Origin of the sequence: Microbacterium sp. P26 (assembly GCF_023712585.1) — a bacterium.
Classification (GTDB): Bacteria; Actinomycetota; Actinomycetes; order Actinomycetales; family Microbacteriaceae; genus Microbacterium; species Microbacterium algihabitans_A.
This window is the reverse complement of record NZ_JAMAXZ010000003.1, coordinates 510,040-566,668: the sequence shown is the minus strand read 5'-3', so window position 1 is coordinate 566,668 and position 56,629 is coordinate 510,040. Positions and strand designations below refer to the sequence as shown.

54 protein-coding genes (2 of these 54 running past the window's edge) are annotated in these 56,629 nt (G+C 70.0%); 22 read left to right on the top strand and 32 right to left on the bottom strand.

The genetic code is table 11. The annotated features are described in order from the left end of the window. From gap to M3667_RS09175, 5 genes are all read left to right on the top strand, one after another. Window positions 1-289, top strand: partial view of a type I glyceraldehyde-3-phosphate dehydrogenase gene (gene gap, locus M3667_RS09195; protein ID WP_251507490.1) — the 3' portion only. It extends 722 nt beyond the left edge of the window; only the last 289 of its 1,011 coding nucleotides appear in the window; the start codon falls outside the window, past its left edge; the stop codon is at window positions 287-289. Window positions 290-295: 6 nt separating this feature from the next. Next, window positions 296-1,510 (top strand): phosphoglycerate kinase, encoded by a 1,215-nt coding sequence (gene pgk / locus M3667_RS09190; protein ID WP_251507488.1) that lies wholly within the window; start codon window positions 296-298, stop codon window positions 1,508-1,510. After that, window positions 1,501-2,289, top strand: a complete 789-nt coding sequence (gene tpiA, locus M3667_RS09185) for a triose-phosphate isomerase (RefSeq protein WP_251507486.1) — start codon at window positions 1,501-1,503, stop codon at window positions 2,287-2,289. The genes pgk and tpiA overlap by 10 nt, the downstream gene beginning before the upstream one ends. A gap of 115 nt (window positions 2,290-2,404) precedes the next feature. Then, complete coding sequence (gene secG, locus M3667_RS09180) at window positions 2,405-2,653, top strand: preprotein translocase subunit SecG (RefSeq protein WP_056232190.1); 249 nt, start codon at window positions 2,405-2,407, stop codon at window positions 2,651-2,653. A gap of 1 nt (window position 2,654) precedes the next feature. Continuing rightward, window positions 2,655-3,008, top strand: coding sequence for an RNA polymerase-binding protein RbpA (locus tag M3667_RS09175; RefSeq protein WP_251507484.1), 354 nt, complete (start codon window positions 2,655-2,657; stop codon window positions 3,006-3,008). 101 nt (window positions 3,009-3,109) lie between these two features. Here the strand turns inward: M3667_RS09175 and M3667_RS09170 are convergent, their stop codons facing one another. From M3667_RS09170 to M3667_RS09150, 5 genes are read right to left on the bottom strand one after another with little or no spacing between them, the layout of a single operon-like run. Continuing rightward, window positions 3,110-3,940 (bottom strand): hypothetical protein, encoded by an 831-nt coding sequence (locus tag M3667_RS09170; protein WP_251507482.1) that lies wholly within the window; start codon window positions 3,938-3,940, stop codon window positions 3,110-3,112. Then, complete coding sequence (locus M3667_RS09165; RefSeq protein ID WP_251507480.1) at window positions 3,937-5,403, bottom strand: polysaccharide deacetylase family protein; 1,467 nt, start codon at window positions 5,401-5,403, stop codon at window positions 3,937-3,939. The genes M3667_RS09170 and M3667_RS09165 overlap by 4 nt, the downstream gene beginning before the upstream one ends. Window positions 5,404-5,447: 44 nt before the next feature. After that, window positions 5,448-7,256 (bottom strand): glutamine--fructose-6-phosphate transaminase (isomerizing), encoded by a 1,809-nt coding sequence (gene glmS, locus M3667_RS09160; RefSeq protein ID WP_251507478.1) that lies wholly within the window; start codon window positions 7,254-7,256, stop codon window positions 5,448-5,450. Beyond that, on the bottom strand, window positions 7,256-8,278 hold the full coding sequence (locus M3667_RS09155) for an NAD(P)-dependent oxidoreductase (protein ID WP_251507476.1): 1,023 nt from the start codon (window positions 8,276-8,278) through the stop codon (window positions 7,256-7,258). The genes glmS and M3667_RS09155 overlap by 1 nt, the downstream gene beginning before the upstream one ends. 38 nt (window positions 8,279-8,316) lie before the next feature. Further along, on the bottom strand, window positions 8,317-9,666 hold the full coding sequence (locus M3667_RS09150) for a nucleotide sugar dehydrogenase (RefSeq protein ID WP_251507474.1): 1,350 nt from the start codon (window positions 9,664-9,666) through the stop codon (window positions 8,317-8,319). Window positions 9,667-10,053: 387 nt separating this feature from the next. Between M3667_RS09150 and M3667_RS09145 the strand changes: the two genes are divergently transcribed. After that, on the top strand, window positions 10,054-11,367 hold the full coding sequence (locus M3667_RS09145; protein ID WP_251507472.1) for a glycosyltransferase family 2 protein: 1,314 nt from the start codon (window positions 10,054-10,056) through the stop codon (window positions 11,365-11,367). Between the two features lie 48 nt (window positions 11,368-11,415). Here M3667_RS09145 and M3667_RS09140 read toward each other — a convergent pair whose 3' ends face one another. The 7 genes from M3667_RS09140 to tkt form a co-directional block, all read right to left on the bottom strand. After that, window positions 11,416-13,935 carry a LuxR family transcriptional regulator gene (locus M3667_RS09140; RefSeq protein WP_251507470.1) on the bottom strand — a complete coding sequence of 840 codons (2,520 nt, stop codon included), beginning with the start codon at window positions 13,933-13,935 and terminating at the stop codon, window positions 11,416-11,418. Window positions 13,936-14,094: 159 nt separating this feature from the next. Next, a complete protein-coding gene (gene pgl, locus M3667_RS09135) occupies window positions 14,095-14,886 on the bottom strand; it encodes a 6-phosphogluconolactonase (RefSeq protein ID WP_251507468.1) in 792 nt (263 codons plus the stop codon). Next, window positions 14,883-15,830, bottom strand: coding sequence for a glucose-6-phosphate dehydrogenase assembly protein OpcA (locus M3667_RS09130; RefSeq protein ID WP_144833206.1), 948 nt, complete (start codon window positions 15,828-15,830; stop codon window positions 14,883-14,885). The genes pgl and M3667_RS09130 overlap by 4 nt, the downstream gene beginning before the upstream one ends. Next, complete coding sequence (gene zwf / locus M3667_RS09125) at window positions 15,827-17,377, bottom strand: glucose-6-phosphate dehydrogenase (protein WP_144833208.1); 1,551 nt, start codon at window positions 17,375-17,377, stop codon at window positions 15,827-15,829. Before zwf ends, M3667_RS09130 begins: the two co-directional genes overlap by 4 nt. Before the next feature lie 2 nt (window positions 17,378-17,379). Continuing rightward, complete coding sequence (locus M3667_RS09120; RefSeq protein ID WP_251507467.1) at window positions 17,380-19,005, bottom strand: glucose-6-phosphate isomerase; 1,626 nt, start codon at window positions 19,003-19,005, stop codon at window positions 17,380-17,382. Continuing rightward, on the bottom strand, window positions 19,002-20,123 hold the full coding sequence (gene tal, locus M3667_RS09115) for a transaldolase (protein WP_251507466.1): 1,122 nt from the start codon (window positions 20,121-20,123) through the stop codon (window positions 19,002-19,004). The genes M3667_RS09120 and tal overlap by 4 nt, the downstream gene beginning before the upstream one ends. A gap of 19 nt (window positions 20,124-20,142) precedes the next feature. Beyond that, window positions 20,143-22,242 carry a transketolase gene (gene tkt / locus M3667_RS09110; protein WP_251507465.1) on the bottom strand — a complete coding sequence of 700 codons (2,100 nt, stop codon included), beginning with the start codon at window positions 22,240-22,242 and terminating at the stop codon, window positions 20,143-20,145. Window positions 22,243-22,473: 231 nt separating this feature from the next. Between tkt and M3667_RS09105 the strand changes: the two genes are divergently transcribed. Next, window positions 22,474-23,400, top strand: a complete 927-nt coding sequence (locus M3667_RS09105; RefSeq protein WP_144833216.1) for a heme o synthase — start codon at window positions 22,474-22,476, stop codon at window positions 23,398-23,400. A 386-nt stretch (window positions 23,401-23,786) separates the two neighbouring features. Here the strand turns inward: M3667_RS09105 and M3667_RS09100 are convergent, their stop codons facing one another. Together M3667_RS09100 and M3667_RS09095 are read right to left on the bottom strand one after the other, a co-directional pair. Beyond that, window positions 23,787-24,281, bottom strand: coding sequence for a dinucleotide-utilizing enzyme (locus tag M3667_RS09100; RefSeq protein ID WP_251507464.1), 495 nt, complete (start codon window positions 24,279-24,281; stop codon window positions 23,787-23,789). A 219-nt stretch (window positions 24,282-24,500) separates the two neighbouring features. Beyond that, entirely contained in the window at window positions 24,501-25,502 is a 1,002-nt protein-coding gene (locus M3667_RS09095) for a heme A synthase (protein WP_251507463.1), read from the bottom strand. A 249-nt stretch (window positions 25,503-25,751) separates the two neighbouring features. Here M3667_RS09095 and sufB point away from each other — a divergent pair, with 249 nt between their 5' ends. From sufB to M3667_RS09065, 6 genes are all read left to right on the top strand, one after another. Then, the gene (gene sufB, locus M3667_RS09090; protein WP_144833223.1) at window positions 25,752-27,170 is read left to right on the top strand and encodes a Fe-S cluster assembly protein SufB; all 1,419 of its coding nucleotides are present in this window, start codon (window positions 25,752-25,754) and stop codon (window positions 27,168-27,170) included. Next, the gene (gene sufD, locus M3667_RS09085; protein ID WP_251507461.1) at window positions 27,171-28,361 is read left to right on the top strand and encodes a Fe-S cluster assembly protein SufD; all 1,191 of its coding nucleotides are present in this window, start codon (window positions 27,171-27,173) and stop codon (window positions 28,359-28,361) included. It abuts the gene before it with no gap. Next, window positions 28,358-28,687 carry a non-heme iron oxygenase ferredoxin subunit gene (locus tag M3667_RS09080; protein WP_251507460.1) on the top strand — a complete coding sequence of 110 codons (330 nt, stop codon included), beginning with the start codon at window positions 28,358-28,360 and terminating at the stop codon, window positions 28,685-28,687. Before sufD ends, M3667_RS09080 begins: the two co-directional genes overlap by 4 nt. A gap of 52 nt (window positions 28,688-28,739) precedes the next feature. Then, a complete protein-coding gene (sufC, locus tag M3667_RS09075; RefSeq protein WP_144833229.1) occupies window positions 28,740-29,510 on the top strand; it encodes a Fe-S cluster assembly ATPase SufC in 771 nt (256 codons plus the stop codon). 9 nt (window positions 29,511-29,519) lie between these two features. Beyond that, a complete protein-coding gene (locus tag M3667_RS09070; protein WP_013586729.1) occupies window positions 29,520-29,849 on the top strand; it encodes a metal-sulfur cluster assembly factor in 330 nt (109 codons plus the stop codon). A gap of 129 nt (window positions 29,850-29,978) precedes the next feature. After that, window positions 29,979-31,142, top strand: coding sequence for a MalY/PatB family protein (locus M3667_RS09065; RefSeq protein WP_251507458.1), 1,164 nt, complete (start codon window positions 29,979-29,981; stop codon window positions 31,140-31,142). Window positions 31,143-31,208: 66 nt separating this feature from the next. On the opposite strand, the gene M3667_RS09060 is transcribed toward M3667_RS09065, so the two are convergent. From M3667_RS09060 to M3667_RS09040, 5 genes are read right to left on the bottom strand one after another with little or no spacing between them, the layout of a single operon-like run. After that, the gene (locus M3667_RS09060) at window positions 31,209-32,117 is read right to left on the bottom strand and encodes a siderophore-interacting protein (protein WP_251507456.1); all 909 of its coding nucleotides are present in this window, start codon (window positions 32,115-32,117) and stop codon (window positions 31,209-31,211) included. Further along, window positions 32,101-32,955 carry an ABC transporter ATP-binding protein gene (locus tag M3667_RS09055; protein WP_251507455.1) on the bottom strand — a complete coding sequence of 285 codons (855 nt, stop codon included), beginning with the start codon at window positions 32,953-32,955 and terminating at the stop codon, window positions 32,101-32,103. The genes M3667_RS09060 and M3667_RS09055 overlap by 17 nt, the downstream gene beginning before the upstream one ends. Beyond that, a complete protein-coding gene (locus tag M3667_RS09050; protein ID WP_251507453.1) occupies window positions 32,952-34,001 on the bottom strand; it encodes an iron chelate uptake ABC transporter family permease subunit in 1,050 nt (349 codons plus the stop codon). The genes M3667_RS09055 and M3667_RS09050 overlap by 4 nt, the downstream gene beginning before the upstream one ends. After that, window positions 33,998-35,044 (bottom strand): iron ABC transporter permease, encoded by a 1,047-nt coding sequence (locus M3667_RS09045; RefSeq protein ID WP_251507451.1) that lies wholly within the window; start codon window positions 35,042-35,044, stop codon window positions 33,998-34,000. The genes M3667_RS09050 and M3667_RS09045 overlap by 4 nt, the downstream gene beginning before the upstream one ends. Before the next feature lie 32 nt (window positions 35,045-35,076). Then, complete coding sequence (locus M3667_RS09040) at window positions 35,077-36,099, bottom strand: iron-siderophore ABC transporter substrate-binding protein (RefSeq protein ID WP_251507449.1); 1,023 nt, start codon at window positions 36,097-36,099, stop codon at window positions 35,077-35,079. 290 nt (window positions 36,100-36,389) lie between these two features. On the opposite strand from M3667_RS09040, the gene M3667_RS09035 reads away from it, so the two are divergent. Both M3667_RS09035 and M3667_RS09030 read left to right on the top strand, forming a co-directional pair. Next, on the top strand, window positions 36,390-37,988 hold the full coding sequence (locus M3667_RS09035; protein WP_144833760.1) for an ABC-F family ATP-binding cassette domain-containing protein: 1,599 nt from the start codon (window positions 36,390-36,392) through the stop codon (window positions 37,986-37,988). Window positions 37,989-38,189: 201 nt separating this feature from the next. After that, window positions 38,190-38,837, top strand: a complete 648-nt coding sequence (locus M3667_RS09030; RefSeq protein WP_308196446.1) for an HAD family hydrolase — start codon at window positions 38,190-38,192, stop codon at window positions 38,835-38,837. A gap of 83 nt (window positions 38,838-38,920) precedes the next feature. On the opposite strand, the gene M3667_RS09025 is transcribed toward M3667_RS09030, so the two are convergent. The 5 genes from M3667_RS09025 to M3667_RS17005 all read right to left on the bottom strand — a co-directional run bounded on the left by M3667_RS09025 (window position 38,921) and on the right by M3667_RS17005 (window position 41,940). Next, window positions 38,921-39,403, bottom strand: a complete 483-nt coding sequence (locus M3667_RS09025; protein ID WP_251507445.1) for a GNAT family N-acetyltransferase — start codon at window positions 39,401-39,403, stop codon at window positions 38,921-38,923. A gap of 22 nt (window positions 39,404-39,425) precedes the next feature. Further along, window positions 39,426-40,331, bottom strand: a complete 906-nt coding sequence (locus tag M3667_RS09020; RefSeq protein WP_251507444.1) for an SURF1 family protein — start codon at window positions 40,329-40,331, stop codon at window positions 39,426-39,428. Window positions 40,332-40,484: 153 nt separating this feature from the next. Further along, a complete protein-coding gene (locus M3667_RS09015) occupies window positions 40,485-40,709 on the bottom strand; it encodes a hypothetical protein (protein WP_251507442.1) in 225 nt (74 codons plus the stop codon). Then, window positions 40,706-41,077 (bottom strand): DUF3099 domain-containing protein, encoded by a 372-nt coding sequence (locus M3667_RS09010; RefSeq protein ID WP_251507440.1) that lies wholly within the window; start codon window positions 41,075-41,077, stop codon window positions 40,706-40,708. The genes M3667_RS09015 and M3667_RS09010 overlap by 4 nt, the downstream gene beginning before the upstream one ends. Before the next feature lie 119 nt (window positions 41,078-41,196). After that, a complete protein-coding gene (locus M3667_RS17005; protein WP_251507438.1) occupies window positions 41,197-41,940 on the bottom strand; it encodes a DUF4190 domain-containing protein in 744 nt (247 codons plus the stop codon). A gap of 191 nt (window positions 41,941-42,131) precedes the next feature. On the opposite strand from M3667_RS17005, the gene fabG reads away from it, so the two are divergent. Beyond that, window positions 42,132-42,842 (top strand): 3-oxoacyl-ACP reductase FabG, encoded by a 711-nt coding sequence (fabG, locus tag M3667_RS09000; protein ID WP_251507436.1) that lies wholly within the window; start codon window positions 42,132-42,134, stop codon window positions 42,840-42,842. A 265-nt stretch (window positions 42,843-43,107) separates the two neighbouring features. On the opposite strand, the gene M3667_RS08995 is transcribed toward fabG, so the two are convergent. After that, window positions 43,108-43,785: an alpha/beta fold hydrolase gene (locus tag M3667_RS08995; protein WP_251507433.1), complete on the bottom strand. Its 678-nt coding sequence runs from the start codon at window positions 43,783-43,785 to the stop codon at window positions 43,108-43,110. A gap of 145 nt (window positions 43,786-43,930) precedes the next feature. After that, a complete protein-coding gene (gene serB / locus M3667_RS08990; protein WP_251507431.1) occupies window positions 43,931-44,572 on the bottom strand; it encodes a phosphoserine phosphatase SerB in 642 nt (213 codons plus the stop codon). A 155-nt stretch (window positions 44,573-44,727) separates the two neighbouring features. On the opposite strand from serB, the gene M3667_RS08985 reads away from it, so the two are divergent. Beyond that, on the top strand, window positions 44,728-45,201 hold the full coding sequence (locus M3667_RS08985; protein ID WP_251507429.1) for an S-ribosylhomocysteine lyase: 474 nt from the start codon (window positions 44,728-44,730) through the stop codon (window positions 45,199-45,201). A 186-nt stretch (window positions 45,202-45,387) separates the two neighbouring features. Here the strand turns inward: M3667_RS08985 and glgC are convergent, their stop codons facing one another. Beyond that, window positions 45,388-46,632, bottom strand: coding sequence for a glucose-1-phosphate adenylyltransferase (glgC, locus tag M3667_RS08980; protein ID WP_144833261.1), 1,245 nt, complete (start codon window positions 46,630-46,632; stop codon window positions 45,388-45,390). A gap of 76 nt (window positions 46,633-46,708) precedes the next feature. On the opposite strand from glgC, the gene glgA reads away from it, so the two are divergent. The 3 genes from glgA (at window position 46,709) to M3667_RS08965 (ending at window position 49,315) form a co-directional block, all read left to right on the top strand. Next, on the top strand, window positions 46,709-47,899 hold the full coding sequence (gene glgA, locus M3667_RS08975; RefSeq protein WP_251507427.1) for a glycogen synthase: 1,191 nt from the start codon (window positions 46,709-46,711) through the stop codon (window positions 47,897-47,899). A gap of 131 nt (window positions 47,900-48,030) precedes the next feature. Continuing rightward, entirely contained in the window at window positions 48,031-48,813 is a 783-nt protein-coding gene (locus M3667_RS08970; RefSeq protein WP_251507425.1) for an ABC transporter ATP-binding protein, read from the top strand. Window positions 48,814-49,063: 250 nt separating this feature from the next. After that, entirely contained in the window at window positions 49,064-49,315 is a 252-nt protein-coding gene (locus M3667_RS08965) for a type B 50S ribosomal protein L31 (RefSeq protein ID WP_055837630.1), read from the top strand. 247 nt (window positions 49,316-49,562) lie between these two features. Here M3667_RS08965 and M3667_RS08960 read toward each other — a convergent pair whose 3' ends face one another. Together M3667_RS08960 and M3667_RS17000 are read right to left on the bottom strand one after the other, a co-directional pair. Then, on the bottom strand, window positions 49,563-50,369 hold the full coding sequence (locus M3667_RS08960; RefSeq protein ID WP_251507422.1) for a carbon-nitrogen hydrolase family protein: 807 nt from the start codon (window positions 50,367-50,369) through the stop codon (window positions 49,563-49,565). A gap of 208 nt (window positions 50,370-50,577) precedes the next feature. Beyond that, the gene (locus M3667_RS17000) at window positions 50,578-51,129 is read right to left on the bottom strand and encodes a hypothetical protein (protein ID WP_308196445.1); all 552 of its coding nucleotides are present in this window, start codon (window positions 51,127-51,129) and stop codon (window positions 50,578-50,580) included. Between M3667_RS17000 and M3667_RS17125 the strand changes: the two genes are divergently transcribed. Next, entirely contained in the window at window positions 51,025-51,306 is a 282-nt protein-coding gene (locus M3667_RS17125) for a GNAT family N-acetyltransferase (protein WP_368859137.1), read from the top strand. The two genes, M3667_RS17000 and M3667_RS17125, sit on opposite strands and share 105 nt — an antisense overlap. Before the next feature lie 436 nt (window positions 51,307-51,742). Here the strand turns inward: M3667_RS17125 and M3667_RS08950 are convergent, their stop codons facing one another. Further along, the gene (locus M3667_RS08950; protein WP_251507420.1) at window positions 51,743-53,734 is read right to left on the bottom strand and encodes an HNH endonuclease signature motif containing protein; all 1,992 of its coding nucleotides are present in this window, start codon (window positions 53,732-53,734) and stop codon (window positions 51,743-51,745) included. A gap of 522 nt (window positions 53,735-54,256) precedes the next feature. After that, window positions 54,257-54,991 (bottom strand): exonuclease domain-containing protein, encoded by a 735-nt coding sequence (locus M3667_RS08945; protein ID WP_251507418.1) that lies wholly within the window; start codon window positions 54,989-54,991, stop codon window positions 54,257-54,259. Between the two features lie 164 nt (window positions 54,992-55,155). Between M3667_RS08945 and M3667_RS08940 the strand changes: the two genes are divergently transcribed. Beyond that, window positions 55,156-56,034: an alpha/beta fold hydrolase gene (locus M3667_RS08940; RefSeq protein ID WP_251507417.1), complete on the top strand. Its 879-nt coding sequence runs from the start codon at window positions 55,156-55,158 to the stop codon at window positions 56,032-56,034. A 279-nt stretch (window positions 56,035-56,313) separates the two neighbouring features. On the opposite strand, the gene M3667_RS08935 is transcribed toward M3667_RS08940, so the two are convergent. Beyond that, window positions 56,314-56,629 carry the 3' portion of a GNAT family N-acetyltransferase gene (locus tag M3667_RS08935; protein WP_251507415.1) on the bottom strand. Its footprint extends 194 nt past the window's final position, so the window shows 316 of its 510 coding nt (coding positions 195-510); its start codon lies off the right edge, out of view; its stop codon occupies window positions 56,314-56,316.

Genomic DNA, 56,629 nt, shown 5'->3' with positions numbered 1-56,629 from the left:
GATCGTCGACCTCACGATCGTCACCCCCACCGAGGGTCTGACCGTCGACCAGGTCAACGAGGTCTACAAGAAGGCCGCTGCCGAGGGTCGCCTCAACGGCGTCCTGCAGTACACCGAAGACCCGATCGTCTCGAGCGACATCCAGGGCAACCCGCACTCGTCGATCTTCGACGCCGAGCTGACCAACGTCAGCGGCAACCTCGTCAAGGTCTCGTCGTGGTACGACAACGAGTGGGGCTACTCGAACCGTCTCGTCGACCTGACCGAGTACGTCGCCGAGCGTCTCTGACCCTCCATGGCTCTGCGCACCCTCGATTCGCTGGGGTCGCTGGCCGGCACGCGTGTCATCGTCCGTTGTGATCTCAACGTTCCTCTCAAGGCCGGGATCATCACGGACGATGGCCGCGTGCGCGCGTCGCTGCCGACCCTCAACGCACTGATCAACGCCGGCGCGCGTGTGATCGTGTGCTCGCACCTGGGCCGCCCCGACGGGGCCCCCGACCCGAAGTACTCCCTCGAGCCGGTCGCGCAGCGCCTGTCCGAGCTTCTCGGCCAGCCGGTCGCGTTCGCGCGCGACACGGTGGGCGAGTCGGCTCAGGATGCCGTGGCCTCGCTCGAGAACGGTGAGGTCGCCGTCATCGAGAACCTCCGCTTCAACGCGGGGGAGACCTCGAAGGACGAGTCCGAGCGCCAGGCCTTCGCGCGGGAGCTCGCCGGTCTCGGCGACGCCCTCGTGTCGGACGGCTTCGGTGTCGTGCACCGCAAGCAGGCGAGCGTCTACGACCTCGCCCAGCTCGTGCCCTCGGCCGCCGGCCTCCTCATCCAGAAGGAACTCGAGGTCCTCGACCGTCTCACCGAGAACCCCGAGCGCCCCTACACGGTCGTGCTCGGCGGATCCAAGGTCAGCGACAAGCTGGGCGTCATCGAGCACCTGCTGCCGCGCGTGGACAAGCTCCTCGTCGGTGGCGGCATGATGTTCACCTTCCTCGTCGCCGAAGGGCACAAGGTCGGCGCGAGCCTGCTCGAGCAGGATCAGATCGACACCGTGAAGGGCTACATCGCCTCGGCGAAGGAGCGCGGCGTCGAGATCGTGCTGCCGGTGGACGCCGTCGTCGCAGCCTCGTTCTCGGCGGACGCCGACCACGTGGTCGCCGACGCGGACGCCCTCGAAGACACCGCTTTCGGTGCGTCCGGTCTCGGCCTCGACATCGGACCCCGCACCGCGGAGATCTTCGCCGAGGCCGTCCGCGGCTCGCGCACCGTCTTCTGGAACGGCCCGATGGGCGTATTCGAGATGAAGGCGTTCGAGGCCGGCACCAAGACCGTCGCCCAGGCGCTCACCGAGGTCGACGGCCTCAGCGTCGTCGGCGGCGGCGACTCCGCGGCGGCCGTGCGTCAGCTCGGCTTCGCCGACGAGGCGTTCGGTCACATCTCCACGGGTGGCGGCGCCAGCCTGGAGTTCCTCGAAGGTAAGAAGCTCCCCGGACTGGAGGTCCTCGGATGGCAGTGACCAGAACCCCCCTCATCGCCGGCAACTGGAAGATGAACCTCGACCACCTGCAGGCGGTCGCGTTCGTTCAGAAGCTGCACTGGACGCTGAAGGAAGCCAAGCACGAGAACGGCAGTGTCGAGGTCGCGGTGTTCCCGCCGTACACCGACCTGCGCACCGTGCAGACGCTGCTCGACGCCGACAAGATCGAGTTCGCCCTCGGCGGTCAGGACCTCTCGGCCCACGACTCCGGCGCGTACACCGGCGAGATCTCCGGTCAGTTCCTGGCCAAGCTCGACGCAAAGTACGTGATCATCGGGCACTCCGAGCGTCGTCAGTTCCACCACGAGACCGACGAGGTCATCGCGGCGAAGACCCAGGCGGCTCTCCGCCACGGTCTCGTCCCGGTCATCTGCGTCGGTGAGACCTCGGACGACCTCGAGAAGTTCGGCGCGAGCGCCGTTCCCGTGGGTCAGCTCGAGGTCGCTCTCGAGGGTGTGTCCTCCGACGCCGACATCGTCGTGGCGTACGAGCCGGTCTGGGCCATCGGCTCGGGCCAGGCCGCGACGCCCGATCAGGCCCAGGAGGTCTGCGCGAAGCTCCGCGCGGTCGTCGCCGACAAGCTCGGTGCGGATGCCGCAGCGCGCACCCGCGTGCTCTACGGCGGATCGGTGAAGTCGGGCAACATCGCCGGGTTCATGCGCGAGCCCGATGTCGACGGTGCCCTGGTGGGTGGCGCGAGCCTCGTCGTCGACGAGTTCGCGGCGATCATCCGCTTCCAGAAGCACGTCGGCGTCTGACGCCTTCTCCCGGGTGCCCGCGGCTCACCGCCGCGGGCATCCGTGCGTCTGAGACGCGTCCCCGTATACTTGACGCTTGTGCGGTCGACTGGCCGCTCGCGAAAGGCTTTCGACAGTGCAGATTCTCGAGTTCGTCCTGCAGGTGCTCCTGGGCATCACCAGCCTCCTGCTGACCCTGCTCATCCTGCTTCACAAGGGTCGCGGTGGCGGTCTGTCCGACATGTTCGGCGGCGGCATGAGTTCCGCCCTCGGTTCGTCGGGCCTGGCTGAACGCAACCTCAACCGATTCACGATCGTGCTGGCGCTGGTGTGGTTCGTCACCATCGTCGGTCTCGGTCTCCTCACCAAGTTCGCGGAGATCTGACATGGCCAGTGGCGGCAATGCCATCCGTGGTTCGCGCGTCGGCGCGGGCCCCATGGGCGAGCAGGATCACGGCTTCCACGCGGATCGCGTGGCCGTGTCGTACTGGGACGCCCTCGGCAACGAGACGGTGCGCTACTTCGCCGCCGGCATCCCCGACGACGAGATCCCCGAGACGATCGACTCCCCGCACTCCGGTCTTCCCGCCGGACGCGACAAGGCCAACCCGCCGGCACTCGCCAAGGCGGAGCCCTACAAGACGCACCTCGCGTACGTGAAGGAGCGCCGCTCCGACGAAGAGGCGGCCTCGCTCCTCGACGACGCGCTGCAGCAGCTGCGCGACCGCCGCGGACAGTGACCCGACGCGCCTGATCTCACAGAAGGGCCGGATGCCATGGCATCCGGCCCTTCTGCGTTCTCGGCGTCCAGCGAACAGACGCCCTCGTGCACGGCATCCGCTCAGCGGACGGGGGAATCCGTGACGATCCTGGTCCACGGCCCGTCGGGCACGTCGGCGTCATCGACGAAGGCCCAGTCGACCGTGTCGCCGTCGCCGTCGAGCTCGGCGAAGCCGAGGCAGCCGTTCAGAGCGGGGGACACATCGAGGCCTGCGCCGTTGTAGCGGGCGTTCGCGGGGCGCCGGTCGTCGGCGCCGAAGACGTAAGCGGCGTCTCGGTATTCGCCCGGACCGGCGTCTTCGATCTGGCCGTAGCAGGTGCGCTCGCCCTTGCGCAGAACCACCCAACGGTTCTTCATCAGGCTCTGCGCCGGGTCGTCGACGATCGCCGCGTAGGGGGCGCTGTCCGCCCACGGGACCACCTCTCCGCGGGTCGCGAAGCCCTCGTCGTCGTTGACGTCGTCGAAGGGCAGGTCGAGGTAGAAGGGGTTCTCGCGCGGTGTCATGCGCGTGGGGAAGTAGTCGTCGGCCGCGGTACGGGCCTCGGTGCTGCACGTGTCGCCGTCGACGACGCCGTCGCATCCGCCGTACGACCCCAGCCAGTCGGAGTCGTAGGTCGAGATGCGCTGGCTGCCGTCGGAGGCGTTCGGGTCGAAGACCTCACCCACCCAGAACGTCGTCGAGACGATGTCGGTGTGCCAGGGGTATCTCGTCTGCGGACGGTCGGGCTGCGCGGGGGCGCACGCCGTCACGCCGACGACGGCGACGACAGCGAGGGTGATCGCCGTGGCGGGTCGGTGCCGGCGCGGCATCCGGGATCGTCGTCCCACCCCGCCGACGGCGGCGACCACCGCGGGGGTGATCGCCGCCGTCAGGCGAGGGCGTCGCGTCATCCGCTGACGTCGCTCTCGGTCGGGTGCACGGTCTCGATCGGGCCCTGCGGGGTGCCCGGAGCGGTCACCGCGAGCGGGGCGGTCTTCGTCAGGGCGGTCACCGGCGGAGCGCTCGCGCTGTCGTACAGACCGAGGTCGTCGGTGCGGAGCGTTCCGTTGCCGAAGATGTTCAGGGCGAAGCTGATGCCGTTGTACCCGGCGGGGATCGCCGCGGTCGTCCAGTCGGCCTCGGTCCACGCCGTCGCCGAGGCGAACCAGGGGCTCGAGGTCCAGTACGACCACGTGCCCGTCGTCGAGCGCAGATAGACCGCGAACTGCGTCGGTCCGCTGGCTTGGTACCACTCGCGCAGCGCGTAAGTGCGCCCCGGTGTGACCGTCGGCGAACACTGTCCGAGATCGAACTGCGGCAGGAGTTTCGCGTCGCCGTCGACGTAGTTGCTCATCGTGATCCCGCTGGCGATGTTGCCGGTGTGCGCGGGGGAGCCGGTGCTGAAGGCGGCGGTGTTGTTGCCGTAGCCCCCGCGCATCCAGCAGTCGGGGGCGCCGGTCTCCATGCTCGGGTTGACGATGCCGTTGGTCGATCCGGTGACCGCGGGGACAGAGGGGCCGTTCACGACGGGCTTCGTGGTGCCTCCGACGACACTGCCGATCGTCTTGACGACGGTGCCCGCCGCCTGCCGGGTCTTGAGCCACGACAGGAACTGACCGAACACCGAGGTGGAGATCGCCAGATCGTCGCACGCGTTGTCGCAGACGTGATGGAAGGTGTACTGCACCCACCCGCCGCCGTTCTTCTCGGCGTTCGTCACGCCCTGCTGCAGGTCGGCGAGCGTCCACGTCGAGTCGACCTGGTCGAGGGCGGCGAGGGCGTAGGGGTCGGCGGGCGGGATGCTCTCGGCGTACCCGCAGTCGGAGCAGCCGAAGCGGCTCTTGATATCGCCCAGCAGCCGGCCGCTGTTGTACCCGCACGCCGCGACAGCCTTCTCGACGTCGGCGTTCGCGTCGGCGAAGGGGTAGGCGAAGCTGCGGACGGTGAAGCCCCACGAGGTGAGGTTCTTGCGATCCTGACAGATCTGGCGCTTGGCCTCGTCGAGACTGACCGCCGTCAGGTCGGCGTGGTTGACCGTGTGCCCGCCGATCTCCATGCCGAGGTTCTTCAGGTTCGTCAGGTCGCTACGGGTCATATAGCTGGCCGCACCGATGTAGCCCGACGGGATGTAGAAGGTGGCCTTCATGCCGTTGGCGTTCAGCGCCGGCAGCGCGCTCAGCTGATCGGCGTTGCCGTCGTCGAACGTGAGGCTGACGACGGTGCGGGTGGCCGCCTCGGCGGGGGCGGGTGTCAGCGCGACGGAGCCCGCCACCGCCACCCCGAGGGTCGCGAGCACCGCGAGGGCACGCACCCACGGTCGGCGCGGAGATGTCGGCGGGCGCCGGCGGGCGATGCGGAGGTCTCGTCGGGTCATGGGGGACTGCCTTTCGTGCGGAGCGAGGTGGGGGGAGGGGAGTCTCAGGACACCGTCACCGACTTGGCCAGGTTGCGGGGCTTGTCGACGTCGCGGTGCAGGCGCAGGGCGAGCTCTCGGGCGAACATCTGCAGGGGCACGACCGTCTCGAGCGGCCCCCACGACGGGCCGGTGCGCGGCAGATGCAGGGGGAGACCGCCCACCCGCAGCACGCGTTCACCGAGGCGGATGACGCGGCCCCCGCGCGCCGTCACCTCGGCGATGTCGACCTCGAGGCGCGGGTCGCCGTCGTCGACGACGAACACCGGGGTGCCGGCATCCACCAGCGCCAGCGGACCGTGCTTGAGCTCACCCGCCGGCTGGTGCTCGGCCCAGCGATACGACAGCTCCTTCAGCTTGAGCGCGCCCTCCGCGGCGTAGACCAGCCCCGCGCCGCGGCCGAGGAAGAGGAAGCCCGACGCCCGCGCGAACTCGGCCGCGAGGGTCGCGGCAGGGCCCCGCCACGTGTCGCGCGCCGTCGACAGCGCCTCGGGGGTCGCGGTGAGGGCACGGACGTCGGCGTCGAGCAGCGCGGCATCCGCCCGATGAGAGACGGTCAGGCCCGACAGGGCGACGCACACACCCGTCAGCACCTGCGCGACGAAGGTCTTGGTCGCCGCGACCCCGATCTCGGGACCGGCGAGACAGTCGATGACGGCGTCGGCGCGCCGAGCGAGCGACGACGACGGGTTGTTCGTGAGGGCCAGCACCGTGCCGTGCTCCGCGGGGAGCCCCTGCAGGGCCCGCAGCACATCGGCGGTCTCTCCGGACTGGCTGATCGCAATGACGAGCGTGCGGGGCTCCCAGACCTCGTGCGCGGCCTCGCTGGCGATGAGCATTCGGGTGGGCAGGCCGCCGACGCGGGCGAAGACGCCGGCGATCGCGCGGCCGGCGTGCAGCGACGTGCCGCAGCCGATGATCGCGACGCGGTCGATCTCGTCGAGGGGAGGGAGTCCGAGCCCGCGCCACAGCAGTCCGTCGGTGATCGCCGGAGCGAGGGCGTCGATCACGCGCTGAGCGACCAGGGGCTGCTCGTCGATCTCGTTGCCCATGTGGTCGCGGTGACGCCCCTTGCTCGACAGCAGGGCGGTCTTCGGCACGGGCCAGAGGCCGCGCGGACGACAGCTGCCGCCCGCGCGGTGCCACCGCATGCCCTCGGCGGCCACCTCGACGACGTCGTCGTCCTCGAGCACGCGGAAGGCCGAGACGACCGGCGTGATCGCCCCGACGTCGCTGGCGAAGTACGCCCCCTCGTCGCCCTCCGCGAACACGAGCGGAGAGCCGTGCGCGGTCGCCGCGAGGGTGCCCGTGCGGGTGTCGAGGGCGACGACCGCCCACGTGCCCTCGAGCCGGGTGACCGCTTCGGCGAGCGCGTCGCCGAGCCCGACACCCGGGCGGTGCGCCTGTTCGACCAGGTGCACGATGACCTCGCTGTCGACCTCGCTCGCGAAGCGGTGCCCCGCCGCGATCAGGTGCGCCCGCAGCACGTCGGCGTTCTCGACGATGCCGTTGTGCACGATGAACAGCTGCCCGCCGCAGTCCTCGATCGGGTGGGCGTTCGTCTCGGTCACGCCACCGTGCGTGGCCCAGCGGGTGTGGCCGATCGCCGCGGTCGTGGCATCCGCCGCCCTCTCGCCCACCGGTGCGGCGAGTGCTGCGACGCCGTCGAGGGTACGCAGGTGCACCCGGGTGCCGTCGGGGTGCCGCGCGGCCACGCCCGCGGAGTCGTACCCGCGGTACTCGAGCCGCTCGAGGGCGGCACGGGCCCGTGACGCGGCGGCGGCCGGACCGCGGTAGGCGGTGATGCCGCACATCAGGCCACGCCCCGGAACGTTCCCGCGCCGGCCAGGGGCATGGCATCCGACCCCAGCTTCTCGCGCGCGAGCAGATCGGCGGCGACGCGCATGATCGTCGAGGTGAGGGAGGTGTGCGGCTCATAGCCCACCAGGTCGTGGGCCTTGGTGTTGTCGGGCACCCGTCGGCGCATGTCTTCGAACCCGGCGGCGTAGGCCTGCTCGTAGGGCACCAGCGCGATCTCGCTGCGGCTGTCGAGGGTCTCGATGATCTCGCGCGCCAGATCGAGGATCGAGATCTCGCGCGCCCCGCCGAGGTTGTAGGCCTGCCCGCGCGCCCGCGGGTTGCGCTCGATCTGGACCATGGCGGGCACGACGTCTTCGACGGCCGAGAAGCACCGCGTCTGCAGGCCGTCACCGAACACCGTCAGCGGGTGCCCGCGCAGCGCCTGGCCCACGAGGTTGGGCAGCACCATGCCGTAGCGCCCGGTCTGGCGCGGTCCGACGGTGTTGAACAGGCGCACGATCGCGACGTCGAGACCCTCCTGATCGCAGTACGCCTTCGCGAACGCCTCGTCGATGCCCTTGGCTCCGGCATAGGTCCAGCGCGAGAGCAGCGGGTCGCCGAGGATGCGGTCGGAGTCCTCGCGCAGCCGGTCGGCGGTGTTCTTGCCGTACACCTCGCTCGTGGACACCAGGAGGACCGAGGCCTGGTGCTCGATCGCGGCGGTCAGCACGTTCTCGGTGCCGTGGATGTTGATGCGCAGACCCCGCAGCGGCTGCTCGACGATGAGCTTGACGCCCACCGCGGCGGCCAGGTGGAACACGCGGTCGCAGCCGCGGATGGCGGTGTCGACGGTCTTGGCGTTGAGGATCGAGCCGTGGATCATCTCGAGCCGCGGGTCGTGGGCCACTCCCGCGAGGTTGCGGGCGGAGCCGGTGGACAGGTCGTCGAGCACGACGACCTCGTCGCCGCGGTCGAGCAGGTGTTCGACGAGGTGGCTGCCGACGAAGCCGGCGCCGCCGGTGACGAGTGTCTTCATGTGCGATCCTCCGGATGCGGGGGAGACCGGAACGCCGCTCACAGGAGCACCCGCCCGGCGATGTCGGAGCTGCGGTAGGTGCCGTCGACGACGACCGCGTCGCCGTCGAGCCACGCCAGGTCGGCGTCGTGGTGGCGGGTGTGCACGAGCACGATGTCGGGGTGGAAGGCCGCCGGATCGGGCAGAGAGTCGCGCTCGCGACCGGAATCGAGGTGGATGTGCGGGGCATGCGTGTCGACGTACTGCACCTCGGCGCCGACGTCGATGAGGTGGTCGATGATCTCGAGGGCGGGGGACTCGCGCAGGTCGGCGACGTCGGGCTTGTAGGTGACCCCGACGACGAGCACGCGGGCGCCGAGCGTGCCCTTGCCGGCGCGACCGAGCACGTCGCGGATGCGGTCGACCACCCGGCGCGGGCGTGCGGCGATGCGCGTCATCGCCTCGGTGATGACCCCCGCGTCGACGTGCAGTGCCTTGAGCTGCCAGAGCAGGTAGTGCGGATCGCACGGGATGCAGTGCCCGCCGACCCCGGGACCGGGGTAGAACGCCATGAAGCCGTAGGGCTTGGTGCTCGCGGCCTCGATCACCTCGGTGACGGGCACGTCGAGTGCTCCGCAGATGTCGGCGAACTCGTTGGCGAGGGCGATGTTGACGGCGCGGAAGGTGTTCTCGAGCAGCTTCGTCATCTCGGCGGTGGCCAGGCTCGACACCCGGTGCACCCGCGCCGCGTAGCGGGCGAGCAGGCGCGCGCCCTCCTCTTCGCAGTGCGGGGTGGCGCCGCCCACGACGCGGGGGACGACCTCCTGCGCGAATCCGATGTTGCCCGGGTCGATGCGCTCGGCGCTGAAGGTGACGAACACGTCGCGACCGATCTCGAAACCTCGCTCGCGCAGGGGCGCCTCGACCAGGTCGTGCGTGCAGCCGACATAAGTGGTCGAAGTGAGCATGACGAGCTGACCGGGGCGGGCGGCGGCGACGACGGTGGCGCATGCCGCCCGCAGCGGGGCGAGATCGGGGACCTGCTGGTGGTCGACCGGAGTCGGCACGCACACGATGATGGCGGCGGCCCGCGAAAGCTCGGTGGTGTCGCTGGTGAGGCGGAAGGCGGCGGGCGTCCGCAGCGCCGTGTCGAGGCGTTCGCGGTCGGTGTCGATGAGGTCGGCGCCGCGCGCGGCGATGGTCCGCAGCCGACGGGGGGAGACGTCGAGCGCCAGGACCCGCGAGCCGCTCGCGTGGTAGGCCAGGGCCGTCGGAAGCCCGACGTAGCCGAGCCCCACGATCGCGACGTCGAAGTCGAACGCCGGCGTGGCCGGGGTGAGCGGGGCGGTGTCGTGAGCACGCGGCTGAGACGGGGCGAGATCCTCAGCGCGGACATCGATCGTGGACATTCTCATCCTCCAACAGCGGGTCCGAGAGGGCGGCGGGGGAAATGCGGCGCCCCCTCGGACGAATCGGGTGGTGCGTCAGCTGGCGAGGTGGTATCGGAGCTGATCCGCGGTTCACAGTGCTGTGCCGGGCCCGGGCGGGTCAAGGAACCCGGGGCGATCATGCGGGGTCCCGCGGACCGCAATCGGATATGCGGGAAACCGCAACCGCGACTGCGGGCCGACGCGGTCGCAGCGAGGCCCGGCTCGCGTACGGTCGGGCTCGACACGGCATCCGCTCGCCCGTTTCGTCCGCCCGATCCGGATGCCGCCGCGACCCCGCGACCCGAGACCGCGACCCGAAACCGCGACTCGAACCCTCGCCCCGAAGACCCGAAGAGGGGGGATGCCATGACCTCCACGCTCGTCGTGCTCGTCGCCGTCTGCACGGTGGGCGTGTCCACGCTCGTCTGGGGCCTGGCGGCGCTCTGCCGGCTCGTCGTGGAGCGTCGGCCCACCGCGACCCTGCTGACGCCGTCGATGTATTACCGCAGCGCCGATGTCGCCGTGCTCATCGCCGCGCACGACGAGGAGCTCGTCATCGCCGACGCCGTGCACGCCGCCCGTCGACTGGTGCCGGAGGGGAACGTCTTCGTCGTCTCCGACGGTTCGGGCGATGCCACCGTCGCCCGCGCGCGCGCCGCGGGGGCCGTGGCGTGGGACCTGCGGCCCAATCGCGGCAAGGCCGGGGCGATCCGCGCCGGACTCGAGCACTTCCGCATCGCCGAGCGTTTCGCGCTGCTGCTGCTGCTCGACGCCGATTCCCGCCCGCGCCCCGACTACCTGCGCACGGCCCTGCCGCAGTTCACCGACGACGGCGTCGTGGCCGTCGCGGGGCGTGCGACGACGTCGACGGAGGCTCCTGCCACACGCATGGGGCGGTTCCTCACCTCGTACCGCGAGCGCACCTACGTGTGCACGCAGTATCTGCACAAGTTCGGCCAGGCGGCCCAGGGGGCGGATGCCGTGGCGATCGTGCCCGGTTTCGCGAGCCTGTACCGCACGGATGTGCTCGACCGCATCGACATCGACGCGCCCGGTCTGTCGATCGAGGACTTCAACATGACCTTCGAGGTGCACGCCAAGAAGCTCGGACGCATCGCCTTCCACCCCGAGTGCGCGATCGCCGAGACCCAGGATCCCGGGGTGCTGCGCGACTACTCGGCGCAGGTTCGGCGCTGGAGCCTCGGCTTCTGGCAGACGGTGCGCCGGCACGGACCTCACCGCGGGGTGTTCTGGGCGTCGGTCGGCCTCTTCGCCCTCGAGACGGTCGTGTCGAGCCTCGTTCTCGTGGCCATGCTGCCGGTGCTGATCGTCGCGACGGCCGCGGCGCTGGTGGGCACGCTCGGCAGCGGGGAGGTCGCCGCCACGGCCGCGGAGGTCGCCGCCGTGCTGCCGGTGGGCCCGCTGCTGCTGGGATTCCTGCTCGTCGACCTCACGTTGAGCGTCTTCGTCTGCCTGGTGTCGGGAACCCGGCCGCGCATGGCGATGCTGCTGTATCCGCTCATGCGGGTCTGGGATGCGGCCCTGTGCCTGCGTGCCCTCACCGCGGCGCTCGGGCGGCCCTCCGACGGTCGCTGGCGCAGTCCCGACCGGCGTCCCGCTGCGGCGACGCCGCGTCTCGCGCTCCGCGAGGATGCGCGATCGGCCGCGCACGCCAGGTGATTCTGAGCCGTGCAGGTGCGGTGACCTCGAGCGTGCAGGATCCCCCGCTCAGCTCACCGCTCCGTGCAGGTGCGCGACGAGCTGCACGCGCGAGGTGATCCCGAGCTTGCGGTAGATCCCGGTCAGGCGCAGCTCGACGGTACGCAGCGAGATGTACAGTGCCGCGGCGATCTCGCGGTTGCGCAGGCCCCGCTCCACGAGTGCGACGATCTCCTGTTCGTGCGGAGTGAGTCCGCCCGGTTCGACGGCGCCTCCGACCGGCGGCGTGAGGGTGTGGATGACGGCCGCGTGGTCGTCGGGCAGGCAGCGGAGCCGCGCGAGGCGCAGGTTCTCACGCTCGCCGGGGGCATCGTCGGCGGACAACATGGCATCGACCTCGTCGAACGCCTCGGCCCCGTCGTGCTCCGAGCGGCAAACGGCGCGGGCGCGGGCGAGCGCGAGCTGCGTCCATCGCCGGGGGGAGGCGGCGGCGAGCCGCTCGAGGCGGTCGAGCTCGTGCAGGGCCTCGGCGCGGCGACCGGCGAGCCAGAGCGCTTCGACGAGGTCGGCGGCGATGCGCATGACGGCGGGGTCGGCGTCGGGAGCCGTCACCTGTGCCGCGCGCAGCTGCTCGACGGCCTCCGTGTACAGCCCCTCGCGAAGGGCACGCAGTCCGTCGAGCGCGCTGAACCACGGCAGCAGGGCGGCGGCCCGCTCGCGACGCGCGCGCTCGCGCCCCTGCCGGAGGAGCTCGGCGGCACGCGAGGGCGGAGCCTCCAGCAGCGCGGCCGCGGCGATGATGAGCGTGCTCGCGGCGTCGGGACGACGACCGGGCAGCCATTCGTTGCGCCACGCCGTGACAGCCTCGCGCGCGGCTGTCGGATCGCCCGCGCGCACCTCGGCGATGACCAGCTGACGCAGCAGGTGCTCGCGCCACAGCGGAGCGAGACGGGGTCGGTGATCGAGCTGGGCGCGGATGGTCTGTCGCGCCGCCGCGTAGTCCTCGCGCAGCAGCTGCACACCGGCGGTCAGGATCGCGACATCGACCGCGGGTTCCCCCGCGTCGATGAGGCGGAGCGGCGACACCTCCGGGCAGTGCCCGCCCATCTCGCGCGTCATGTGCGCCAGCAGCGCCGTGCGCGTGGAGGCGACGCCGATCTCGACCGACGTCGAGATCCGCTCGGCGGCCAGATGGACCTCGCCGCGGTGCAGGTGCAGGGCCGCGCTCTCGCAGAGCAGTCTCTCGGATGCCGCGCCCTCGGCGCCGACGCCGGGTCCGACGTGCGTCAGGACGCTGTCGTCGACGACGTGGTCGACCACCGAGAGTGCGCGCAATCGCGCCATCGCTCCGCGGGCGCGCGTGTCGGGGTCGGAGCTCGACCCGGCGTGGCGCAGGTAGTGCTGACCGAGCTCGTCGTGCCCGCCGAACACGAGCGCTTCGCCGAGGTCGACGAGCCGCCTCGAGCGCAGGGCTTCGTCGATGCGACCGGCCAGTGCCCGCTCGGCGAATTCGACGGCGGCCATCGCCTCGCCCTCGCGGGCCAGCAGGACGGCCCCCGCGAGAAGGGGCTCGCGGTCAGCATGCGGGTCGAGGAAGCTGCCGTGCCACCCGCGGATGGCGGGGTACGCCCCCGCATGGTCGGCGGCTGCGCGCGCGTGCAGGCGCCGCCGGTCGTCGGCTCCGAGGCCGGCGTGGCGGCGCAGGCGGCGTGCCGGGTCGCTGATGCGGGCGAGCTGGCCACGGACGACGACGAGTCCCTCTTCGACGAGGTCGTCGACGTCGGCGCCGCTCTCGCGCGCTGCGCGCCGCAGACGGTCGGTGCCGTACACCGGTCCGACCGCGAGCAGGTCGAGAAGATCGCCCCACCGCGGATCCAGCGCCCGAACCTCGCGCCGCTGCCGGCGGCTGGGTGCCTGATCGCGCAGGCGCAGGGGCACGCTCAGCGGCTCATCACCGCTCGCCTCCGCGGCGCTCAGGCGCAGCCCCGCGAGCACGCCCGGATCTCCCGCCGACAGCTCGGCCACGATACGCAGGACGGCGGGTGCCGAGGCGTCGCCGAGCGCGGCGCGGGCCAGATCCACCGACTCGTCGAACGAGAGCCGGCGGATGCGCGTCTGCATCATCCCCGCGAAGTCGTGGCGTCCCTCCAGGGTTCCGCTGGTGGCCACCACGCTCACGCCCGTGCCGCGGAGGCGCCCGAACACGTACGACAGCACCGTGATGCTCGCGCTGTCCATGTCGTCGAGATCATCGATCACCACGACGCACGCGTCGCCGCGCACGAGGTGCAGGGTGCGGCTGACCTCCTCGGCGAGAAGGTGCTCGGGCCAGTCGCGACCGCGCGCCAGCACACCGTCGACGGCCGCACCACGCCCGTCGTCGAGAGCCGCGGCCACCGCTGTGAGCCCCGACAGGGGCCACATGCGCTCGTTCGGGCTGACGGTGACCAGCACGGCCCCATGTCGCGCGGCGAGCTCTCGAGCCAGAGCCGTCTTGCCCGACCCGCTCTCACCGATGAACAGACCCGCGGATCCGCTGCCCGAACCGATCAGGTCCGACGCGACGCGCACTTCTCGCTCACGTCCCACAAATGGCATCCGAACGCTCCCTCGCGCGAATCGGGATGCCCCCCACCCGAATCGTACGAGCACGGGCCGCCCACGACAAGAGACGTCAGCCGTGAGTACACCCAGCAAAAAGCGGAGACCGGATGCCATGGCATCCGGTCTCCGCAGAGAGGTCGAGGCTCAGTACTCGCGGTCGATGAGCTGTGGGGGCACCTGATCGGCGGCGACCTCGTCGACGAAGAACGCCGTGCGACGACGCCCCTTCGCGCCGGCGGCCGGGACGCTCTGGTAGCTCGCGCCCGCGAGGGCGAGACCGAGGGCGGCGGCCTTGTCGGCTCCCGCCACGACCATCCACACGCGCTTCGACGAGTTGATGACCGGCCGCGTCAGCGAGACACGGTCGCTGGGCGGCTTGGGGGAGTTGCGCACCGGCACGGTCGCCCGGTCGGTTACCGAGATCTCGGGCCGGTCGGGGAACAGTGACGCGATGTGCGCGTCCGGACCCACGCCCAGGAAGCAGATGTCGAACGACGGCCAGGGGCCGGTCTCGCTGCGGTCCGAGGGAGCGAACTGCGCGAGCTCGTCGGCGTAGGCGATCGCGGCGGCGTCGAGGTCGAGCCCGTCATCGCTCGAGGCGACGACGTGGATGTTCTCGGCCGGGATGTCGAGGTGGTCGAGGAACGCCTCGCGTGCCTGCTTCTCGTTGCGGTCGTCGGAGTCGCGCGGCACGAACCGCTCGTCACCGAACCAGAAGTGCACGAGCGACCAGTCGATCTCGCCGACCCGCGCATCCTTCGCCGCGGTGCGCAGCACGGCGCCGCCCATCGTGCCGCCGGTGAGGCAGACGTGCATGCGCTTGCCCTCGGCGACGCGCTTGACGATGCGGTTCACGAACCGCGTCGCGACGTAGGACGCCAGGGTGTCGGCATCCGCCTTGATGATGACCTGCTTGACGGCACCGTTCTCGGTCACGATGCGCTCCGCTCGCTCGCAGCGAGGAGCAGGTCGTGACCCTCGGTGATGACCCGCCCGTACAGCAGGTCGGGGTCGAGGCGGCGCAGTTCTTCGGCGAGGCACTCGCGCAGCGTGCGGCGCGGGAATGCCAGATCGTGCGTGGGCTGACCGGGCTGCGTGAGCACCGCGACGCCGGACTCGGGCCGCTCGAGGAGCGTGTCGCCGCTCGGGCGGGTGAGGCGCACCGACTTGATGCCGCTGGCCCACTCGTCGGCGGGCAGGTAGGCGTAGTCGACGGGGGCGTCGAGCTTCATGCCGAGCCACGCCGCCAGCAGGGCGGTCGACGGCGAGTCCGCCGCGCCGCGCACCTCGATCGCGGTGACGGGCTCGAACGGCGGCTGGTCGAGGACCGCGGCCAGCTGTTCGCGCCAGCGCGTCACACGGGTCCACGAGAAGTCGGTGTCACCGGGGGCGTAGTGCTCGCCGAGCTGCGCGACCCACGCCGCCGGATCGGCCTGCGACGAGGCATCCGTGATGCGACGCTGCGCGATGCGACCGATCGCGGAGGTCGACGGGGTCTCGGGAGCCTCGGCGGGCCACCACGCCACGACGGGGGCGTCGGGCAGCAGAAGACCGGTCACGAGGCTCTCGGCGTTCGATCCCGCGGGGCCGTGTGCGCGCAGCACCACGACCTCGCTCGCGCCGGCGTCGCCGCCCACGCGGATCTGCGCGTCGAGACGCGGTTCCTCGTCGCTGTCGCCGAGGGAGACCGCGATCACCCGCATGGGGTGCTCGCGCGAGGCGTCGTTCGCGGCGGCGATGACCTCTTCTTCGGCGCCGTGGTGCGTCACGATGATGAGCGTCAGCACGCGACCGAGGGCGACGGCGCCGCCCTCTTCGCGCACGCTGACGAGACTCTTTGAGATCGCGCTGACGGTGGTGTCGGGCAGATCGATGATCACGGGCGCCTCCAGGTGCGGCCGTCACGGGCGAGGAGTTCGTCGGCGGATGCCGGCCCCCACGACCCGGGCGAATACTGTTCGAGCGGACCGCCCTGAGCGGCCCAGAACTCCTCGATGGGATCGAGGATCTTCCAGCTGAGCTCGACCTCCTCGTGACGCGGGAACAGCGGCGGGTCGCCGAGCAGCACGTCGAGGATGAGGCGCTCGTAGGCCTCTGGGCTCGCCTCGGTGAAGGCGTGCCCATAGCCGAAGTCCATGGTGACGTCGCGCACCTGCGTGCCGTCGCCGGGGACCTTCGAGCCGAAGCGGATCGTGACGCCCTCGTCGGGCTGCACGCGGATGACCAGGGCGTTCTGGCCGAGCTCCTGCGTCTGGCTGTGCGAGAACAGCTGCTGGGGAGCGCGCTTGAACACCACGGCGACCTCGGTCACGCGGCGTCCGAGCCGCTTTCCGCTGCGCACGTAGAACGGCACGCCCGACCAGCGGCGCGTGTTGATCTCGAGCTTGATGGCCGCGTACGTCTCGGTGACCGAGTCGGGGTTCATCCCGTCGTCCTCGAGGAAGCCGAGCACCTTCTCGCCGCCCTGCCATCCGCCGGCGTACTGCCCGCGGGCGGTCGCTTCGGCGAGGTTCTCGGGCAGACGCACCGCGGCGAGGACCTTCTCCTTCTCGGCGCGCAGGTCGGCGGCGTTGAAGCTGATCGGCTCCTCCATCGCGGTCAGCGCGAGCAGCTGCAGGAGGTGGTTCTGGATGACGTCACGCGCCGCACCGATGCCGTCGTAGTACCCGGCGCGACCGCCCACGCCGATGTCCTCGGCCATGGTGATCTGCACGTGGTCGACGTAGTTGCGGTTCCAGATCGGCTCGTACAGCTCGTTGGCGAAGCGCAGCGCCAGGATGTTCTGCACCGTCTCCTTGCCGAGGTAGTGGTCGATGCGGAAGATCGAGTCGGCGGGGAACGCGCTCTCGACGACCTCGTTCAACTCGCGGGCGGATGCCAGGTCGTGACCGAACGGCTTCTCGATGACGACGCGTCGCCAGCCGTTGACGCCGTCGGCCTTGTCGCCCACGAGTCCCGACGCCTTCAGCTGCGTGGTGACGAGGGGGAAGGCCTTCGGCGGGATCGAGAGGTAGTAGGCGTGGTTGCCCATGGTGCCGCGTTCGACGTCGAGCTTGTCGACGGTCTCGCGCAGGCGCGCGAACGCCTCGGGGTCGTCGAACTCGCCCTGCACGAAGCGGATGCCCTCGAGGAGCTCCTTCCACGTCTCCTCGCGGAACTCCGTGCGCGCGTGCTGCTTGACCGACTCGTACACGACCTTCGCGAAGTCCTGGTCCTCCCAGTCGCGGCGGGCGAAGCCCACGAGCGCGAAGCCGGGAGGGAGCAGGCCGCGGTTGGCGAGGTCGTAGACCGCCGGCATGAGCTTCTTGCGCGAGAGGTCGCCGGTGACGCCGAAGATCACGAGGGCGCTGGGCCCGGCGATCCGGTTCAGCCGGCGATCCTCGGGATCGCGGAGGGGATTGTGACCCGGTGTGATCTCTACGACCATGCTTACTGTGCCGCCTCGAAGAGTGAGAGGACTTCGACCTGCGGGTCGGTCAGCGTCAGCGTGACGACGGGACGGCCGTGGCCCTCCGCCAACACGCTCGCGTCGCCCGCGGCCTGTGCCTGGATGAGTTGTCCGAACGTGAACGGTCGCCCCGGGATCTCGAGGTCGACGTCGGTGCGTTCGATGATCTGAAGGAACACGCCGTTGGCGGGTCCTCCCTTGTGGTACTGCCCGGTGGAGTGCAGGAAGCGCGGTCCCCACCCGAAGGTCGTCGGTCGTCCGGAGTCGGCGGCGACGAGTTCGCGCAACCCCGCGAGCTGCGCGAGGTCGAGTCGGTTCACGTACGCCTGCACGCTGACGTAGCCGTCTGCGGGCACCGTGCGCCACAGCGCGTCGAGCACGCCCGCGATGGTGCCGCCGACGGCCAGGGCCGGGTCGGACACGCGCACCTCGACGCCGTCGACGACGAACGCCGGGGCGGTGGGGGCGGGCTGCGCGTCGAGCAGACCGTGCGTGGCCTCCTTCGCCGACTCGACGTCGGGCTGGTCGAAGGGGTCGATCCCGAGCAGACGACCGGCGATCGCGGTGGCGTACTCCCACACGACGAACTGCGCGCCGAGCGAGCCGCTCACGAGCACCTCGCCGGTGTGGCGTTCGAACAGGTGGAAAGCGTCCGCGTCGTCGACGAAGCGCACGACCTGCAGGTCGTCGGGCGTCGACTCGAGCTCGGGCGAGACCGGGAGCAGGACGACGGGCAGGATGCCGGTGCCCTGTTTGCCGGTGGACTCGGCGATCAGCTGCTCGATCCAGTCGGGCAGGCCGATCAGGTGGCTGCCGTCGGTGACGAGGCCGAGCTTGTCGCGGCGCAGCTCTCCGCCGCCCGCGATGGCCGCGGCCAGCACGAGCGCCGGGTTTTCGGGGGAGTCGATCGCGACCTCGAGCAGCGTGGCGTCCGCCTCGTCGAGCAGGTCGTCGATGTCGACGCCGGCGAGGCCGGCCGGCACGAGGCCGAAGGCGGTGAGCGCCGAGTAGCGACCGCCGACCGTGGGGTCGGCGGTGAAGACGCGGTAGCCGTCGGCGCGGGCCGATTGCTCGAGCGGCGAACCGGGGTCGGTGACCACGACGATGCGCTGCACCGGGTCGATGCCGAGGTCGCGGAAGGCGGCCTCGAACGCACGCTTGGCGGAGTCGGTCTCGATGGTCGAGCCCGACTTGCTCGACACGACGAGCACGGTCTTCTCGAGGCCGCCGGACTCGGCATCTCCGTCGATCGCGGCGAGCACCTGGCCCGGAGCGGTCGAGTCGAGGATGACGAGCGGCACACCGGCCGACTGCGCGATGACCTCGGGGGCGAGCGAGGAACCGCCCATGCCCGCCAGCACGACGCGGGTCACGCCCTGCGCGACGAGTTCGTCGCGCAGGGCCGTGATCTCGGGCACGAGGGGGCGCGAGACGGTGACCGCCCGCACCCACCCCAACCGACGCGACGCCTCGTCTTCGGCGGCCGTTCCCCACAGCGTGGGGTCGGACGCCGTGATCCCCGACGCGATGAGCGAGCCGGTGAGTCCCGGCAGCTCGGCGTCGACGACCGACTTGACGTGGCCGGTGACCTTGACGGCGAAGCTCACTTCGCGGCCTGGGCGCTTCCGGCCTGCAGAGCGGTCTTGACGGTGTCCTGCAGCTCGTGCCACGAGGCGATGAACTTCTCGACACCCTCGTCTTCGAGCACCTGCGTCGCGTCGGCGACGTCGACGCCGGCCGCGGCCAGGCGGTCGAACACGTCGTGCGCGTCTGCGTAGGCACCGGTCACGGTGTCACCCTCGATCACGCCATGGTCGAAGGTGGCCTCGAGGGTCTTCTCCGGCATCGTGTTGACGGTGCCGGGGGCGACGAGCTCGGTGACGTAGAGCGTGTCGGGCAGCGCCGGGTCTTTGACACCGGTCGAGGCCCAGAGCGGACGCTGCACCGTGGCGCCGGCATCCAGCAACTTCTTGGCGCGGTCTTCCGAGAACTTCTTCTCGTACAGCTCGTAGGCCAGGCGCGCGTTGGCGATGCCGGCCTTGCCCTTGAGCGCGGCGGCCTCGTCGGTGCCGATGGCGGCGAGGCGCTTGTCGATCTCGGTGTCGACGCGCGAGACGAAGAACGACGCCACCGACTGCAGGGTCGAGATGTTGTGGCCGGCGGCCTGCGCCTTCTCGACACCGGCGAGGTAGGCGTCGATGACCTCTTCGTAGCGCTCGAGGCTGAAGATGAGCGTGACGTTGACCGAGATGCCGGCACCGATGACCTCGGTGATGGCGGGCAGGCCCGCCTTGGTCGCGGGGATCTTGATCAGCACGTTCTTGCGGTCGACGCGGGCCGAGAGGTCTTTCGCCTGTGCGACGGTGCCCTCGGTGTCGTGAGCGAGGTCGGGGGAGACCTCGATCGACACGCGGCCGTCGACGCCGTTGGTGGCGTCGAAGACCGGGGTGAAGATGTCGCACGCGTCGCGCACGTCGTCGGTGGTGATCGAGAAGATCGCCTCGTCGACGCTGGCGTCGGCGGCCGCGAGCTCCGTGACCTGGCCCTCGTACGCCTCGCCCTTCGAGAGGGCGCCGGCGAAGATGGTCGGGTTCGTGGTGACACCCGAGACGTTTCGCGAGTCGATGAGCTCGGCGAGGTTGCCGGACTGGATGCGCTGACGCGACAGGTCGTCGAGCCAGATGCTGACGCCCTGGGCGGCGAGGTCGGCGGTGGGAGTGCTCATGATTCTGGTTCTCCTCTGATTACTTCTTCGCGGCGGCCAGCGACTCGCGCGCGGCCTCGACGACGTGCTCGGTGGTGATGCCGAACTTCTGGAACAGGGTCTTGTAGTCGGCCGACGCACCGAAGTGATCGATCGCGACCGAGCGGCCGGCGTCGCCGACGATGCCCGCCCAGCTGAGGGCGGAGCCGGCCTCGACCGACACGCGCGCCTTCACCGACGACGGCAGCACCGACTCGCGGTAGGCCTCGTCCTGCTCGGCGAACCACTCGAGCGAGGGAGCCGACACGACGCGGGCGTGCACGCCCTCGGCGGCGAGCTTCTCGCGCGCCTCGACGGCCAGCTGCACCTCGGAGCCGGTGGCGATGAGGATCACGTCGGGCTCGCCGTTCGCGGCCTCGGCCAGCACGTAGGCGCCCTTGACGGCGTTCGCCGCGGAGGCGAACTCGTCGCCGGACGCCTCGCCCTCGCCGCGGGCGAAGACGGGGATGTTCTGGCGGGTGAGCGCGATCCCGGCGGGGCCGGCGGTGCGACGCAGCATCTCGAGCCACACGACCGAGGTCTCGTTGGCATCCGCGGGACGCACGAGGGCGAAGTTCGGGATGGCGCGGAGGGTCGCGAGCTGCTCGATCGGCTGGTGCGTGGGGCCGTCCTCGCCGAGGGCGACGGAGTCGTGCGTCCAGACGAAGATCGTGGGGATGTTCATCAGGGCGGCCAGACGCACCGGCGGGCGCATGTAGTCGCTGAAGATGAGGAACGTGCCGCCGAACGGACGCGTGGGACCGTGCAGCACGATGCCGTTGAGGATCGCACCCATGGCGTGCTCGCGGATGCCGAAGTGCAGCACGCGGCCGTAGGGGTCGCCCGACCACTCGTGCGTCGACCACGACGAGGGGATGAACGACTTGGCATCCTTGATCGTGGTGAGGTTCGACTCGGCGAGGTCGGCCGAACCGCCCCAGAGCTCGGGGAGCTCGGCGGCGAGGGCGTTGATGACCGTGCCGCTGGCGGCGCGGGTCGAGACGTCTTTGCCGGCCTCGAAGGCGGGCAGCGCGTCGGCGATGTCGCCGGGCAGCTCGCGTGCCTGCAGGCGGTCCCACAGCTGCTTGCGCTCGGGGTGGGCCTCGGCCCACGCGTCGAACTTCTGCTGCCAGGCGGCCTTCTCGGCCTCGCCGCGCTCGACGAGCTTGCGCGTGTGCGAGAGCACGTCGTCGGCGACGGCGAAGTGCTGCTCGGGGTCGAAGCCGAGCACCTCCTTCGTGGCCTTGAGCTCGTCGGCGCCGAGGGCGGAGCCGTGGATCTTGCCGGAGTTCTGCTTGCCGGGGGAGGGCCAGCCGATGATCGTCTTGAGGATGATGAGCGAGGGCTTGCTCGTCTCGCCCTTGGCGGCCTCGATCGCGGAGTGCAGTTCGGCGACGTCTTCGACGTACTGGCCGGTCTTCTTCCAGTCGACCGTCTGCACGTGCCAGCCGTAGGCCTCGTAGCGCTTCTGGACGTCTTCGGTGAAGGCGACGTTGGTGTCGTCTTCGATCGAGATCTGGTTGGAGTCGTAGATCGCAATGAGGTTGCCGAGCTCCTGGTGGCCGGCGAGCGAGGAGGCCTCGCTGGTCACGCCCTCCTGGAGGTCGCCGTCACCGGCGATCACGTAGACGAAGTGGTCGAACGGGCTCTCACCGGCCGGGGTCTCGGCGTCGAAGAGGCCGCGCTCGTAGCGGGCGGCGTAGGCGAAGCCGACGGACGAGGCCAGGCCCTGGCCGAGCGGTCCGGTCGTGATCTCGACACCGTCGGTGTGGCCGTACTCGGGGTGGCCGGGGGTCAGGGAGCCCCAGGTGCGCAGCTCCTCGAGGTCCTTCTTCTCGAGGCCGAAGCCACCGAGGTAGAGCTGCACGTACTGCGTGAGCGAGGAGTGTCCGGCGGAGAGGATGAAGCGGTCGCGGCCGGGCCAGTGCGTGTCGGCCGGGTCGTGGCGCAGCACCCGCTGGTAGAGCAGGTAGGCGGCGGGGGCCAGCGACATGGCCGTCCCCGGGTGGCCGTTGCCCACCTTCTCGACGGCGTCAGCCGCCAGGATGCGTGCGGTGTCAACCGCGCGCCGATCGATGTCATCCCATTCGAAGTCCGACAACAGGGTCGCCTTTCTCGATACTGAGCGCCCTGTTCACGATCCGACGTCGCGCTCACCACCGTAGGAGTGGGAGTGGGGTGGGGTGTCGGCGCGGGGCGCGCGTTCATTGGCCAGCATAGCGAGATCGCCCGTCGCGGTTGCCGTCTGAGACGGGGGTCGACAGGCGGCCGGACCTGTGGTGGGGATGGCTTAGAATCGTTGAGGTTCTATACGCGCTTACCCCGGGGGACGATGGACATCTCGACGACGTCGCACGTCATTGCGACGACCGATCGCCGCTCCGTCGGACGCACCCTCCGGGCCTACGTCGCTCTGACGAAGCCCCGCGTCCTCGAGCTTCTGCTGGTCACCACCGTGCCGGTGATGATCCTCGCGCAGCAGGGTCTGCCCAACCTGTGGCTCATCTTCGCCACGGTCATCGGCGGCTCCCTCAGCGCGGGCTCGGCCGCGGCGTTCAACATGTACCTCGACCGCGACATCGACGCGCACATGCAGCGCACGGTCAACCGCCCCCTCGTCACGGGCGAGGTCTCGCCGCGCGGCGCGCTGACGTTCGCGTGGACGCTCGCGGCGGTCTCGACGATCTGGTTGTGGGCCTTCACCAACCTGCTCGCCGCCGCCCTGTCGGCGACCGCGATCTTCTTCTACGTCGTGATCTACACGATGATCCTCAAGCGCCGCACCGAGCAGAACATCGTGTGGGGCGGCATCGCGGGCTGCTTCCCGGTGCTGATCGGCTGGTCGGCGGTCACCGGTTCGCTCTCGCTCGTGCCGTTCATCCTGTTCGCGCTGGTGTTCCTGTGGACGCCGCCGCACTACTGGCCGCTGTCGATGAAGTACGCCGCCCAGTACGACGAGGTCGACGTGCCGATGCTCGGCGCCACGCGCAGCGGGTCGCAGGTGGGCCTGCAGGTCATCCTGTACGCGTGGGCGACGGTGGCGTGCTCGCTGCTGCTCATCCCCGTCGCTCCGATGGGCCTGGTGTACACCGTGTCGGCCCTCGTCTTCGGCGGCTGGTTCATCTACGAGTCGCACCGCCTCTACTCCCGCGCCGTGCGCGGGGGCGAGCCGCGGCCGATGCGCGTGTTCCACGCCTCGATCACCTACCTGACGCTGCTGTTCGTGGCCATCGCGGTCGACCCGCTGCTGCCCTTCTGATCCGTCTCGTCGACGCCCGTCCCGTTCGCGGGGTGGGCGTTCGCGTTTCCGGATGCCAGGACCTCGAGCGACCGTGGGGCGTGTCCCGACTCCGCGGCGTGCTCGACGGCGGTCCGCGAACGGTCGTGACGGTGTTCGGGGCACGGAGGACCGGGCCCGCGGCATCCGGCCCCTATGAACCTGCTCCGCCCGCCCGCGCCGCACGCGCTCAGCCCCGCCCACACGAGAAACTCCCGTCCCCATGACGGCACGCACGCCCTCAGCCCCGCCCACACACGTGAACGCCCGCTCCCATCAGGCAAGCCCTCGTTCTCGCCCTGAGCCCCGCCCATACGCGAGAACACCCGCCCCCATAACGGGAGCGGGCGTTCTCGGTTCTCGCGGGATCAGCGACGCGCGGCGTCGTCTCCCGTGTCGAGCTGGGGGGCGTCGTGGCTCGCTGCGGCGGCGGCCTGCGGGGGAGCGGTCGCGGTCGAGGGGGTCTCGATGTCGGCATCCTCCACCGCGAGGGGGGTGGCGGTGGTGGCCGGGGCGAACGGGGCGACGGGAGCCGCGGAGCTCTCGGCGACGGTCTCGTCGTCGCTGTTCCAGTCGATGGTCTCGATCGCGACGTCGGGCCGGCGGGTGAGCGTGGCGGCAGCACCGAGCGCGAGAGCCAGGGCGATGCCGATCGCGCCGGCGCCGAGCACCGCGGCGCCCACGACGACCCACGACTGGCCGACGTAGACCTGCACGACGGTGGCGTTGGGATCGTTGAGCACCTGCTCCATCGCGTCGATCCCGTTCAGGACGATCGCGAGTCCGCCGGCGACGGCGGCCGGGGATGCGACGACGAGCACCCAGAACGGGATGCTGGTCACCAGGCGGGGACGGGTCTTCATGGGGAGTACTCCTTGTCGTTCCGACAGGGGGTGTCGGGTACGGGTCCCGAAGCGGGGGACGACGGGACGGCGGGCACGAAAGTGCCACGGTCCACCATGACCCACGCGTCAGAGCGCGAGATAGGGGTCGCCGATGAATGGCCTATGAGCGTATAAGGGTCGGTGCGCCCGGGTGACGCCCGGCGGTGCGCCGGGTTCCCGGCATCCGGTGTCGCCGGGTCAGCTGCGCGCGGATGCCGTGGAGCGACGCGCGGCGGGCGCCTCGGCCACGGCGGGGCGCTTCAGGCGCAGCACGACGACGGTCATGGTCGCGGCGGCCAGGGCTGCGAGCACCATGTGGGTGCCCACGGCGATCTCGGGCAGTCCGTTGCGGGCCTGGTACAGCCCGACGGCGATCTGCACGAGCTCGACGGCCAGCAGCGCGACGGCCCAGCGACGCACGTCGAGGCGCAGGCGCCAGGCGAGCACGACGATCGCGAGCGTCAGCACGAACAGGGCGTATCCGGGCCACGAGTGGACGTGCTCGAGCACCTCGGCGTCGAAGCCGTTGCGGCCCGCGGCGGCGTCGCCCGAGTGGGGGCCGGCGCCGGTGGTGAGCACGCCGAACACGATCGTGAGGGCGAGCACGCCGGTGGTGGCGTGCACGAGGGCGGCAAAGCCGCGCGGCACGGCGAGGGCGCGGGGGCCGGCCGACTGGTTCATGAAGACGAGGAACGCCGCGCACACCGCCACGATCGACACCGAGGCGATGTAGTGGAAGCCGACGATGAAGGGGTTCAGGCCGGTCAGCACCGTGATGCCGCCCACGACCGCCTGCGCGACGATCCCGACGAGCACGATGAGCGAGAGCACGAACAGCACGCGGCGCTCGTGACGCATGCGCCACACCAGCACGACGACGGCGAGTGCCAGGATGCCGACGAGCCCGGTCAGCGTGCGGTTGCCGAACTCGATGATGCCGTGGATGCCCATCTCGGGCGTGTTCACGAGGGAGTCCGGGGTGCAGCGCGGCCACGTGGGGCAGCCCAGGCCCGACCCCGTCAGACGCACGGCGCCGCCGGTGCCGATGATCAGCACCTCGGCCACGAACGACAGCCACGCGAAGACGCGCACGCGGGCGTCGACCTCGGACGGGAGCCACGCGACGAAGCGGCGCAGAGGGGCCGGCACGCGGGACGCGGCGGCGTCGGTCGAAGCGGTGGGGGACGAGGCGGAGGGCATGCGTACGGCTTCCTGGCGTCGAAGTGCTCCGGGCCGTCGAGAGAGCGGGGGTGCCATGCCGGGAGCGGGTGTTGCCTGTAGAATCGAAGGGTCCGGGTGCAGCGCTCGCGCGAACCGCACCCACGACAGTCTAGGCGCGCAGCCAGCGCCTTCGAGCGGGCCCACCAGCGACCTTCCTGGGACTTCGACCGGAGTCCGGAATGTCGGGGCGGATGACACCGTTGTGGCCCGAGAAGGAGAGTGATCACCATGTCCGATGTCCTCATCGACCGACCAGAGCTCGAAAGCCTGGGGCAATACGAGTTCGGCTGGCACGACACCGACGCTGCGGGCGCCCTCGCCCAGCGCGGCATCAACGAAGACGTCGTGCGCGGCATCTCGGCCCTGAAGTCCGAGCCCGAATGGATGCTCAAGACGCGCCTCAAGGGCTACCAGCTCTTCGGCAAGAAGCCCATGCCCACGTGGGGTGCCGACCTGTCGGAGATCGACTTCGACAACATCAAGTACTTCGTGCGCTCGACCGAGAAGCAGGCGCAGACCTGGGAAGACCTCCCGGAAGAGATCCGCAACACCTACGAGAAGCTCGGCATCCCCGAGGCCGAGCGCCAGCGCCTCGTCGCCGGCGTCGCCGCGCAGTACGAGTCCGAGGTGGTCTACCACCAGATCCGCGAAGACCTCGAGCAGCAGGGTGTCATCTTCATGGACACCGACACCGCTCTGCGCGAGCACCCCGAGTTCTTCGAGGAGTACTTCGGCACGGTCATCCCCGCCGGTGACAACAAGTTCGCGGCGCTGAACACGGCCGTCTGGTCGGGCGGCTCGTTCGTCTACGTCCCCAAGGGTGTGCACGTCGAGATCCCCCTGCAGGCGTACTTCCGCATCAACACCGAGAACATGGGTCAGTTCGAGCGGACGCTGATCATCGCCGACGAGGACAGCTACGTCCACTACATCGAAGGCTGCACCGCTCCGATCTACAAGAGCGACTCGCTGCACTCGGCCGTGGTCGAGATCATCGTGAAGAAGAACGCCCGCGTGCGCTACACGACGATCCAGAACTGGTCGAACAACGTGTACAACCTCGTCACCAAGCGCGCCGTCGCCCACGAGGGCGCGACCATGGAATGGGTCGACGGCAACATCGGCTCCAAGGTGACGATGAAGTACCCCTCCATCTACCTGATGGGCGAGCACGCCAAGGGCGAGACCCTCTCGGTCGCCTTCGCCGGTCCCGGTCAGCACCAGGACGCCGGCGCGAAGATGATCCACATGGCTCCGTACACGCAGTCGTCGATCGTCTCGAAGTCGATCGCCCGCGGTGGCGGTCGTGCCGGATACCGCGGCGAGGTGCGGGTGGACGCCAACGCGCACCACTCCGCCAACACCGTGCGCTGCGATGCGCTGCTGGTCGACTCGATCTCGCGCAGCGACACGTACCCCGCGATCGACATCCGCGTCGACGACGTGCAGCTCGGTCACGAGGCCACGGTCTCGAAGGTCAGCGAAGAGCAGCTGTTCTACCTGCAGTCGCGCGGCATGCCCGAAGACGAGGCCATGGCCATGATCGTTCGCGGGTTCATCGAGCCCATCGCGCGGGAGCTCCCCATGGAGTACGCGCTCGAACTCAACAAGCTCATCGAAATGGGCATGGAAGGATCCGTAGGCTAAATGACGACTGCGACCGAAACTCCCGCAGCCGCCGAGGGTCACATCGACCCGGCAGCCCTCGTGGCATCCGTCGTTCCGGTGCAGACGCGCTCGGAGCGTCTGACCTCGTTCGACCCGGCCGACTTCGGCACCCCCACGGGGCGCGAGGTCAACTGGAAGCTCAGCCCGATCGCGCGCCTGGCTCCCCTGTTCGTCGACGAGGCCGGCCCGACCGGCGTCATCACCGTCGACGTGCAGGCGCCGGATGCCGTGGAACAGCTGCGCCTCGCGGCCGGCGACGCGCCGCGCGGTGAGCACTTCCGACCCGAAGACCTGCCCGCGGCTCTCGCCTGGACCCACGAGACCGAGGCTCCGCTGCTGCGGATCCCCGCGAACGTCGAGCTCGACGAGCCCGTCGTGGTGCGCCTGACCGGCACGGGCGGCCTCGCGCACGCCCACGTCGTGATCGACGCGCAGCCCAACTCGCGCGGCACCGTGGTGCTGCGTCACGAGGGCACCGCCGACCACGCTCAGAACGTCGAGATCATCGTGCGCGACGGCGCCGACCTCACGGTCGTGTCGGTGCAGCGCTGGAACGACGACGCCGTGCACGCGGCATCGCACCAGGCCCGCGTCGACCGCGACGCCAAGCTCACGCACGTCGTGGTGAGCTTCGGCGGCGGCGTCGTGCGCGTGAACCCGTCGGTCGAGCTCTCTGGCCCCGGCGCCGAGGGGCGGCTGTACGGCCTGTCGTTCGCCGACGCCGGTCAGCACCTCGAGTCGCAGGTCTACCTGCACCACAAGGGTCCGCACACCGTCGGCGACGTGCTCTACAAGGGTGCGCTGCAGGGCCAGAGCGCGCGCAGCGTCTGGATCGGCGACGTGCTCATCGGACCGGATGCCACGGGCACCGACTCGTACGAGGCCAACCGCAACCTCGTGCTCACCGACGGCGCCCGCGCCGACTCGATCCCGAACCTCGAGATCGAGACCGGTGACATCCAGGGCGCCGGCCACGCCAGCGCCACGGGTCGCTTCGACGACGAGCAGCTGTTCTACCTGCAGGCTCGCGGCATCACCGAAGACGAGGCCCGTCGCCTCGTCGTGCTCGGCTTCCTCACCGAGATCGTGCAGCGCATCGGCATCCCCGAGCTCGAGACCGAGCTCATCGAGGCCATCGAGCACGAGCTGGCCGAAGGGGCCGCCGCGTGAGCGCCTCGCGCGCCTGCGCCCTGAGTGAGCTCGTGCAGGACGAAGCCCGTCGTGTCGAGATCGACGGTGTCGCCATGGCGGTCGTGCTCGACGGCAACGGCGAGGTCCACGCGATCGGCGACGTCTGCACCCACGGCGACATCTCGCTGTCGGACGGCTTCGTCGAGGGCGAGACGCTGGAGTGCTGGGCGCACGGCTCGGCCTTCTCGCTGAAGACCGGTCGCCCCCTGAACCTCCCGGCCTACGAGCCGGTCCCCGTGTACGAGGTCGTGATCGACGGAGACGACGTGTTCATCGATCCCGCCGTCACCAAGGCGACGGCCTGAGCGCCGCTCACGACAACGCCCACGACCTGAAGACTTACGAGTAAGGAACACCATGTCTGTCCTCGAGATCCGCGACCTCCACGTGACGGTCGAGACGGAGAACGGTACGACCCCGATCCTCAACGGCGTGACGCTGACCATGCGCACCGGTGAGACCCACGCCATCATGGGCCCCAACGGCTCCGGCAAGTCGACCCTGGCGTACACGATCGCCGGGCACCCCAAGTACACCGTGACGAGCGGCTCCATCACGCTCGACGGCGAAGACGTGCTCGCGATGAGCGTCGACGAGCGCGCCCGCGCGGGCCTCTTCCTCGCCATGCAGTACCCGGTCGAGATCCCCGGCGTCACCGTGACGAACTTCCTCCGCACCGCCAAGACGGCCATCGACGGCGAGGCTCCGGCCATCCGCTCGTGGACGAAGGACGTCAAGGGCGCCATGGAGAACCTCCGCATGGACCCGAAGTTCGCCGCACGCAACGTCAACGAGGGCTTCTCGGGCGGCGAGAAGAAGCGCCACGAGATCCTCCAGCTCGAGCTGCTCAAGCCGAAGATCGCCGTGCTCGACGAGACCGACTCCGGCCTCGACGTCGACGCGCTGAAGATCGTGTCGGAGGGCGTCAACCGCGCCAAGGAGCAGACCGACCTCGGTGTGCTGCTGATCACGCACTACACGCGCATCCTCCGCTACATCCGCCCCGACTTCGTGCACGTCGTCGTCAAGGGCCGGATCGTCGAAGAGGGCGGCTCCGAGCTCGCCGACCGACTCGAAGAAGAGGGTTACGACCGCTTCCTCGAGGCCGGTACCCCGATCGACGCGTAGGATCGTTACATGACCGCAACCCTCGCTCCCGAGAAGTACGACGAGGTCACCGAGGCTCTCAAAGACGTCATGGACCCCGAACTGGGGATCAACGTCGTCGACCTCGGCCTCATCTACGATCTCGCGTGGGACGACGAGAACGACGCGCTCGTCATCCACATGACCCTCACCTCGGCCGGCTGCCCGCTGACCGACGTGCTCGAAGAGCAGACGGCCCAGGCCCTCGACAACGTCGTGGATCGCTTCCGCATCAACTGGGTGTGGATGCCGCCGTGGGGCCCCGAGCGGATCACCGACGACGGCCGCGACATGATGCGCGCCCTCGGCTTCGCGATCTGACAACACCGTTTCCTCGAACGCCCATCCCCTCGGGGGGTGGGCGTTCGTGGTTTCCGGATGCAATGGGGGATGTGTCTTCCTCTGACGCGCCGGGTGCGCGGCATCCGGTGCCCTGATTAGGCTTTCCGGATGAGCGTCACCCCGTTGCAGGCCCTGCCTCTCGACCTCCTGCGTCAGCGCTCCAGCACCAAGTGGCGCTCGTACGACGACGACGTGATCCCGATGTTCGTCGCCGAGACCGACTTCCCGCTCGCGCCGGCCATCACCGCGGCACTGCATCGTGCCGTCGAGATCGGCGACACCGGCTACACCCCGCCGCGACCCGGCATCGACGTCGACTTCGCCGCGTACGCCGAGCGGATGTGGGACTGGACGATCGACCCGTCGCGGATCCGTTGGACCGGCGACGTGATGATGGGCGTCGTCGAGGTGCTGCGGGCCGTGACCTCGCCCGGCGATCGCGTGATCGTGACGCCCCCGGTGTACCCGCCGTTCTACGACACCGTCGAAGAGGCCGGGGCCGTCGTCGAGCGCGTTCCCCTCGTCGACGACGGCGAGAGGTGGAGCCTCGACCTCGTCGGGATCGAGCGCGCCTTCGCCGGGGGTGCCCGGGCGATCCTGCTCTGCAACCCGCACAATCCGACCGGAACGGTGCACGAGCGCTCGTCGCTCGCCGCACTCGCGCGTCTCGCCGAGCGGTACAGGGCGAGCGTCGTGAGCGACGAGATCCACGCTCCGCTCACGCACGCCCCCGCGGTGTTCACGCCGTTCCTGGATGCCGCGCCCGAGGCCGCCGCGGTCGGCTATGCCGTGACGAGCGCGAGCAAGACGTACAACCTCGCCGGTCTGAAGTGCGCAGTCATCGTCACCGGATCGGAGGAGACGGCCACGGTGGTGCGGTCGCTGCCGTGGGAGGTGGAGTGGCGCGCGGGCCTGTTCGGCGTGATCGCCAATCGCGCGGCCTTCGCGGCCGAGAGCGACGGCTGGCTCGAGTCGCTTCTGGTCGCGCTCGACGACAACCGCCGGTTGCTCGCCGAGCTGCTCGCCGAGCACCTGCCGCTCGCGCGCTACCGTCTGCCCGACGCGGGCTTCCTCGCCTGGGTCGACGTGTCGGCCTACGGGTGGGGCGACAACCCGTCGCCGCACATCCGCCGCGAGGCGAAGGTCGCGTTGCACCATGGGCCGCTGTTCGGAGAACAGGGCATCGGCCACGTGCGCATCAACGTCGGGTGCGCGCCGGAGGTGCTGCGCGAGGCGATCACGCGCATCGGCGCACTGGCCCGACGGGGATGAGCGGTCGGCGCCTCGACAGAACGCGAGGCGCGACCGAGGGGTGACGACGGGTCACGGCATCCGGAATCAGACCTCGGCTCGTCCGGTGCGCCAGTAACCCATGAACGCGACCGCGCGACGGTCGACCCCGCGCTCGGTGACGAGGTGGCGTCGGAGGGTCTTGATCGCCGACGCCTCACCGGCGAGCCAGGCGTACAGCGGCGCCTTCTTCAGCGCGGCTCCGCCCTTGGCGGTGCGCGGGACCTCCCACAGCATGCCCTCGTCGATGTCGACCTCTTCGACCTCGTCGCCGTGGCCGTCGGGGGTGAGGGCGAACGCGGCGTCGCGCGTGGCCGTGACGAGGTGCGCGTGGCGGTCGCCCGTGGACCGCGCGGCCAGTCGGAAGTCGAATCCCGGATGCCGGGGGAGATAGGCGCAGTCCTCGGGGGTGGGGACCTCGAGGACCACGGTTCCGGTGGCCTCCGGGGGGAGCTGCTCGAGGATGACGGCGATCGCGGGGGCGGCGGTCTCGTCGCCCGCCAGGAGGTAGTCGCCGGTCTGCGCGGGCGGGACGAAGTCGACGCCGAAGCTCACGTCGGTGAGCGCGACCGTGGGGGCGAAGATGAGCACCTCGTCGCCGGGCCGTGCGTTCTCGATCCATGCCGAGGCCGGGCCGAGCACCTCGTGGGCGACCATGTCGATGTCCACCTCCCGCTCGGCGCGACGCACGGCGCGGGTCGTGTAGGTGCGGAACGGCGGGCGCGCGTCATCGGGGAGCTCCCGCCACGCCGTCCACCAGTCGCCGCCGGTCGGCATCGTGTCGAGGTCGGCCGTGGCGGTGGGGAAGACGATCTTCACGCGCTGATCGAAACCGGGGTCGCCGTACTCGTGCAGGTCATCGCCGACGAACGTGAAGCGACGGAAGCTCGGGGTCAGATCGGTGATGCGGGCGACGCGGACGCGGAAGAACCGCGAGGTCTCAAGAGGGGACGACATCGTGGGGCTCCCGGGTGGTGTCGACGGACGGCGTGCGGGCGCTGACGTGGTGGCGTCCGCGCGGAAGGACGAGGGGCGTTCCCGACACGGGGTCGGGCACGACCAGAGCGTCGAGCCCGAACACCTCGGCGATGAGCTCGCTGGTCATGACGGCGCTCGGGTCGCCGGCGGCCACGACGCGTCCGTCGCGCAGGGCGACGAGATGGTCGGCGTAGCGGGCCGCCATGTTCATGTCGTGGAGCACCATCACGGTGGTCGTTCCCCGGTCGCGATTGAGGTCGGTGAGCAGGTCGAGGACGTCGACCTGGTGGGCGACGTCGAGGAAGGTGGTCGGCTCGTCGAGCAGCAGGATGTCGGTCTCCTGCGCGAGCGCCATGGCGATCCACACGCGCTGGCGCTGACCGCCCGACAACTCGTCGACCGAGCGGTCGGCGAGGTCGCTGATGCCCGTGGCCGCGAGCGCCTCGGCCACGACCTCGTAATCGCGGGCGCTCCAGCGGGCGAGGGCGCGCTGATGCGGGTGGCGACCACGGCCGACGAGGTCGGCGACGGCGATGCCTTCGGGAGCGATGGGGCTCTGAGGAAGCAATCCCAGGATGCGCGCGACCTCTTTCGTGGGCCGCTCGTGCAGCGCCTTGCCGTCGAGGATCACGCGACCGGCCTTCGGCGGGAGCAGGCGGGCGAGCGCGCGCAGCAAGGTCGACTTGCCGCACCCGTTCGCGCCGACGATCGCGGTGATCCGCCCGGCGGGGAGCACGAGATCGAGGTCGTCGACGATGGTGCGGTCGGCGTAGGCGAGGGTGAGCCCCTCGGCCGACAGCGTGCGGTTCGCGGTCATAGCGAGCCTCCGGAGCGATTGGTCCTGACGAGCAGGTAGATGAGGTACGGCGCGCCGAGCACGCCCGTGACGACCCCCACCGGGTAGCGGTTGTCGAAGGCGAACTGGCCGACGAGGTCGGACAGCATGACCAGCAGCGCGCCGACGAGCCCGGCCGGCACGAGGAGGGATCCGCCGGGGCCGATGAGGCGCGCGGCGATCGGACCGGCCATGAAGGCCACGAAGGCGATGGGCCCGGCGCCGGCCGTCGCCACGGCCAGCAGCACGACGGCTCCGACGATCAGCAGCAGACGCGTGCGTTCCACCCGGACGCCGAGACCCGCGGCCGAGTCGTCGCCGAGGCGGAGGACCGAGAGCGAGCGGGTGTTGCCGATCATGAGCGGGACGATGACGACGGCCGCGAGGGCGAGAGGAAGCACCCGGCCCCAGGAGGCGTTGTTGAGGCTTCCCGTGAGCCACTGCATCGCCGTCTGCAGGTCCCAGTTCGCGGCGCGGCTCAGCATGTACGTCGTGACGCTGTCGAGCATGGCGGCGACGCCGATGCCGATGAGCACGAGTCGCGTGCCGGCGAAGGCGCCTTTTCGGGAGAGCAGGTAGATCGCGCCGGCGGTGGCGAGGGCGCCGACGAGGGCGAAGGTCGAGACGAGGGCGTCCGACAGCGAGAAGCCGATGATCGCGATGACGGCGGCCGCGCTCGCCCCGGAGGAGATGCCGATGATGTCGGGGGAGGCGAGGGGGTTGCGCAGCATCGTCTGGAACGTGACTCCGGCCATGCCGAAGGCGAGTCCCGACAGCAGGCCGAGGCTCGCGCGCGGCAGGCGCAGCTCGCCGATGGTGAACGAGGCGCCCGGGACCGTCTGGCCCAGCAGGACGCGGATCACCTGATCGGGGGTGTAGAAGGTGTTACCGACCATGAGCGTCACCGCGAAGACGACGACGACGGCCACGGCGAGCACGGTGGTCACGCCGATTCGGCGCCGGGTGCGGGCTCGGCGTCCGCGGGCGAGGGCGCCGACCGCGGCCGGGCGCTGCAGGACGGTGCTCACAGTTCACGCACCTTCTGCCGGCGGACGATCCAGATGAAGAACGGGGCGCCGATGAGGGCGGTGAGGATGCCGACCTCGATCTCGGTGGGGCGCGCGACGAGGCGACCGACGACGTCGGCCCCCACGAGAAGGATCGCGCCTCCGAGCGCCGAGAACGGCACGAGCCACCGATGATCGGTCCCGATCAGCAGGCGGCAGATGTGCGGGATGACGAGACCGACGAACGCGATGGGACCGGCGACGGCGGTGGCGGCGCCCACCAGCACGACCGCCCCCGCGGAGGCGATGAGGCGCGTGCGACCGACGTGCTCGCCGAGCCCGGTCGCGACGTCGTCGCCGAGGGCGAGGGAGTTCATGCCGCGAGAGCAGAGGACACACACGAGGGCTCCGGCGGCGAGCACCGGCAGCACAATCTGCACACGATCCCACGTGGCGCCGCCGATGCCACCGATCTGCCAGAAGCGGAACACCTCGAGAAGGTCGACGCGGGGCAGCAGGATGGCGCTCGACAGCGAGCCGAACGCGGCGGTGGTGGCAGCCCCGGCGAGGGCGAGCTTGAGGGGAGTGGCGCCGCCGCGCCCGAGCGAGCCGACCGTGTAGACGAACACCGCGGCTACGGCCGCTCCGACGACGGCGAATCCCATGTAGCCGAGCGAGCTCGACAGGCCGAAGAATGCGATGCCGGTGACGACGGCCAGCGACGCTCCGGCCGAGACGCCGAGGATGCCGGGGTCGGCCAGGGGGTTTCGGGTGACCGCCTGCATGGTGAGCCCGGACATCGCGAGGGCTGCCCCGACGAGCAGCCCGAGCACCGTGCGCGGAATGCGGGTGGCGACCACTGCCTCACCGACCCCGGTGCCCCCCGAGAACGCCGAGAAGATCTCGGCGATCGACACGTCACGCGTGCCGAAGGCGACGGATGCCGCGCACATCACGACCACGCCCACCGTGAGCGCCAGCAGCCAGCCGAGTCGACGGCCCGTCGATCGCCGCAGATCAGCGGTGTCGGGCGGGGCGTCGGCGACGGCGGTGCGAGAGCTCACGGTGGGCGCGATTCGAGGTGTCGGGGCGGGGATCAGCCGAGGGCGGCGGTCAGCACGTCGAGGTACTTCGACAGGCCCCAGCTCACCGAGAGGGGAGAGGGGTTCGCCGAGGCCGCGAGGGGCGTGCCGTCTTCGAGCACTGCGACGTGGCCGGCGGCCACGGCGGGGATCTTCGACAGCAGCGGGTCTGCCTGGAGCTGCGCGACGGTCGAGCCGTCGGTGTTGCCGTAGGTGATCCACAGCCCCACGTCGTTGAAGACGTCGGCCTGCTCCGAGGAGATGTCGCTGTAGAACGCGTCGATCTCGCTCGAGGTCGTGGTCACCTGCGTGGGCTCGGGCATGCCGAACTCGTGCAGGTACCCCGCGCGGGGGTCGTGCGAGGTGTAGTAGGTGATGGTGCTGAGGTCGGTGGGGTCGGTGAACGCGAACAGCGGCGCGACCTCGGCGAGAGCGGGGTGGGCGTCGAAGGCCGCCTGCGACTCGGTCTTGATCTGCTCGATGAGGGCCTCGCCCTCGCTCTCGAGACCCAGGGCCTTCGAGTTGAGCTGGATCATCTGGTCGAGGGTGGTGCCCCACGCGGCGTCGGGGTAAGCGACGACGGGTGCGATCTTCGACAGCGTGTCGTAGTCCTCCTGCGTGAGCCCCGAGTAGGCGGCGAGGATGACGTCGGGCTGCGTGTCGGCCACGGCCTCGAAGTCGATGCCGTCGGTCTCGTCGAAGAGCACGGGGGTCTCGCCGCCGAGCTCGGTCAGCTTGTCTTCGACCCAGGGGAGGATGCCGTCTCCGTCGTCGTCGCCCCACGTGGCCTTCGCCATGCCGACCGGCACGATGCCGAGAGCGAGGGGGACCTCCTGGTTGGACCACGCGACGGTGGCCACGCGCTCGGGCTTCTTCTCGATGACCGCCTGCCCGAGAGCGCTGTCGACGGTGACGGGGAAGACGTCGTCGGAGCCTTGCGCCGCCTCGTCTCCGGGAGTGGCCGAGGTACCGGCGCAGCCGGTGAGGACGAGGGCGGAACCGACGGCGAGTGCCGCCAGAGCGCGGTATCGGGACACGAAGAGCCTCCTGCGTGTTAGGTAAGGATAGGCTTAGTTTAGGTCAGAGGTCGGGTGAGAAAGCAAACCCGCGAGCCGTCCGACCGGGTGAACGTCTCGACACCGAGACACCGTCGGGCCGGGGTTCTCGTCGCGCCCGGGAGTCGGCATCCGGAACCTCGTCCCCGTTCGATGGGCGCCCCGGACGCGAGCGCCGAACTCGCTGTCGGCGGGCATGCAGGGGCGCGTCTTATACTGGGTGGCTGGCCATGTCGGCCTGCTTCCCCATCCCCGAAGAACGGACGTTCGCTGTGCTCGCCGTGCACGACCTCGAGATCCGCGTGGGTGCCCGCGTGCTCATGTCAGACGTGGCGTTCCGCGTCTCCGACGGCGACAAGATCGGCCTCGTCGGACGCAACGGCGCCGGAAAGACCACCCTCACCAAGGTGCTCGCCGGCGACCTGTTGCCCTCCAACGGAGGCGTCGACCGCTCCGGTGAGCTCGGCTACCTGCCCCAGGATCCCCGTTCGGGCGACCCCGAGATGCTCGCACGCACGCGCATCCTCGACGCCCGCGGGCTGGGCTCGCTCGCCCTCGGCATGCACGAGGCGTCGATGGCGATGGGCGACGACGACCCCGCCGTCGCGGCGAAGGCGATGAAGAAGTACGGCCGCCTCACCGAGGAGTTCGAGTCGGCCGGCGGATACGCCGCCGAGGCCGAAGCGGCGTCGATCGCGCACAACCTGTCCCTCCCCGACCGCATCCTCGACCAGCCGCTGAAGACCCTCTCGGGTGGTCAGCGTCGCCGTATCGAGCTCGCGCGCATCCTCTTCTCCGACGCGCAGACGATGATCCTCGACGAGCCGACCAATCACCTCGACGCCGACAGCGTCGTGTGGCTGCGCGAGTTCCTCAAGGGATACAAGGGCGGGCTCATCGTGATCTCGCACGACGTCGAGCTCGTGGGCGAGACCGTCAACCGCGTGTTCTACCTCGACGCGAACCGCCAGGTCATCGACGTCTACAACATGAACTGGAAGAACTACCTGCGCCAGCGGGTGGCCGACGAGGAGCGCCGCAAGAAGGAGCGCGTCAACGTCGAGAAGAAGGCCACGGCGCTGCAGCTGCAGGCCGCGCGCTTCGGCGCGAAGGCCTCGAAGGCCGCGGCCGCGCACCAGATGGTCGCCCGCGCCGAGAAGATGCTGTCGGGCCTCGACGACGTTCGTCAGGACGAGCGCGTCGCCAAGCTCCGTTTCCCGAAGCCCGCGCCGTGCGGCAAGACCCCGCTCATGGCATCCGGTCTGTCGAAGTCGTACGGCTCGCTCGAGATCTTCACCGACGTCGACCTCGCGATCGACCGCGGGTCGCGCGTGGTCATCCTGGGCCTCAACGGTGCCGGGAAGACGACGCTGCTGCGCATCCTCGCCGGCGTCGACCAGCCCGACACCGGGCAGCTCGAGCCCGGTCACGGACTCAAGATCGGGTACTACGCGCAGGAGCACGAGAACCTCGACGTCGATCGCTCAGTGCTCGAGAACATGATGTCGTCGGCGCCGCACATCACCGCGACCGAGGCCCGCAAGGTGCTCGGGTCGTTCCTGTTCGTCGGGGATGACGTGCTCAAGCCCGCCGGTGTGCTCTCGGGTGGAGAGAAGACGCGCCTGTCGCTCGCGACGCTCGTGGTGTCGTCGGCGAACATGCTGCTGCTCGACGAGCCCACGAACAACCTCGACCCCGCGTCGCGCGAGGAGATCCTCGGCGCCCTGTCGCACTACGAGGGCGCCGTCGTCCTCGTGTCGCACGACGAGGGTGCGGTCGAGGCGCTCAACCCCGAGCGCGTGCTGATCCTGCCCGACGGTGTCGAAGACATCTGGGGTCGTGATTACGCGGATCTGATCACGCTGGCGTAACAGCCCGAGGCGCTTCGCGCGTTCGTTCCGGATGCCGCGGGGGCGGGCTTCCGCTTCCGCTCGCTGCGCCGACCTACCCGGGGTTCGTTCCGGATACCGCGGGCTCTCGCTCAGCGCTGGTCGAGCAGTGCGTCTTCGTCGTCGGCGTCGCGGGACCTTCCGCCGCCCCAGTTCAAAATCGCATCGTGAGAGCATCGGACGATGGGGATGTTCTCAGTCGCTGGCATTCGCTGCGTGGTCTTCGATGTCGGGGAGACACTTGTCGATGAGTCTCGAATGTGGGCAGCTATGGCCGATAGCGTCGGCGCCCCACCATTCACGGTGATGGGGCTGTTGGGCGTTTTCATCGAGCGTGGAGAGGACCACCGTCACGTCTGGGCGGCTCTCGATGTAGCGACTCCGGCCTCCGTCGAGGTCGGATTACCCGACATCTATCCAGACGTCATGGAGTCATTGCAGCGTCTTCGGGACGCTGGTCTCGACGTTGGCATCGCCGGCAATCAGCCTCGGCGCATCGCGGCAGACCTCAGAGATGCGGGCGTCGAGGCCGACTTTGTCGGATCATCAGCGGACTGGGGAGTTCGCAAGCCTGCGGCCGGATTCTTCGAACATGTCGTCACCGCTTCGGGGCAGCCGCCGGAGCGCATTCTCTACGTGGGAGACCGACTCGACAACGATGTGCTGCCCGCCCGCGCCGCCGGTATGAAGACGGCTCACATACGGCGCGGGCCGTGGGGACATGTGCACGCGAGGCGACCGGAAGCGACCCTCGCCGATCTTCACGTCGATGGCCTATGGCAGATCGCGGACATGTTCGCGCCTCGGCAAGGTCTCTTGAGTCATCGATAACTGCGGCCGGTCCGACGAGGATCCCACCACGCCTTGTATGCGTTTTGTCCGACGATGCTCAGTCTTCCACCGGCATTCGTTCATCAGGCAGGCGTCTCGCAAGGCGTCCACCGCATCCACACGGCGTCGGTGCCGGGCCACGGTGCGACATCGTCGAGGAACCCCGCACGCAGGTAGAAGCCGCGTACCGCCGGATTACCGACGTCGTACTCGGTGACGAGGTCGCCGCCGTTCTCGCGAGCGCGCGTCTTCGCCGAATCCATGAGCCGGCGACCGATCCCGCGGTGTTGGTGATCGGGCGCGACGTACAGCTTCCAGAGCACGAGGTCGTCGCCCAGATGATCGGTCTCGGCCATTCCGACCACGGCGTCGTCATCGGAGGCGACGTCGATGCGGCCTTCGCGGATTGCGGAACCGATGACCTCGTCGTTCCAGTAGCGGTCGAGTCCGGCGACGACGTATTCCGCGCCGCGTGCGGGACCGTAGGTGGGTGGCCAGCTCAGGATGCCCACGAGTCGGACCGCGGCGAGATCGTCCGGGTTCGCGCGACGGACGGTGAGGGGCATGCCGTCATCCTGCCGGTTCTGCTCAACGCTGGTCGAGCAGTGCGTCTTCGTCGTCGGCGTCGCGATCCTTCGGGCGCTTCCGCGCGCGGTGAAGGGCGACGGGGTCGACGCGGCGCCTCTCCGTCGTGACGCTCTCGGGCTCGGGGGTCGCCTGGATCAGCTCGCCGCCCTCTTCGTCCGCTTCTTCCGCTTCTTCGCGGCGCAGCTTGCGTTCGTTGACGATCACGTAGGTGATGAAGCCGAAGCCCATGACGGCGAACAGGATCCACTGCACCGCGTACGACAGGTACGGGCCGGGGTCGTTGCTGGGCGGATCCACCGTGTTCGGCGCGGTCTGCGGCGCGGGCGTCTCCGACATGAGCAGGCCGTAGGCGCCGGGCTCGAGGGGGCCGGTCTGCTCGGCGACGAGGCCCAGGTTGATGGTCGGCACCTGGCCCGGGTCGGCGCTGCGACCGGACGTGGGCGCGGCCTCTTCGGGGCGGAGGCGCACCTCGACCGTCACCTGTCCCGCAGGCGGATCGGGGATCACATCGGGGACGGACTGCTGGTTGCCCGGCGGCAGCCACCCGCGGTCCACGAGGAAGGTGCGTCCGTCGTCGAGGCGGAAGGGCACGAGCTGCTCGAACGCGGCCGAGCCGCCGTGCGCACGGTTGCGCACGAGGAGCTGTTCGTCGGTGAGGTACTCGCCCTGCATGCGCACGGGGCGCCACTCGTCGGAGGGCGTCAGCTGCGCCCCGGGCGCGAGCAGATCTTCGAGGGCGACGGGCGGGGCGTCATAGTTGTTCGCGACGAGCTCGAGCTGCTCGCTGCGTTCGGCGTTGCGCGAGAACTGCCAGTTCGAGAGGAACCCGCAGGCGATCGCGAAGAGGATCGCCACGCCGACGTACATCGCCCACCGTGCGGCGGCGGGGGTCTCGCGACGGCTCATGAGCGGTGTCCTCGGCGAACGGCGGCGTCGAGAGCGCTCCGGATGCCGAGGAAGCTCGACGACCGGCTGACGACTGACGACCCGGCACCGTGTCGCGCTGCGTCGTCGAATGCTCCGGTCACGTCTTCCAGGGTACGTCGGCCCACGGGGCGCTCACGCCGGTTCGTTCGACAGGGCCTCCACCCGCACGGGGAAGTCGCGGGCGCTCAGGAATTCGCGCAGGTACGACACGTGCGCCTCGCACGCGACCCAGGTCTTGCGGCGATCCGCCGAGTGGATGCGTGGGTTGCGCCAGTGCACCGCCCAGACGGCGTCGTCGCGGCATCCGGCTCGAGAGCATTCGACGCGCGCGCTTTCCGCTGACGTCGGCGGGATCACGAGCGGTCGTCGCGCGGAGGACTCTGACGCGGGGTCTCGGCGATGCGGATGACCATCGGCCCCTCGGCAGTCGCCGCGGTCGCCGCGGGCTTCACCGGGGCCTCGATGGCGCGTTCGGGATTGATGACGGTCCGGTCGGAGGCGTCCTGGCCCACGTTGGCGACGATCACGGCGAGGTAGGGGAGGAAGATCGCCCCGGCGGCGAAGACGAAGGTGTACCAGCCGTACGGGGTGACGACGGCCATGGCGATGAAGCACGCGATGCGGATCCCCATCATCACCATGTACTTGGCGAAGCGGTTGTCGGCGTCATCCCGGGGAGCCTTGGGGAGCGACGTCGCGGATTGGGCTCGATGCGATGTCTTCACAGTGGTCTCAGGGTACGCCCGCAGGAAGGTCGCAGGGCGGGGTTGCGGCGACGGTTGTTCGACGTCATGACAAGCCGCCGAACGCAACGCATCCGGCGGCTCGTCATGCGCGACCGGTGTCAGACGCCGTAGCCCGAGCTGGTCGAGTTCGCGGTCGAGGCGACGAGGATCGAGATGCCGATGATGAACAGGACGATCAGACCGAGACTGATGTAGCCGATCAGCAGACCGGCGAGGGCCATGCCGTGGCCGCGTTCTCCGGTGGTCTTGATCTGCTTGAGCGAGATGTGCCCCATGATGACGCCGGCGATCTGTCCGATCACGGGCAGGAACAGGATGAAACCGACGAGCGAGGCGATCAGCGACAGGATCGCGAGCAGGTTGGTCTTCGGCGCGGCCGTGTAACCGTACTGCTGTCCGTAGGCCTGTTGGCCGTACGCCTGGCCGTAGGCGGGCTGACCGTACGCCTGCTGACCGTACGCCTGCTGGTCGTAGGCCGGTGCCGCGGGGGCGGAGCCGTAGGCGGATGCCGCGGCGTCGGGCGCGGGAGCGTCGTAGGCCGAGCCGTAGGGCGGCGCGGGAGGTGCCGACGGGGCATCGGGGGCGCCGTGCGGCGGAGCCGGGGGAGCGCCGTAGGCGGGAGTGTCGGGAACCGAGGTTCCGGATGCCGAGTACCCGGATGCCGAGTGCTCAGATGCGGTGTGCCCGGATGCCGTCGCGTCGCCGGTGCCGTTCGAGGGGGTGCTCGGGGAGTCGGGGTCGCTCTGCGGGGCGTAGGGCGACGCGGACGGCGCATCGTTCGAGGGCGCGGCGCCGTCGGTGTATCCGGGCTGGTTCGGATCGGTCGTGCGGTCGTCGCTCACGGGAGTCCCTTTCGTCGCGGTCGTCCCAGCGTTTCAGCGCGTCTCCATCCGTGTCAAACGGCTGCGTCGAGAACGGCTGGGCGGCGAGATGGTCGTGCGGGCCGTCGTCGCTGCAGTGTGCTCGCGGTGTCCCGGCCCGGTCGTCGGTAGGCTGGGCCGGTTCCGTCACCCGCAAGCGCAGGAGTCTCACCATGTCTCAGGACCGCGTCGTCGTCGTCACCGGAGGAAACCGGGGGATCGGTCGCGCCATCGCCGAGCGCTTCGTGGCGGAGGGCTGGAAGGTCGCCGTCACCGCCCGTTCGGGCGAGGGCCCCGAGGGAACCCTGACCGTGCGCGCCGACGTGACCGACGCCGCTGCTGTCGACGCGGCGTTCTCGCAGGTCGAGGCCGAGCTCGGACCGATCGCCGTCGTCGTCGCCAACGCCGGGGTGACCAAGGACACCCTGCTGCTGCGTATGAGCGAGGACGACTTCGACAGCGTGGTCAACACCAACCTCGGCGGAGCGTTCCGCGTCGTCAAGCGCGCCTCGAAGGGCATGCTGAAGGCGCGCTGGGGCCGTGTCATCCTCATCTCGAGCGTCGTGGGCCTCTACGGCTCGGCCGGACAGATCAACTACGCAGCGTCCAAGAGCGCCCTCGTCGGTTTCGCCCGTTCGCTCACGCGTGAGCTGGGCGGCCGCGGGATCACCGCCAATGTCGTCGCCCCCGGATTCATCGAGACCGACATGACGGCCGAGCTCCCCGCCGACACGCAGGCGGAGTACAAGAAGAACATCCCCGCCGGTCGTTTCGCCTCGCCCGACGAGGTCGCGGGCGTCGTCACCTGGCTCGCCGGAGATGACGCCGCCTACATCTCGGGCGCGGTCATCCCGGTCGACGGCGGCCTCGGCATGGGTCACTGACCCCGACGCGCCAGAGCGTCGGTCACTGGCTCCGGCGCCTCCGAGCGTCGGTCACTGGCTCCGGCGCCTCCGAGCGTCGATCACTGACCCCGACGCGCCGGAGCATCGGTCACTGGCCCCGGCGCTTCAGAGCGTCGCTCACTGGCTCCGGCGCCCCCGAGCGTCGGTCCCCGAACCCGACGCCCCACCGCGTCCGCGAGGGGCACTGACCCTGGCGCGGCTGAAGGGGCGCTCAGTCGGGTGGCTTCTCGAGCCGTTGCGCCTCTCAGCGCACGGCGGCGACCAGCTTCTCGGCGAACTTCTCGGGCTGCGAGAACTGCGGCCAGTGACCCGACCCGAGCCGCACGACGTCGACATCGCGGATCTTGCCGAACTCGTCGGCATACGCGCCCCAATCGGCGAGCGCGCGGGGCAGCGACTCGGCGTCGAGCTGGCCCGAGAGCACCGTCACGGGCACGTCGAAGCGCCGTTCGTCTGACAACGTGAGGGGCGAGGTTGGCACGCGACCTGGTACGTCGACGACCTGCGTCGCTGTACGGGTGCGGGTCTCTTCGTCGATGTCGGCGGTGTCGTCGGCGTCGAAGAACTCCCACCCGGGGAAGTGCACCACGCCGTCTTCGACGGGGAACTCCGAGACCATCGCGCCGGGGTGGGGGACGATCGTGTCGACGAGGACCACCCGTGCGACGCGGTCGGGGCGTCGGTCTGCGGCCCCCCAGACAACGTTGCCCCCGCCGGAGTGCCCGACGAGCACAACGCGCTGATCGAGACGGTCGATCTCGGCGACGACGGCGTCGACCCAGTCGTCGATCACGAGGTCGCCGACGGCGGGGCCGGGCATGCTGAGAGGGTGCGGGCGATGCCCTGCCGCCTCCAAAGCGGGAACGATGTCGTCCCATGATGACGCGGTGAGCCAGAGTCCGGGTACGAGGATGACGTCCATGTTCCGAGAGTAGGGCGGGGTTCCGACATCGGCCAGTGGGCCAGATAAACGCCAGATCAGACTTAAGTTCGCGCGCTCCTGCCGTCGGTACGACCCGAGGGTCCGACGGCACCCGCGCGCCGTGGATCCTCGCGGGATCCGTGCGTCAGCGGGGGAGGAGTGCGATGACCTGCGCCAGATCCACGTCGCCGACGACCAGATCGGCGCGCTCGCGCACGGCGGGCTTCGCGTTGAACGCCAGACCGAGGCCGGCCGTCTTCATCATCTCGAGGTCGTTCGCCCCGTCGCCGATCGCGAACGTCGACCGCAGGGGGACGCCGTGCTCCTCGGCCCAGCGGCGGAGCGTGTCGGCCTTGGCGGTGGCATCCACGATCTCTCCGTCGACCTCGCCGGTGAGGCGACCGTCGTCGGCGACGAGCCGGTTCGCGCGCCAGACGTCGACTCCCAAGTCGGGCGCGATGGTGTCGAGCACCTCGTGGAAGCCTCCGGAGACGACTCCGACAATCCCTCCGCGTTCGTGCACCGCGGCGATGAGATCGCGCACGCCGGGGGTCGGCTCGATGCGTGCGATCGCGCGGGCGAAGGCCTCGGTCGAGACGCCGGCGAGGGCTTCGACGCGTGAGCGCAGGCTCGTGGCGAAGTCGACCTCGCCGCGCATGGCCGCCTCGGTCGCCGCAGCGACGTCGGCACCGCGGCCGGCTTCGTCGGCGAGGAGTTCGATGACCTCGTTGCGGATCAGGGTGGAGTCGGCGTCGAGCACGACGAGGAAACGAGCGGGCGCAGGCACGCGCTCGACCCTAGCGGGTGAGTCGGGGGTCGTGCGGTCCACGGCCGGTCGCATCAGCGCGACCCCGCTCGCGTCGCACGGCGTCATGCGCGGCGGCGATGTCGGAGCCCCCGCGTAGGCTTTTCGCACCGCCGACTCCTGAGAAGGGACCCCTCATGGCCGATGTCGAAAGCTTCACCCTCGACCACACCGCCGTTCTGGCGCCGTACGTCCGCCTGATCGGCACCGAGTCGGGGCCGCGCGGCGATGTCATCTCCAACTTCGATCTGCGGCTCGTCCAGCCCAACGAGCAGGAGATCCCGACGGCCGGACTCCACACGATCGAGCACCTACTCGCGAGCCTCGTGCGCGACCGCATCGACGGCCTCATCGACATCTCGCCTTTCGGATGCCGCACCGGTTTCCACGTCATCATGTGGGGCGAGCCCGAGGTCGGCGCCCTGGTCGATGCGATCAGCGATTCGCTGCGGGCGATCGTCGACGACGTGCAGTGGGACGACGTGCCCGGAACCGACGCGTTCAGCTGCGGCAACTACCGCGACCACAGCCTGCACACGGCCAAGGAGTGGTCGAAGGTCGTGCTCGAGAAGGGCATTTCGCGCGACGCGTTCGAGCGCGTGGGCGTCTGACGCGGGGCTGATCGGGTATCGGGCAGGCCGAGTCTCGCGCGATGCGTTCGAGCGCGTGGGCGTCTGACGCGGAACGGGAAGCTCCTCTCTTCCCACTTCTCCAAACGAGAGGGGGCGGCGACCTTCGCGGTCACCGCCCCCTCTCCGCATCCGAAGCTTCTCGGCATCCGGAGCCGCACTTCATGACTAGGCGTGGACGTGCACGTCCTTGCCGACGACGGTGATGCCCGTCTCGGTGACGGTGAAACCGCGGGCCAGATCGCGCTCGCGGTCGACGCCGATGGTCGCCCCGGGCTCGAGCACGACGTTCTTGTCGAGGATGGCGCGGTGGATCCGCGCCCCCGCACCCACCTGGACGCTGTCGAACAGCACCGAGTCGGTGATCGTCGATCCGCCGCCCGCGAGGGCCCACGGGCCGACGACGCTGCGCTCGAGGTGGGTTCCCGACAGCACCGAGCCGAGCGACACGATCGAGTCGATCGCGTTGCCGATGCGCCCGACCGAGTCGCGCACGAACTTCGCCGGAGGGGCGTTGAAGGTCTGCGAGAAGATCGGCCAGTCGTTGTTGTACAGGTTGAAGATCGGCAGGGTCGAGATCAGATCCATGTGCGCGTCGTAGAACGACTCGATCGTGCCGACGTCGCGCCAGTACGACCGGTCGCGGGGCGTGGATCCGGGCACGTCGTTGCGCTGGAAGTCGTAGACGGCCGCCTCGCCGCGGTCGACGAAGTAGGGGACGATGTCGCCGCCCATGTCGTGGGCCGAGGTCGGCAGCTCGCCGTCGTGCGTGACGGCGTCGACGAGGGCGTCGGCGTCGAAGATGTAGTTGCCCATCGAAGCGAGCACCTCGTGCGGTGAGTCGGCGAGGCCCGCCGGGCTCTGCGGCTTCTCGAGGAAGGCGCGGATCTTCGTCGGGTCGCTGGGGTCGGTGTCGATGACGCCGAACTGGTTCGCGAGCGAGATCGGCTGACGGATGCCGGCGACGGTGGCCTTCGCGTCCGAGGCGATGTGGGCGTCGAGCATCTGCTTGAAGTCCATGCGGTACACGTGGTCGGCACCGATGACGACGACGATGTCGGGCTTCTCGTCACGGATGAGGTTCATCGACTGCAGGATCGCGTCGGCCGAGCCCGAGAACCAGCGCTTGCCGAGGCGCTGCTGGGCGGGGACCGAGGCGACGTACGAGCCGAGCATCGGCGACATGCGCCACGTCTGCGAGATGTGGCGGTCGAGGCTGTGCGACTTGTACTGCGTGAGCACGACCAGCTGTCGCAGCCCCGAGTTGATGAGGTTCGAGATGGCGAAGTCGATCAGGCGGTACTGGCCGCCGAATGGAACGGCGGGTTTGGCGCGATCGGCCGTGAGGGGCATGAGTCGCTTTCCCTCGCCGCCGGCGAGGATGATTCCGAAGACCTTCGGCGCTGCAGGCATGGCACCACACTAAGGGGCGGATGCGGCTGCGGAAACACGTCTGCGGCGCGCCTTTCGCTGTACTACGGTTCGAGTCATGCGCGTCGACATCGTGACCAAGGAATACCCGCCGGAGATCTACGGCGGAGCCGGAGTCCACGCCACAGAGCTCGTCAAGGCGCTGCGCGCCGAGGGCACCGAAGTGCAGGTCCGCGCGTTCGGAGCGGTGCGCGACGAGGCCGACGTGACCTCCTACGGAGTGCCCGCGGAATTGGCATCCGCGAACGGCGCCATCCAGACGCTCGGCACCGATCTCGAGATCGTGTCCGACATCGCCGGCGCCGACGTCGTGCACTCGCACACCTGGTACGCGAACTTCGCCGGGCACCTCGCATCCCTCCTTCACGGCATCCCGCACGTGGTCACCGCGCACAGCCTCGAACCGCTGCGCCCGTGGAAGGCCGAGCAGCTCGGGGGCGGCTACGCCGTGTCGAGCTACATCGAGAAGACCGCCTACGAGGGCGCTGCCGCGGTCGTCGCGGTGAGCTCGGGTATGCGCGATGACATCCTGCGCAGCTACCCGACGCTGGATCCGGCGAAGGTGCGGGTCATCTACAACGGCATCGACACCGAGTCGTGGCATCCGGTGTCCGACGACGCGTTCCTGGCGTCGCAGGGGATCGATCCGTCGCGTCCCTCGGTCGTCTTCGTCGGGCGCATCACCCGTCAGAAGGGGTTGCCGTACCTGCTGCGCGCGGCCGAGCAACTGCCGCCCGAGGTGCAGCTGGTCCTGTGCGCCGGGGCCCCCGACACCCCGCAGATCATGGCCGAGGTGCAGGAGCTGGTGCGCGGGCTCCAAGCCACGCGCGACGGGGTCGTGTGGATCGAGAAGCTGCTGCCCCGCAATGAGCTCAGCGCGATCCTCACGTCGGCGACGACGTTCGTGTGCCCCTCGGTGTACGAGCCGCTGGGCATCGTGAACCTCGAGGCGATGGCGTGCGGGGCTGCGGTCGTCGGAACGGCGACCGGGGGCATTCCCGAGGTCGTCGTCGACGGCGTGACCGGGCGTCTCGTGCCGATCGAGCAGGTGCAGGACGGAACCGGAACGCCCGTCGATCCCGAGCGGTTCGTCGATGATCTCGCCCGTGTGCTGACGGAGGTCGTGACGGATGCCGACACCGCCCGGGCCTACGGAGAAGCCGGTCGCACGCGAGCCGTCGAGGACTTCAGCTGGGCGGCCATCGCGGAGACCACCGCGGCGCTCTACGCGGAGGTCGCAGGGAAGTAGGGCGCTCGCCTCGGCGGCGCAGCGGCCGATCTCCAGGGCGGGCGTTCGCGACGCGCGCGGGCAGGTCCGGCGTTGTCCACAGGGGCCGCGTGGCATCCGGATGCCGCTGTCTCGGACAGTAGGCTGGAGCCATGCCCCAGGTGCTCGAGTTCTCCGACGTCGTCGTCCGCCGGAACGCGCGGGACATCGTGTCCCACCTCGATTGGGAGGTGTCAGACGACCAGCGTTGGGTCGTGCTCGGGCCGAACGGCGCGGGCAAGACGACCGTTCTGCAGCTCGCCGACACTCTGCTGCACCCCACGTCGGGTTCGGTGACGATCCTCGGGGAGCGTCTCGGTCGCACCGACGTGTTCGAGCTGCGTCCGCGCATCGGCTTCGCGTCGTCGGCGATGGCCCGCCGCGTGCCGCCGGAAGAGACCGTGCTCGACGTCGTGCTGACCGCCGCGTTCTCGGTCGTGGGTCGCTGGCGTGAAGACTACGACGACATCGACGAGCGTCGCGCGCTGCGCGTGCTCGCCGAGTGGAAGCTCGACCACCTCGCCGACCGCACGTTCGGAACCCTCAGCGACGGCGAGCAGAAGCGCGTGCAGATCGCTCGAGCGGTCATGACCGACCCCGAGCTGCTGCTGCTCGACGAGCCCACCGCGAGCCTCGACCTGGGTGCGCGCGAAGAGCTGCTCACCCTGCTGTCGGGCTACGCGCAGGCGCCGACCACCCCCGCGATGGTGATGGTGACGCACCACGTGGAGGAGATCCCGGTCGGGTTCACGCACGTGCTGCTGTTGCGCGACGGCGAGGTCGTGGCATCCGGTCCTCTCGAGGAGGCCCTCACGGCCGAGAACCTCACGAAGACGTTCGGGCTCGAGATCTCGCTGTCGCGCGAAGCCGGACGCTACGCGGCTCGCGCGGTCTGAGAGTTCGAGTCCGGGAGATTCTCGTTCTCGGCTCCGTCTGCCAGTCGGGCTCGAGATCTCGTTGTCGCGCGAAGCCGGACGATACGCGGCTCGCGCGGTCTGACGCGTCTCGTCTCGAGGCGCCGGCCGATTCGGCGCCCTCGTGTCAGGGCACTGCTCGGGCCTGATAGACTCTGACGTTGGTGCCTTCGGCGCCGCAGACTTTGACGTCCTGGCAGAATCCAGGACACCACTTCTCAAAGGACCTCCCATGCAGACTGACATTCACCCCACGTACAAGGCCGTCGTCTTCCGCGACCTCGGTTCGGGCGACACCTTCCTCACCCGTTCGACCGTCTCGAGCGACAAGACGATCGAGCTCGACGGCGTGGAGTACCCCGTCATCGACGTGGAGATCTCGTCCGCTTCGCACCCCTTCTACACGGGTAAGCAGCGCATCATGGACTCCGCCGGTCGCGTCGAGAAGTTCAACCAGCGCTTCAAGAACTTCGGCGGTCGTTGATCCGCAGCGGTTCTCGCAGCGAAAGCCCCTCGTCCTTCGGGACGGGGGGCTTTCGCTTTTCCGGATTCGTGGGTGCGTGGGGTCCGCGCGAGGCGTCGGGCTCGGCGGCGCGGCGCGGCTGACGGAGGGCGCGGGGTGGCGCGGTCTCGCATCCTTCAGGCTCGTCTTGGCGACGAGCGCCGGTCATGACCGACGGCGCCCGCTGCCCCGTCGTCGCGTGTGTGTCGGAATGAGTGCGTTTCCGCCCTCACACCCTCGACGTGAGCTTTCCCGCGCTCTCGTATCGTCCGAGGTCATCGCGACGGTCTCGCCACATGCGCTGCTCGGCGCGCGCCTCGGCGACGACGGCAGGGTCGATGTCGGCGATCGTGATCCCCTCGCGACCTTCGACGTGCGCGATGCGGCGACCGAGCGGGTCGAAGACGGCGGAGCCGCCGATGAAATCGCTGGGCGCGCCCACGAGTCCGCTGAAGACGACGTACATGCCGTTGTCGAGGGCTCGCGAGGCGTAGTGCAGGTCGCGCCGCCGCTCGCCCCCGGGGAAGTAGGCGCCACTGTTCACGTACACGAGAGCACCGGATGCCGCGGCGGCGGCCGCATGCTCGGGAAAGTTGGCGTCGTAACAGACCGACAACGCCATGCGGACGCCCTTCACCTCGAACGAGAAGCCCCGCTCGCCGGCGTCGAAGATCTCGCGTTCGGGGGCGTGGAGGTGCTGTTTGGCGTAGGCGGCGAACGGAGCACGTCCGGGAGCGAACACCACGTCGGTGAGGGTCCGTCTGCCGCTCGACTGGAGGGCGGTGTTCACGATCGCGACGACGCCGGTCTCGTCCGCGGCCCGCTGAAGAGGTTCCTGCCACCCCGGGTCGGCGAGGTCGGGAAGGGGCGCTGCGAAGACCTCGTCGGCGTAGCCGGTGAGGAACGCTTCGGGGAACACCGCCACATCGGCATCCGCGTCCGCCGCTTCGGCGATGAGGTGCGTCGCTCGCGAGACGTTGTGGAGCAGGGCTCCGGGGCGGGCTTCGGCCTGCACGGTGGCGATACGAACGGTCACCGGATCATTGTGGCAGGGCATCGGGCAGGGGCGTGTGGTCGGGGTGTGGGGCTGGGCGTGGGGCCGGAGGTGGGTGGTGGGGCGTGTGGTCGGGGGTGGGTGGTGGGGCGTGTGGTCGGGGGGTGCGGGGCTGGGCGTGTGGCCGGAGGTGGGACGTGTGGCCGGAGGTGGGTGGTGGCGCGCGTGGTCGGGGTCTGCGTCGGGCTGCTTAGCTGGAGCGGTGGAGTTGCAGCGGTGCCGGACGTCGGGAGAGATCGCGGAGGTCGAGGCGTTTCTGCGCGAGGCGGATCTGACCGTGGCAGGCCTTGAGGCGCCGACGGTACGCCTCTGGGTCGAGCGCGAGGGCGTCGACGGGGAGGGAGCCGGTGGCGTTAGTGCGGGTCAGGTTGGCGCTGTTGGGGATGGTGTTGTTTGGGTTGGTGCCGAAGCGGTTGGCTCCGATGGTGTGGGGGTTCTTCGGGTCGGTGCTGGTCGGTCTGGCGCCGGTGGGGTTGGTGCCGATGGGGTCGATGCGGTTCGGGTCGGTCCCGGTCAGGCTGGCGCTGAGGAGGTTGGCTCTGGTCGTGTTGGTGCTGGTCGAGCTGGCGCCGATCGGGCTGGCCCCGGTCGGATTCTCGGCAGCACGGGATGGGAAGTCAGTGCCGACGGGAGGCATGTGTTGATCCGCAGCGTCGCCGTCGCGCAGGAGCGACGATTCCTGGGCCACGGCCGTGCCTTGGCCGTCTTCGCTCTCGAGCGTGCAGCCGCTGAGGGTGCGCACACGGCCTGGCTCTTCAGCCGTCGGTCGGGAGGGTTCTGGCAGAGCCTCGGGTTCGTGCCCGCGGATCGGCACGAGCTCGCGAGCGTGCTCGCGGACACGCATCAGGTGCAGATGTTCCGTCGGACGGGGCAGTTGGACCGGGAAGTGGCGTGGAGGCGGACGCTGCGGGCGGAGTGAGCCGACCTGGCGGGTCTGGAGACGGATACCGGTGCATGGCCCGACCATGAGTGCGGGAGTCCTCGATCGGGGCGTGATGTCCGCATCCGGATGCGGGTACAGGGCCTGATCGTGAGTGCGAAAGTACTCAATGGGGGCGTGGTGAATCTGTCGGACGTGGCCCTTCGAACTCGGCGCTGTGGGCTCGACCGGGTGGGCTCGACCGGGCGGGCTCGACGCGGTCGGCTCGACGGGGTGGGCCCGACGTTGCGGGCTCGCCCGTGTGGGTTCCACCGGGTGGACTCGACCGCGTGGGCTCGCACGTGTGGGCTCCACCGGGTGGGTTCCACCGGGTGGACTCGACCGCGTGGGCTCGACCGTGTGGGGTCCACCGGGTGGACTCGATTGCTTGGGCACGACCGCGGGCATGAGCTTTGCCCGTATCTTGCCGTCAGTGCTAGAACGGCGGCGGATCCGCGTCGAAGACCTCGCCCCGCGGCGAACGCCACGTCAGGTCACCGTCGGGCGATGCGGACGGCTCCCACAGCGTTTCGTGTCGGAGTCGATGGTGATGGCGACACTTCGGGTCGAGGTTGTCTTCGTCGGTCGTTCCGCCTGCGGCCCACGCCGTGCGGTGATCGATGTCGCATTCGCGGGCGGCCCGATTACATCCGGGAAAGACGCACGTGGGGCGCGTCACGCCGAGCCAACGACGAAGCGCGAGCGGAACCCGGTAGGTCTTGCGGTCGAGAGCGAGGGGTGCGCCGGTCACGGGGTCGGTGAGCAGACGGATCCACGAGGTCGCATTGCCGGCGAGGCGCCGGGCCGTGTCGAGATCGATGGGGCCGTAACCCTCCAAAGTGGCGGGTTCGGTGGATGCACCGAGCAGAGTCAGCGCGGGGACGGTGACGATCACCGTTGCGGAGGGCGTGGAACGAGCTGCCGCCGAGGCGGGTGGCGAAGCGACCGGGGGCGAATCGACCGGCGGCGTAGAGACCGGGGGCGAATCGACCGGCGGTGAATCGGCCGGGGGCGAAGCGACCTGCGGCGTAGAGACCGGGTGCGAATCGACCGGCGGTGAATCGACCGGCGGTGCATCGACCGGCGGTGAATTGACCGGGGACGAAGCGACCTGCGGCGTAGAGACCGGGGGCGGAACGACCGGCGGTGAATCGACCGGCGGTGCATCGACCGGGGACGAAGCGACCTGCGGTGAAGAGACCGCGGGCTGGGGCGACATCGAGGCCCCTGTCGGCGGGGAGTCCGGGGTGGCGGCCTCCGCTCGCGCCGGATCGGGTGCGTCGGAGGAGACCGTAGCGACGAGATCGGCCAGAGCATCAGCGCGCAGCTGCGCGAGAGTGCGGTCTTCGTCGGGGAGGGCGCGGAGAGAGCGAGCCACCCCATCGAGGCGCGACATCACGGCACGAGCCCGATCGGCAGGGAGGAGGGCGCTGAGCGAGGCCATGCCGTCAAGTTCAGCGGACATCCAGACGCCGCGATCTGCCGCCGCGCGACGATGGCGCTCTTCGAGGGACTCCGCGTGGACCCGCTCACGGATGACGCGCGCCGCGACGGCGAACTTCGCGGGTGTGAGCACCACGGCTCGCTCGCAGACCTGCTCATCGAAACACTGCAACGGCTCGGGCTCGTCGGGCAGGGATGACGCCAGTCGAGCGACCTCGACCGCGTGGCGCTCCGAGATCCGCCCCTCGCTGAACTCCCGCCAGACGGCAGGGGTGCGCTCGTCGAGGGTGCGGGCGTGCGCCGCGCGCGTGCGGACGGTCTGCTCGGACAGACGGAGACGCACGGCGATCTCGGCGACGGCGGCGCGTTCGGCCATATCCGCGCGATCGCGACGAACGGCGCGAATGGTGCGCCGACGCGCGTCGTTCCATGAGGGATCACGGGTCGGATCAGGTCCCGCCCAGGGAGTGGGGTCTTCGGCAGCCGCCTGCAGGATGGACGCGATGAGCCGGTATTCGGCTGCGGTCGCCCGTTGGCGCAGCCGCGCAACGGCCTTCACCCGATGGAGAAGGACGTCGACGTCGCCGTCATCGGCATCCGCACGGAAAAGCGCGTCGAGGGGGTCGTCGGCATCCGGCGACGCAGGCTCGCTGGACATCTCAGCGCCGGCTTCGGGGAGGGGTTCGCTAACGAGCGCCCACTCGGGCGCGAACGACTCGCCGACGAGGAGCGGAATGACCACACCGTTCACGGCGCAGGGGGCGTCGTCATCGGCATCCGCCCACCATTCGACCTCGGGCGCTGCGCTGAACGGATCAGATTGGTCAGCGGGCTGGTCGGTCGGCCACCAATCGACGTCTGCGGACTCGCGTATCGCCGCCCATCGGGCCTCGATCTCGAGCTCGTCATCGCTGGGCCAGGGCGCACCGTCGCTCTCGCGGAACACCGGTCGCGGCCGGTCTTCGGAAGGGGCGGTGCTGGTCATGGAAGAACGGTATCGGTGACCTCCGACATTGGGTTCGCGGTCGAGAGAAGTCCAGGCCAGAAGCGGGATCGGGGATTGGAAGCGGCCATGAGCCACCGACCTCGAGAGTCAGGCTGGATCAGCGGCAGGATCGCGCGGCAGGGTCGGACGGGCCAGGACGATCGCGGGAGAGGTCCGCCCGAAGCGGTCGTCCGGCGGGTCGAGTCGTGGTCGCCGTGGGTCGACCGGACGCGATCAGGGGGTTGAGTCGTGGTCGCCGTGGGTCGACCGGACGCGGTCAGGGGGTCGAGTCGGGGTCGCGTAGCAGTTCGCTCGACGCGGCCGGTCGGGAGAGTCGAGCCGGGGGCGCGCAGTGGCACCGCCAGACACGGTCGATTGGGGGACCTCACGAGGTCAGGGCCCGGACCGCGCGGAGGGATCGTTGACGCTCCATCGAGCGCGGGAGCGGTGGCGGGGTCGCACGTGGTCCCGCTCAGCGCGCCAGGCAACCGCTCCCAAGACGGCAAGCTCGGCCAGCACCACTCAGCGGATCGGCCACGCTCCGTCGACCGGGGGAGCCGCGGCATCCAATCGCCCGATCTTGATGAAGTACTCGGTCAGGCTCGCCGCCTGCGCGCGGGCCCATCCGATCTGGCGGGTGTGCAGCTCGTCGAGGGTCGACGGCATCCAGGGACCGAACTTCTCGGCCAGCGCGAGGGCGAGCCGACCTGCCGCGACGGCATCGGCACAGGCCTCGTGCGCCGACTCGAGCGGCACCGAATAGTGCTCGGCGACGACCGACAGCGTGCGCTTTCCACGCCGATACCGGTCGTACGTCTTGTCGACGACCAGCGGATCGATGACCGGCGACGGGGCGGCGATCGGCTCGACGCCATGCCGGATCGCCTCGTTCTTCAAGAGCGAGAAGTCGAACGGCGCGTTGTAGGCGACCACCGGGATCCCCGCCGCGAACAGCGCCGACAGCGCCTCGACCACCTCGCCCACCACGCGGGGCGCCGGAGCGCCCTCGGCCCGGGCGCGATCCGTGCTGATGCCGTGGATGGCGGCCGCCCCGGCCGGGATCTCCACACCCGGATCGGCCAGCCAGTCGCGGGCGTCGATGACGTGTCCGTCGACGTCGAGCACGCCGACGTGCGCGGTGACGATGCGGTCGTTCTCGACGTCGATCCCGGTGGTCTCGAGATCGAACACGCCGATGAGGCGCGCCCACTCGGGCGTCTGGAACAAGGGGAGCGGCTCGGCCTGCCACGTGGTCATGCGATCACGGTAGAGCGGGGTTCCGACATGGCCGGCCAGGCGCGCAGGGATGAGGGTGGGCGAGCGGATGCCGAGGCCCGAACGCGATGCGCATCTGCGCACGCGCGGGGGGGGGGGGTCCACCCTGCCAGGCCGATGTCGGAACCCCCTCCTAGACTCGACCCATGCCGAATCCGTACGCCCAACTGCTCGCTGCGATCCCCGTCACGCGGCGCGAGGCGCGCGTGCTCGGCGGGACGACCGCGTACTGGGTTTACGGTGACGACTCCGCGGCGACCACGATCGTCGCGGTGCACGGCTTCCGCGGCGAGCACCACGGGCTCGATCCCGTTGTGGCCCACCTTCCCGGCATCCGGGTCATCTCGCCCGATCTTCCCGGTTTCGGCGAGACGGCCCCTCTCGTCGGACGCCCGCACGACCTCGGCACCTACGCCGCGTGGCTGCGTGCTTTCGTCGAAGACGTCGCTCCGGATGCCGTGATCCTCGGCCACTCGTTCGGCTCGATCGTGTCGTCGGCCGCTGTCGCCGGGGGGCTCTCGACGCCCAGGCTGATTCTCGTCAACCCGATCGGAGCGCCCGCCCTCGAGGGACCGCGAGGCATTCTGACCCGGCTCGCCGTCTTCTACTACCTGGCCGGGGCGAAGCTGCCGCGCGCGATCGGCGAAGGGCTTCTGCGCAACGGACTCATCGTCCGCGTGATGAGCAACGCCATGGCGAAGACGCGCGACCCGCAGCTGCGACGGTTCGTGCACGAACAGCACGACGAATACTTCTCGCGGTTCGCCGACCGCGACGTGCTGCACGAGGCCTTCGTGACGAGCGTGTCGCACGACGTGCGCGAATTCGCGCCGCGCATCGCGCAACCCACGCTGCTCATCGCCGCGCAGAAAGACGACATCACGCCGATCGAAGCCGAGCGGCACCTCGCGACGCTGTTCCCGCGGGCCGAGCTCGTCGAGATCCCCGACGTCGGGCACCTCATCCATTACGAGACGCCGCAGGAGGCGGCCGCGGCGATCCGGGGGTTCGTGGAAGCGGAGTGAGTGGGGGCGGCGAGTCGGGCCGGGAAAACGGCGCGGGAGTCGGGCCGAGCAGCCGGCACGGGCAGTCGAGCCGGGCTGTCGATCGGACGGTCGATCGGGACGGTCAATCGGGACGGTCGATCAGGAGGGTCGGTCAGGAGGGTAGATCAGGAGGGTCGATCAGGAGGGTCGATCGGGATGGTCGATCAGGAGGGTCGATCGGGACAGTCGTGCCGGTCGTGAGCTCAGGCGGCGCCACAAGCCCGCGGGCCGTGGCGCGGAGACGGGTTCTTCCTCTCGTTACCGCACCATGCGCAGTTCGACGATGCCGCCGATGTGGGCATCCTCGAACGACACCCCGTCTTCGCGGAAGCCGTGGCGTTCGTAGAACGTCCGCGCGCGCTGATTCGCACTCGCGACCCACAGCTGAGCGGGACGGTCGGCGATGGCCTCCGTGAGCAGGGCGTGACCGACACCGGAGCCGTGCTCCGAAGCCAGCAGGTAGATCGCGAAGAGGGTCAGGTCGCGCGCCGGCTCGAAGCCCTTCGTCGCGTCGGCGCCCTTCGACGCTCCGGCGAGGGCGAATCCGACGATCCGCGCATCGCGTTCGGCGACC

Bases quoted from the DNA above. Each gene is read 5' to 3' on its own strand.
- sufB (WP_144833223.1), top strand. From the start codon at position 25,752: ATGTCCGATGTCCTCATCGACCGACCAGAGCTCGAAAGCCTGGGGCAA.
- M3667_RS09170 (WP_251507482.1), bottom strand. From the start codon at position 3,940: ATGACGCGACGCCCTCGCCTGACGGCGGCGATCACCCCCGCGGTGGTC.
- M3667_RS09150 (WP_251507474.1), bottom strand. From the start codon at position 9,666: ATGTCCACGATCGATGTCCGCGCTGAGGATCTCGCCCCGTCTCAGCCG.
- tpiA (WP_251507486.1), top strand. From the start codon at position 1,501: ATGGCAGTGACCAGAACCCCCCTCATCGCCGGCAACTGGAAGATGAAC.
- M3667_RS08945 (WP_251507418.1), bottom strand. From the start codon at position 54,991: ATGACCACGTGGCAGGCCGAGCCGCTCCCCTTGTTCCAGACGCCCGAG.
- M3667_RS08970 (WP_251507425.1), top strand. From the start codon at position 48,031: ATGCCCCAGGTGCTCGAGTTCTCCGACGTCGTCGTCCGCCGGAACGCG.
- M3667_RS08995 (WP_251507433.1), bottom strand. From the start codon at position 43,785: ATGGACGTCATCCTCGTACCCGGACTCTGGCTCACCGCGTCATCATGG.
- M3667_RS08950 (WP_251507420.1), bottom strand. From the start codon at position 53,734: ATGACCAGCACCGCCCCTTCCGAAGACCGGCCGCGACCGGTGTTCCGC.
- M3667_RS09030 (WP_308196446.1), top strand. From the start codon at position 38,190: ATGGGGATGTTCTCAGTCGCTGGCATTCGCTGCGTGGTCTTCGATGTC.
- M3667_RS09100 (WP_251507464.1), bottom strand. From the start codon at position 24,281: ATGAAGACCCGTCCCCGCCTGGTGACCAGCATCCCGTTCTGGGTGCTC.
- M3667_RS09155 (WP_251507476.1), bottom strand. From the start codon at position 8,278: ATGAAGACACTCGTCACCGGCGGCGCCGGCTTCGTCGGCAGCCACCTC.
- glmS (WP_251507478.1), bottom strand. From the start codon at position 7,256: ATGTGCGGCATCACCGCCTACCGCGGTCCGGCCGCCGCCGCGTCACGG.
- glgC (WP_144833261.1), bottom strand. From the start codon at position 46,632: ATGCCTGCAGCGCCGAAGGTCTTCGGAATCATCCTCGCCGGCGGCGAG.
- M3667_RS08965 (WP_055837630.1), top strand. From the start codon at position 49,064: ATGCAGACTGACATTCACCCCACGTACAAGGCCGTCGTCTTCCGCGAC.
- M3667_RS09070 (WP_013586729.1), top strand. From the start codon at position 29,520: ATGACCGCAACCCTCGCTCCCGAGAAGTACGACGAGGTCACCGAGGCT.
- M3667_RS08940 (WP_251507417.1), top strand. From the start codon at position 55,156: ATGCCGAATCCGTACGCCCAACTGCTCGCTGCGATCCCCGTCACGCGG.
- M3667_RS09055 (WP_251507455.1), bottom strand. From the start codon at position 32,955: ATGACCGCGAACCGCACGCTGTCGGCCGAGGGGCTCACCCTCGCCTAC.
- tal (WP_251507466.1), bottom strand. From the start codon at position 20,123: ATGAGCACTCCCACCGCCGACCTCGCCGCCCAGGGCGTCAGCATCTGG.
- fabG (WP_251507436.1), top strand. From the start codon at position 42,132: ATGTCTCAGGACCGCGTCGTCGTCGTCACCGGAGGAAACCGGGGGATC.
- pgk (WP_251507488.1), top strand. From the start codon at position 296: ATGGCTCTGCGCACCCTCGATTCGCTGGGGTCGCTGGCCGGCACGCGT.
- sufC (WP_144833229.1), top strand. From the start codon at position 28,740: ATGTCTGTCCTCGAGATCCGCGACCTCCACGTGACGGTCGAGACGGAG.
- M3667_RS09175 (WP_251507484.1), top strand. From the start codon at position 2,655: ATGGCCAGTGGCGGCAATGCCATCCGTGGTTCGCGCGTCGGCGCGGGC.
- sufD (WP_251507461.1), top strand. From the start codon at position 27,171: ATGACGACTGCGACCGAAACTCCCGCAGCCGCCGAGGGTCACATCGAC.
- M3667_RS09025 (WP_251507445.1), bottom strand. From the start codon at position 39,403: ATGCCCCTCACCGTCCGTCGCGCGAACCCGGACGATCTCGCCGCGGTC.
- zwf (WP_144833208.1), bottom strand. From the start codon at position 17,377: ATGGTCGTAGAGATCACACCGGGTCACAATCCCCTCCGCGATCCCGAG.
- M3667_RS09060 (WP_251507456.1), bottom strand. From the start codon at position 32,117: ATGTCGTCCCCTCTTGAGACCTCGCGGTTCTTCCGCGTCCGCGTCGCC.
- M3667_RS09095 (WP_251507463.1), bottom strand. From the start codon at position 25,502: ATGCCCTCCGCCTCGTCCCCCACCGCTTCGACCGACGCCGCCGCGTCC.
- M3667_RS09165 (WP_251507480.1), bottom strand. From the start codon at position 5,403: ATGACCCGACGAGACCTCCGCATCGCCCGCCGGCGCCCGCCGACATCT.
- M3667_RS09020 (WP_251507444.1), bottom strand. From the start codon at position 40,331: ATGAGCCGTCGCGAGACCCCCGCCGCCGCACGGTGGGCGATGTACGTC.
- M3667_RS09105 (WP_144833216.1), top strand. From the start codon at position 22,474: ATGGACATCTCGACGACGTCGCACGTCATTGCGACGACCGATCGCCGC.
- glgA (WP_251507427.1), top strand. From the start codon at position 46,709: ATGCGCGTCGACATCGTGACCAAGGAATACCCGCCGGAGATCTACGGC.
- M3667_RS09065 (WP_251507458.1), top strand. From the start codon at position 29,979: ATGAGCGTCACCCCGTTGCAGGCCCTGCCTCTCGACCTCCTGCGTCAG.
- M3667_RS08985 (WP_251507429.1), top strand. From the start codon at position 44,728: ATGGCCGATGTCGAAAGCTTCACCCTCGACCACACCGCCGTTCTGGCG.
- M3667_RS09145 (WP_251507472.1), top strand. From the start codon at position 10,054: ATGACCTCCACGCTCGTCGTGCTCGTCGCCGTCTGCACGGTGGGCGTG.